Source organism: Gaetbulibacter sp. M235, from assembly GCF_043876835.1.
In the GTDB taxonomy this organism is placed as follows: domain Bacteria; phylum Bacteroidota; class Bacteroidia; order Flavobacteriales; family Flavobacteriaceae; genus Yeosuana.
This window is the reverse complement of the sequence record NZ_JBAWJZ010000007.1, coordinates 57,672-115,342: the sequence shown is the minus strand read 5'-3', so window position 1 is coordinate 115,342 and position 57,671 is coordinate 57,672. Positions and strand designations below refer to the sequence as shown.

Below are 57,671 nucleotides of genomic sequence, written 5' to 3'. Positions count from 1 at the left end.
GGTCAAAATGTAAGAACCTCAATGCCAATGATTGTGGCAGAAGAATTAGATGTAGATTGGGAAAACGTTGTGGTTGAGCAAGCACCTTTAAATACTGGTTTCTATCAAAATCAATTTGCTGGTGGCAGTCTTTCTATTAGGTTAAGTTGGAATGCACTAAGAATGGCTGGTGCCACAGGAAGAAGAATGCTTTTGGAAGCTGCAGCAAAAGAATGGCAAATACCTGTTTCAGATTTAACAGTAACGCATGGGATTATTAAAGAGAAAAATGGTGAGCGAACCATTACTTATGGAGAAATAGCTTCAAAGGCAGTAGGTATTGAGATACCTGAAGAAGTTGAGCTTAAAGAAATAAAAAACTTTAAATTAATAGGGACAAGTGTTAAAAATGTAGATGGCAAGAAAATAGTCACAGGCAAACCTTTGTTTGGATTGGATTTCAAGAGAGAAGGAATGGAGCTTGCTATGATTCATCATCCACCTGCTTTTGGGATGAAAATAAAAAACTTCAATGAAGAAGAAATTAAAAAAATGCCTGGAGTAAAAGATGCTTTTATTATAGATATAGACATTAAAGACCCAAGCTGGTCAGATGAAAAAGGGTATCTACAACTTATAGCCATAGTTGGAAAATCCACCTGGCAATTGATGAAAGCCAAACAAGCGATCAATGCCAACTATGAAATAGTAAGCGAGTTGGAAAATTCAGAATTGCATTTAAAAAATTTGGAACAAGCCATTGAGTTTGGAGAAGCAGAAAATAGTAGAAAAGACGGTAATCCAGAAGAAGCGTTTATGAAGGCTGTTAAAGTAATCGAACGAACATATAATTCTCCGTTTCTGGCACATAATACCATGGAACCCATGAATTTCTTTGCCAATGTTACAGAGAATTCAGCAGAACTCATAGGACCAACGCAAACACCAGAAGCTCTTGAAACATCGGTTTCTAAATTGCTAAACATGCCAATAGAGAATATTACCGTTAACATGACTAGAATGGGTGGCGGATTTGGTAGGAGACTTTATGTTCATTTTGGAGTGGAAGCAGCAGCTATTTCTAAAAAAATAGGGGCACCTGTAAAGCTTATTTATACAAGAGAAGATGACATGACCCAAGGTACTTACAGACCAGCTTATCAAGCTAAATACAAAGCGGGATTGGATGAAAACAACAATCTCATTGCTTTTGCAGTGAAGGGCGCTGGTTTACCAGAAAGTTCAATATTTCCAAATCGTTTCCCTGCTGGTACCGTAGAGAACTATTTGGCGGAACAAATTAGTGGAAAAACAAATATAACAACTGGTGCTTGGAGAGCCCCAAGATCTCACTTTACAGCTGGTGCAGAGCAATCATTTCTTGATGAAGTAGCGGAATTAGCAGGAAAAGACCCTATAGATTTTCGTTTGGAATTATTTGAACGTGCTATTAAGAATCCTGTTGGCGAAAAACATGAATATGAGGCTGAACGATATGCAGGTGTTTTGAAATTAGTTAAAGAAAAATCCAAATGGGGAGAAACAAAACCAGGCATTTATCGTGGAGTTGCGGCTTATTTTTGTCATTCATCATATGTTGCTGAAGTTGTAGACGTTGTTTTGGAAAATGGGCAACCAAAAGTTAAAAATGTTTATTGTGCTGTTGACTGTGGGGTTGTAGTAAATCCTGACGCTGCTAAAAATATGATTCAAGGTGGTGTTATAGATGGAATTGGGCATGCTATGTATAGCCAATTAACTTTTAGTAATGGTGCTGTCAATGAAAAGAATTTTGATAGATATCAATTGATGCGTCATTCTCAAGCTCCAGAGTCTATTGAGGTTTTCTTTGTGAAAAACGAAATTGCGCCAACAGGTTTAGGCGAGCCTGGACTACCACCTGCTGTTGGGGCGTTGGCAAATGCATTGTATAAAGCTACAGGTCAGCGCTTAACAACTCAACCTTTTGCAAATCATATCCAAACTAAAAATTTGGTAGGTTAAAAATGGTTTTATGACGCATGAATTCAAAACAATTATTGAAAGTTACCTTTTAGCAAAAAAGCAAGGTTTAAAAGCTGTTTTAGCAACTGTGGTTCATTTAGAAGGTTCTTCTTATCGTAGACCCGGAGTAAGAATGCTTATTCTTGAAAATGGAGACATGATTGGAGCAGTAAGTGGTGGTTGTGTAGAAAAAGAAGTTTTGAGACAAACTGTCTCAGTTTTTAAAACTGGTGAATCAAAAATAATGACTTATGAAGGAAGGTACAGATTAGGGTGTGAAGGTGTGTTATATATTTTGTTGGAATCCTTTAGTTTAGATGAAACATTTGTAAGTGCGTTTTCAGAATGTTTGCAAAAACGACAGTCTTTTGAAGTAATATCATATTTTGAAAAGAAAGACATTGTAACGACAAGGGCCGGATCTTATGTTAAAATAAATAAGAATCTGTATTCTGTTGGTGGTAATAAACAGGCAGATGACAAACACGATCTCTCTACTTTTAAGGAGTATATGAGTCCGTGTTTTAAATTACTTATAATAGGAGCAGAACATGATGCTGTTCAACTATGTCAATATGCCTCCTTAACAGGTTGGGAGGTGACTGTTGTAGCTGGAGATTTAGAGTCTAAATCTATCAAGGACTTCCCTGGTGCAAACACGTTTCTTTTGGCTAAGCCAGAAACTTTAAAAGTAAACGATATTGATAACCAAACTGCTATTGTGCTTATGACACATAATTTTGCATACGATTTACGTTATTTGGTTGCTTTAAAAGAAACATCACCTAATTATATAGGTTTATTAGGACCTACAAAACGCCGAGACGATTTGCTATCTCAATTTATAGAGTATTGTCCAGATATTTATGACAATTTTTTAGATATTATTCATGGTCCTGCAGGTCTTAATATTGGTTCAGAAACGCCTCAGGAGATTGCTGTTTCTATTGTTTCAGAAATATTGGCATTTACAAGAAAACGAAATCCCTTTTCACTCAGTAAAAAAACAGGTAGGATTCATTCTCAGTAATTGTCTCCTTTGTGCAGAATTTAATGTCAACAACAACTATAATAATTTTAGCAGCTGGTGCTTCAACCAGAATGGGAAGCCCAAAGCAATTATTAAAATGGGAGAACAGTAATTTATTATGCCATGCCATTAACACAGCATTAAATGTTGGTGATGTTGAGGTAATAGTTGTATTAGGAGCCAACTATAAACAGATACAAAAAGAAATTATGTGTCTTCCTGTTACAATTATAAAGAATGATAATTGGAAAGAAGGATTAGGGAACTCTATTGCTTTCAGTATTAGTTTTATTAAGCAATCTCTCCCTAAAACAGACCATGTTCTTGTTATGCTTGCAGACCAACCATTAATAGATTCAACTTATTTAAAATTACTTATTAGTAAGTACAAACAAGATACTACTAAAATAGTGTGTACATTATATCATCAAGAAAAATCTGGGGTTCCTGTAATTTTTAATAAAGCATATTTTGATGAATTGTTACAATTAAACCAAGATAAAGGGGCGAAAGAGGTGTTGAAAAAACATTCTAAGGACTTGAAATTTGTAGATGGAAAGGATGTTATTGTTGATATTGATACGATGGAAGATTATAAGATTTTATATAAAAAACATCACATAGAAAACAGATAGTGTGATTTACGGATAAATTCTTTTTGAAAAATCTAAAATACATTTCTTACATTTAAACAGTAAACTATTTTTATGTTAAAAAAAGTATTTGGAAGTGCCGTTTTTGGTGTAGAAGCAACAACTATTACAGTTGAAGTGAATGTTGATAGCGGAATTGGTTATCACCTTGTAGGACTTCCTGATAACGCCATTAAAGAAAGTAATTATCGTATAGCTGCAGCACTTCAAAATAATGGCTATAAAATACCGGGAAAAAAGATTACTATTAATATGGCGCCTGCCGATTTGAGAAAGGAAGGAAGCGCCTATGATTTAACCTTAGCAGTTGGAATTTTAGCAGCATCAAAACAAATTCAAGCAGAAAATTTAGAGCAATATATTATAATGGGCGAACTGTCTTTAGATGGTAGTCTGCAACCTATAAAAGGCGCATTGCCAATAGCAGTTAAAGCAAGACAAGAAGGTTTTAAAGGTTTTATTCTGCCAAGTCAGAACGCCAAAGAAGCTGCAATTGTAGATAATTTAGAGGTTTATGGCATAGATAATATTAAACAAGTGATTGATTTTTTTGATAAAGGTGAAGTACTGGAACAAACCATTATCAATACAAGAGAAGAGTTTTATAAAAACCTCGATTTTCCGGAACACGATTTTAGCGATGTAAAAGGACAGGAAGGTATTAAGCGATGTATGGAAATTGCCGCCGCCGGAGGGCATAATATTATTTTAATTGGTCCACCAGGTGCTGGCAAAACCATGTTAGCTAAACGATTGCCCAGTATTTTGCCACCAATGACCTTGCATGAAGCCTTGGAAACCACAAAAATACATTCGGTGGTGGGTCGTGTTAAAGATACAGGACTCATGGCACAACGTCCGTTTCGTAGCCCACATCACACTATAAGCGATGTGGCGTTGGTTGGAGGAGGCGCTTTTCCACAACCAGGTGAAATATCTTTATCACATAATGGAGTGTTGTTTTTAGATGAGTTGCCAGAGTTTAAACGAGGAGTTTTAGAAGTGTTAAGACAACCTTTAGAAGATAGAGAAGTGACTATTTCTCGTGCTAAGTTTACGGTAACCTATCCAAGTAGTTTTATGTTGGTAGCCAGTATGAACCCAAGTCCTGGAGGTTATTTTAATGATCCAGATGCACCTGTTACCTCAAGCCCTGCTGAAATGCAACGTTATTTAAGTAAAATATCTGGACCTTTATTGGACAGAATTGATATTCATATTGAAGTGACTCCAGTGCCATTTGAAAAACTTTCTGAAGAAAGAAAAAGTGAAACATCGGTAGAGATTAGAAAACGTGTTACTGCAGCTAGAGATATTCAAACCAAACGTTTTGAGGAATCAGATACAGTTCATTATAATGCCCAAATGAACACGAAGCAGATTCGTAAATATTGTGTGCTTGATGAAGCTTCAAAACAATTATTAAAGACCGCTATGGAACGTTTAAATCTGTCTGCACGTGCTTATGATAGAATTTTAAAAGTTTCTAGAACCATCGCAGATTTAGAAGGTGTAGAAACCGTTAATGGTTCACATATCAGCGAAGCCATTCAATATAGAAGTTTGGACAGAGAAGGTTGGTTAGGGTAATCTCAGACTTGTTAAATATTAAATAATTTTTTATCATGAAATACTTTATAATATTTTTTTTAATAGTTAGTTGCAACACTTCCAAAGAAGAAAAAAAAGAAGTTATTGAAATTCCAAAACCTGAAATAGTAGAAAAACCCATGCTCAATTTAGAACAAGCAAATCGTTTAGCACAATTGCCCTTACATTGTATGGAAACCGAATATCCAAATAAATTGGGTCAAACCTTAGGCAGTGATGCTGATTTAAAGTCTCCAAAAACTTTGCACCCAACATTTTATGGTTGTTTTGACTGGCATTCATCGGTTCATGGGCATTGGAGTTTGGTACGATTGTTAAAAACCTTTCCAGAATTAGAAAACGCAGAGTCTGTTAAAGAAAAACTTCTTAAAAGTATTTCAAAAGAAAACATTTTAACAGAAGTAAAATTTTTTGATGATCAGAACAATAAATCCTTTGAACGCACTTACGGTTGGGCTTGGTTATTAAAATTAGCTGAAGAGCTGCATACTTGGAATGAACCAATTGCAAGAGAGCTAGAAACTAATCTGCAGCCATTAACCAATTTAATTATAGAAAAGTATATAGAATTTTTACCAAAATTAAACTATCCATTGCGTGTAGGGACGCATCCTAATACTGCCTTTGGCTTATCGTTTGCTTTTGATTATGCTCAAACGGTAAACAATGAACCTTTAAAAACAGCTATTATAAATCGAGCTAAGTATTTTTATTCAGAAGATAAAGATTGCCCTATGTCTTGGGAACCTAGCGGAAGTGATTTTTTATCACCATGTTTGGAAGAAGCTGCATTAATGAAACGCTTGCTGCCAAAAGAAGAATTTAAAACATGGTTGGACGCGTTTTTACCTCAGTTAAAGCATCCTAATTATTCTTTGGAGGTTGGCTTGGTTTCAGATAGAACAGATGGTCAATTGGTGCATTTAGATGGTGTTAATTTTTCAAGAGCATGGAGTTTAAATAAAATATCTGAAGGACTACCAGAGTATAGTCACTTAAAGAACATTTCAAATATACATATTAATTATTCGTTGCCAAGTATTGTAGGCGATAGTTATGAAGGTGGACATTGGTTAGGTAGCTTTGCTATTTATGCATTAAGTTCTGTAAATAATTGATTAGGCACTGTAAAAACTACTTAGCTTAAGATTTATTTATATAGTTACTGATGCTTTTCTGTTGTTTCTTTGTATTTTAAGAATGGTTTTAACTGCTATAATGAATACTGAGTTTATAGATATTAATGTAGATGTTGGAGAAGGTATTAATAATGAATCCCAAATAATGCCTTATATATCATCGTGTAATATTGCTTGTGGAGGTCATGCAGGTGATTTAAAAACTATGAGACATGTTGTAATATTAGCAAAAAAGCATGGCGTTAAAATAGGAGCACACCCTTCGTATCCTAATAAGCAGAATTTTGGAAGAAAAGCTATGAATATTTCATGTGCAGCTTTATTTACTTCAATAAAAGATCAAATAGATGATTTGATGATTGTTTTAAAAGAAGAGCAAGTCAGGTTACATCATATAAAACCACACGGAGCTTTATATAACCTTGCAGCTGTTGATTCTAAAATTGCTGCAGTTATTATAGAAGTAATGAAAAGTTTTTTATTACCAATTAAATTGTATGTACCATATAATTCAGTTATTGAAAAACTGGCTATTAAAAATGATATTCCAATTATGTATGAAGCATTTGCTGATAGAAATTATAATGATGATGGTACTTTGGTTTCAAGAACTGAAAACAATGCACTAATTGATAATTCTACTCAAATGTTTGAGCATGTATTTAGGATGATTAAATTTAAAAAAGTTAGAACAATTACAAATTCAGAATTCCATATTTTGGCTGATACTTTTTGCATTCATGGAGATAATCCAAATGCTGTTGTTTTAATAAAAAACTTAACAATTCAACTAGCTGAAAATGGCATTCAATTACGTTAGAAAATGAGTTTTAATCTAATATTTAAACCTTATGGAGAACGATCAATTTTAATTGAATGGCCTTCCATAATTAGTAAACAAATATTAGAAGATATTATCAGGTTTAAAACTGCTATTGAAGAAAAAAATATTGAACCTATTGTTGAATTAAAATCAGCATATAACTCGTTATTAATTAGTTATAATTCAATTTGTAGGAATTTTGAAAATGAGGTAAAAACATTAAAGAAATTATATAAAACAACAAATTTTCAGCATGACATTCTGTCAAGAACATGGAAAATACCAGTTTGTTATGACGATATTTTTGGTATTGATTTAGATGAAATGTCTAAGGCAAAAGGCTTATCAAAAAATGAGATTATTAAAAGACATTCAGAAACAAAATATACCGTTTATTTTATTGGGTTCTTACCTGGATTTTTATATTTAGGCGGTTTAAATGAGAGTTTATTTACTCCCAGAAAATCTACACCAAGGTTAGAAATTGAAAAAGGTGCTGTTGGAATTGGAGGTAATCAAACAGGAATTTATCCTAGTGAAAGTCCGGGTGGATGGAACATTATTGGGAATTCTCCAATCCCTTTTTTTGATGTAACTAAAGGCATTCCTTGTTTTGCTAAGCCAGGAGACAAAATTACTTTTCAATCAATTACACAAAAAGAACATAAAGGCATTAAACTTTTAGTTGATGCAGGAGTTTATCAAATAGAAAGTGAGGTAATTGATGGTTGAGGTTTTGAAAGTTGGGCTTTATGATTCTATTCAAGATTTAGGTCGTGTTGGCTATCAACAATATGGCGTACCATATTCTGGAGTCATGGATTATTATGCAGCGTCACTTGCAAATAGTCTATTAGGTAATGATGTCAATGATGCTGTTATGGAAATTACTATGACAGGTCCAAAACTTAAGTTTCATTGTAATACAACTATCTGTATTTCTGGAGCAAACATGTCACCAAAGTTAAATGAATCTGTTATCGAAAATAATAAAGTCATTCTGATTAGGAAAGATGATGTTTTATCTTTTGGAAATAGTAATAATGGATTTAGAAGTTATTTAGCTGTTTTTGGGGGATTTCAAACAGAAAAAGTATTTGATAGTAAAAGTATGTATCAAGGTATTACAAAGTCGTTTAAAATTGATAAAAATGATTTGTTGCCAATTTCAGAAAACGCACTATTTAGTAAAAAGAATGCTTCAATTAAACTTAATACTTCTTACATCCATTCAAAAGTCATAAATGTTTTTAAAGGACCAGAGTTTGATCAACTTTCTGAAATTCATCAAAAACAATTGTTTTCTCAACAATTTACAATTTCAAAAAACAATAACAGGATGGCATATCAGCTTGAAGAAGTCTTTTCGAATGATTTAGAGCCAATAATAACTTCTCTTGTGCTTCCGGGAACTGTTCAATTAACGCCATCGGGAAGACTTATTATTTTGATGAGAGATTGCCAAACAACTGGAGGTTATCCCAGAGTATTTCAATTAGAAGAAAAATCGTTAGATATTATAGCTCAGAAATTTTCAGGTCAACGAATTAAATTTCAATTAATAAGTTAAAATCTATTGATTGATATATAAAAGCACATCTGAAATGCTATCACCAAAAACAGTTACTATATATAAATTTGAATTATTGTTATCTTTAATTTCATTGTATTTTTTGTGTCCTAAAACAGAATTCACAAAATCTGGTGTTGTATTACTATGTCCAACGACCAGAACATTCTTACTTTGAGTTGTTTTTAAAAAATTCGAAATATCTATTGTTTTCGAATCATAAATGCTAAGTTCTAAATTGTTTTTTGTAGCCGTTGGTTGAGCAGTTTCTTTTGTTCTATTGTAATCTGTAGAATAAACAGCATCAAACTTTACATTTTTTAAGACTTCGTTCCAATGTTCTGCTCTTTGTTTCCCTGCTTCTGTTAGATGAGGATTTTTGTTTGCAGCATCACTTCTGTCTTTTTCTGCATGTCTAATAAAATAATAGGTTGATACTATTTTAGCATTTGATTCAGAAGATTTTTCTTGATTTATGCATGATGCCAAAGCAAAAACAAACACGAAAACGACTATTTTAAAGTTCTTCATAATGATATTTTAACAGTTATTCAAAAATTAAATTTTACTTAATAGGCTTATACATAAGATATATTCCTCTGAAATTATCCTGCAATAATTCAAAATCTAATTGTCGTTTAGTTAAAGTTTCAAAGCCATTTTTTTTGTAAAACTTAAGAGCTCTATCCTTGGACGACATGGCCTCAAGCCATATATAGTCCATTCCTCTTTCTTTGGATTTTTGTTCAATCCAATTCATTAATTTTTGAGAAAGCCCAGTTCCTTGAGATTCTTGGCTTAAATAAATTCTGTGTAAATAGGTTGCAGATTTATCTGGAAATTGCTCTAATGATTTATTGAAAACAAACCGTATAAATCCTTCAATTTGATTTTTATAAATAACAAAATAATAGTGAGCTAGATTTTCATCTAGTTCTTCGGTGAAATTTTTTAAGCCATAGCAACGGTTTAGATACCAGTTACAATCCTCATTTTTCCAAAGATATTTATACTCAGTTGGATATATTTTCCAAGCCAAAGCCATTAATTTTTTTTGATCTTTAATGGTAACCTTAATGAGTTGTATATTATCTGATATTGAAATCATTAAAAATTAAGCGAGTTCTAAAGCAATCTCAATCATGCCTTTAAAAGTAGTTTCTCTTTCTAAAGTTGTAGTTCTTTCTCCTGTAACCAAAGAATCTGAAATAGTTAAAATACTTAAAGCATTTACATTATGTTTTGCTGCAATGGTATAAAGGCCAGCACTTTCCATTTCAACGCATAATACACCAAATTTCGACCACTTTTTATAAGATTCAAAATCGTCTGCGTAAAACTCATCAGAGGTGAATATGTTCCCAGCTTTTATTGTAATGTCTTTAGATTTTGCTGCTTCTACAGCTTTTTGAAATAATTCAAAACTTGCTGTAGGAGCAAAGTCGGCACCACCAAAACGCAATTCATTAATACCTGAATTGGAAGAGGCAGCCATTGCCAAAACGATATCCCTGATTTTAATATGCGCTTGATAAGAACCTGCACTACCAACACGGATTAAGTTTTTAACACCATATTCTGTAATAAGTTCGTGAGTATAAATAGAAATACTAGGAACTCCCATTCCTGTGCCCATTACTGAAACAGGTTTTCCTTTATATGTACCCGTAAACCCTAACATGCCTCTTACTTTGTTGAAACAAACTGGATTTTCAAAAAAGGTTTCTGCTATCCATTTAGCTCTCAAAGGATCTCCTGGTAATAAAATGGTTTCTGCAATATCTCCTTTTTTTGCTTCTATATGTACGCTCATGATTTGTTAAATTAAGTGGAAAATTTATTAGTAATTTGAATTGGAAGTTTCACCTTTTATGATTGCTATTCCTGAAGATGTTCCCAGCCTTTCTGCGCCCAGATTTATATAATCTAAGGCTGTTTTAGAATCTTTAATGCCACCTGACGCCTTTATTTTTGTTGTATTTTTAGCGACACTTTTCATAAGTTTAATGTCTTCAAAAGAAGCGCCTCTTGTGCCAAAACCAGTTGAGGTTTTTATAAAGTCTGCACCGCCTTGTATGGCAAGTTCACTAGCTTTTATAATTTCACTTTCATCAAGATAACAGGTTTCTAAAATAACTTTCAAAGTGTTGTTCGGCATAACGTTTTTAACAGCTTCAACATCTTTCCAAACGCTATCGAAATCCTTGTTTTTTAAATAGCCAATATTCATTACCATGTCAATTTCATCAGCACCGTCATTTAATGCCGATTTAGCTTCGTAAGCTTTAGCTTTTGTGGACATAGCTCCTAAAGGAAATCCTATAACACAGCATACTTTAACATTGGAGTTTTTTAATTGGTCTTTTGCTAAACTTGCATAACAACTGTTAACACAAACCGAAAAAAATTGGTAGGTTTTAGCTTCTTCACAAAGTTTAATGATGTCTTCTTTTGTAGCGGTGGCTTTTAATAGTGTGTGGTCTATATAGTTATTTAAAGATTTCATTTTAATGTTTTAATAGGTTAAAGTTAAGCTTATTTTATTTGAATAAAAACAGTTTTAAGGTGTAATTTAGCTTCATTAAAATTTAGAAGCTATAAGACAAATTGCATGTTGCAATGAAACAAAAGAAGAGGCTATATTTTTGTATAGCCTCTTCTTTTGTTATTATAAAATAATATCTGTTATGATATCTCTGTAACTAATTGAGCTTTTGTTATTTTTATTTCTGTGGTAGCTGCAATTCTATCAACACCTAAATTGATATATTTTAGTGCCGTTTCAAAATTGTTGATTCCTCCTGAAGCCACAATTTTGAGATCGTCTTTTACAGTTTTCTTAATAATTTTCACAGCAGTAAATGTAGCACCGCTATTTGAAAATCCAGTTGAGGTTTTTATATAATCTGCTTTTGCATCCATAGAGATTTCGCAGGCTTTTATAATTTCATTTTTTGATAATTCACTTATCTCAATAATAACTTTTAATGGCTTATTATCAATAGCTATTTTTACATCTATAATGTCTTTTAGAAGGGCTAAATAGTTTTTACTTTTTAGGAAGCCAATGTTAATGACCATTTCTATTTCATCAGCACCATTTTCGACCGCCTTTTTTGCTTCAAATGCTTTTGATTGAGTTGACATGGCACCTAAAGGAAACCCAACAACAGTACAGATCTTTACTGGAGTTTTGTCTAATAATTGCTTTGCTAAAGGGACATAACAGCTGTTAACACAAACTGAATGATAATTGTTATTTAGAGCATCATTACATAGGTTAACAATATCGCGCTCGGTTGTTGTAGAATTAAGAAGTGTAAAATCTAGGAATGCGTTGATATCCATATTACAAGTAGGTTTTTTAGTTAATTTGTTTTAAACAATAAATTTGGAGAGGGAAACGATAACTTCAATTCTTCGACGAAAGGTTGAATTTAATCGATGAACAAAGTTAGCAATTTTATTTATATAGATAATGCAAAAAGTGTTTTTTTTATTGTTTTGATGATTGTATTTAACATAAAATTTAACAAAAAAAGCAATGCTTATCTTCTTTAATTGCTAAAGATCTGATTCACATTGCTTTTAACTAACCAACCAATAATAAGACTGTTTTATATATTAATTGTTACAGTTATTATGAAAGTCTATTATATTTCATTAGATATTAAATTGGCCTGGTTTCTAAAAACCAATTTATCATCAAAGGCGTCTAAAAGAATGACACTATCTGTAGTCACTTTTCCAGCTAAAATTTCTTTACTTAATTCATTCAAAACTTCTTTTTGAATAACTCTTTTTACTGGTCTTGCGCCATATTCTGGGTTATATCCTTTTGCTGCTAAATAGTTTATTGCTTCATTTGTTGCATCAAAAGTGATTCCTTGTTTTGCAATCATTTTTGTTAAGCCTTTTATTTGCAATTCAACAATATCAATGATGTTTTCTTTTGATAATGGCGTAAACATTATGGTATCGTCAATTCTATTTAAAAACTCGGGTCTGACCGTTTGTTTTAACAATCCTAAAACATCCACTTTTGCAGCTTCAATAGCAGAATCTATATCTTTTGTAGATTCAAATCGTTCATGAATTAAATGACTTCCTAAGTTTGATGTCATGATTACAATTGAATTTTTAAAATCTGCTACACGACCTTTGTTATCTGTCAATCTACCTTCGTCTAATACTTGTAATAAAATATTAAAAGTATCAGGATGCGCTTTTTCTATTTCATCTAAAAGAATGACTGAGTAGGGTTTTCTTCTTATAGCTTCTGTTAATTGTCCACCTTCATCATATCCTATATATCCAGGAGGCGCACCTACCAATCTGCTTACAGCATGACGTTCCTGATATTCGCTCATATCAATTCTGGTCATCGCATTTTCATCATCAAAAAGATAATCGGCTAATGCTTTTGCCAGTTCAGTTTTACCAACACCGGTTGTTCCTAAAAACAGGAACGTACCAATGGGTTTTTGAGGATTTTGCAAACCTGCACGACTTCGTCTTACCGCATCACTAACGGCAATAATGGCTTCGTCTTGTCCAATAACGCGTTTATGTAATTCTTCTTCAAGTTTCAATAGTTTTTCACGTTCGCTCTGAATCATTTTAACTACCGGAATTCCTGTCCATTTTGCTACCACTTCGGCAATATCATCATAGGTTACTTCTTCTTTAATAAGAGAATTACCAGATTGATTTTTTTGCAATTCTTTTTGAAGTTCTTCTAGTTTTTCCTGAGCTTCTTTTATTTTTCCGTATCGTAATTCTGCAACTTTACCATAATCGCCATCACGTTCTGCACGTTCTGCTTCTATTTTATAGTTTTCAATTTCGAGTTTAGTTACTTGAATATTGTCTACAACTTCTTTTTCGCTTTTCCATTTGGCATATATTTCATTGCGCTCTTCTTTTAAGTTAGCTAAATCTGAACTTAATGCTTTTAGTTTTACTTCATCTTTTTCACGTTTAATAGCTTCAATTTCAATTTCCAGTTGCATGATTTTTCTATCCAAAACATCAAGTTCTTCTGGTTTGGAATTGATTTCCATACGCAATTTTGAAGCAGCTTCGTCCATTAAGTCAATGGCTTTATCTGGAAGAAACCTGTTGGTTATGTACCTTTGGGAAAGTTCAACAGCTCCAATAATGGCTTCATCTTTAATTCTAACCTTATGGTGGGTTTCATACTTTTCTTTGATACCACGTAAAATTGAAATGGCACTTTCTGTATCTGGCTCATAAACCATTACTTTTTGAAAACGACGTTCTAAAGCTTTATCTTTTTCAAAATATTTTTGATACTCGTCTAAAGTTGTTGCACCTATTGCACGTAATTCGCCTCTTGCAAGGGCTGGTTTTAAAATGTTTGCGGCGTCCATGGCTCCTTGACCACCACCAGCGCCGACAAGTGTATGAATTTCATCAATGAATAAAACAATGTCTCCTTCACTGTTGGTTACTTCTTTAATAACAGCTTTTAAACGCTCTTCAAATTCGCCTTTATATTTTGCACCAGCAATTAATGCGCCCATATCTAAAGCAAAAATTTGTTTGTCTTTTAAGTTTTCAGGCACATCGCCATCTACAATTCTGTGCGCTAAACCTTCGGCAATTGCTGTTTTACCAGTGCCAGGTTCACCAACCAAAATAGGATTGTTTTTTGTTCTTCGAGATAAAATTTGTAGTATACGTCTTATTTCTTCATCTCTGCCAATTACAGGATCTAACTTGCCATCTTTAGCAAGCTGGTTTAAATTTTTGGCATACTTGTTAAGTGCATTATAAGTTTCTTCTTGACTTTGAGAGGTTACATTTTCTCCTTTTCGAATTTCTTCAATAGCAGTTTGAAGGGTTTTTTCAGTAACACCTTGGTCTTTTAGCATTTGGGCTATTTTACTGTTTGATTTAAAAACGGCCAAAATTAAATGCTCAACAGAAACAAAGTCATCTTTCATTTTTTTAGCAATAATTGATGCTTCGTTTAAGGTTTTACCAGCTTCTCTTGAAAACATAATGTCGCCTCCAGAAACTTTAGCGAAACTTTCAAGTTGCTTATTTAAAGCTTGTTCTAATATGTTAATATTGACATTCAATTTTTTCAAAATGAATGGAAGTACATTTTCATCAACTTCAAAAATAGCTTTAAAAATATGCTCGTTTTCTATTTGTTGATGACCGAAGCTTTGAGCAAGTTGTTGAGCTTGCTGAATAGCTTCTTGCGATTTTATTGTAAAATTATTAAGGTTCATATCTATTTTATTTTTTTTCTTTACAATTAAATTCTCAATAATCTTACCAACGGAAATTTAAAGACAAAAAGTCAGATGAAGTTGCTAAAAATAAGACTTTTAGTCAGATGTAAGATTTGAAAATTAATACGACTTAAATCACATTAAATTACAAAATATGGGATTACTTAACAAGCTATTTAACAGTTCCTCTGAAAATAAAGATGAAAAAGAATTACCTTGGAACATATTAACATCGTTGAGTCAATTAGGTGACATTAAAGAAAAATCATTATTAAAAACTCAATTGATATTTAAGCATTCAACGCGTTGTGGAGTTAGCAGAATGGTGAAGAATCAGTTTTTGAAAGACTATGATTTTACCGAAAAAGATTTTGATTTATATTATTTAGATTTAATAGAGTACAGAGCTATTTCAAATGAAATAGCCCAAACATTTCATGTTTATCACGAATCACCACAATTATTGGTAATAAAAAATGGTACAGCTGTAGCTAATAAAAGTCATGGTGCTATAAATGATTTAGACTTAAAAGGATATCTTTAATTTGTTGCTCAAATGAATTCAGATTACCTATTTGTTTATGGAACCTTGCTAAAAGATTTTGACAGTTATATGTCGAAATTTTTAGAGAGAAATTCCGATTTCATTGGAGCAGGTTATTTTTATGGTCAACTATTTGAAGTTTCTTGGTATCCAGCAGCAATTTTGAGTTCTGATTCAGCAGAAAAGGTTTTTGGGCATGTTTTTAAAATTCCTGAAAACGAAAAGACCTTCAAAATTTTAGATGATTATGAAGGAATTGGCGATAATTCAGAATATCCCAATGAATATAAAAGAGATCTCATTGATGCATATCTAAATTCTGGAGAAATCTTAAAAGCTTGGGTTTATACTTATAATCAGCCTACCAATCATTTAAAAAGAATAGTTTCAGGAGATTACTTAAATAAGGAAGATATTTAATTGTAACTTTTTTAAGGTTTTTTATTAACTTGTGCGAATGAAAGCACCAAATAAAGACGCATCGAAAAACAATCCATTTGATTATGAAAAAGAGCTAATCAAATTGCATGAAGAACTGGTTCATTTACAAGAATGGGTAAAAAAGCAAGGATTAAAAGTAGTAATCATTTTTGAAGGCAGAGATGCTTCTGGTAAAGGTGGAACAATAAAACGTTTTACAGAGCCACTAAATCCTCGTGTATGTAAAGTTGTAGCGTTGGGCATGCCAACTGAAAGGGAAAAAACACAATGGTATTTTCAACGATATGTTCCTTATTTGCCAGCAGCAGGAGAGATAGTGCTTTTTGATAGAAGTTGGTACAACAGGGCAGGAGTAGAAAAGGTTATGGGTTTTTGTACTGAAGACGAGTATCATGAGTTTTTACGTTCATGCCCGGAATTTGAACGAATGTTAGTAAGGTCTGGAACTATTGTTTTAAAATACTGGTTTTCTGTAAGCGATGAAGAACAGGAAAAACGTTTCAAAAACAGGATAAGCAATCCATTAAAACGTTGGAAATTTAGCCCGATGGATTTAGAATCGCGTTCCAGGTGGTTAGAGTACTCAAAAGCTAAAGACAATATGTTTGCACATACAGATACTAAACAAGTGCCTTGGTTTGTTGTAAATGCAGATAATAAGAAAAAGGCTCGCTTAAATTGCATTAGCCATGTTTTGAGCCAGATACCTTATGATAAAATGGATTTGAATCCTATTAAATTGCCAGATTTGCCTGACTACAAAGCCTATGTGCGTCCGCCAATGAATTACCAAACCTTTGTTCCTGAAAAATATTAAGTTTCAAAAATTAGAAACAAATAAATTTTTTAGTTTCTAGGTCGATAAGAGTTTATAATCTTTTTAAGTTTTAGTTTTAAATCCTCACCAGTATCATAAACCATTTGCTCATTTGTTGGAAATGGAATTCTTCTATTATTCAATAAATTCAAATCTTCTTTTGTAAGGGCTCTTTTATCGCCTCTAAAAGCAGCATAAATATTGTTGAAAACAAATTCACTATCAATTGAAAACGTGTCAACTAATTGATTTGATTTTAAATCTACATAAACAACGCTGCCTATAACCTGAGTTGATTTTAATTGTGTGAATTCTGAAAATCTAGCTTTTACCCTTATAATTTTATCTATTTTGATATCATTACCTAAGCTGTCTTTCATAACATTACCTTTGCCATCTAGCTTATACTTCCAACCATCAACAATATCTCGCTCTCTTAATATTTCTCTTTCTTTGATTTGTTCTGGTGAAATATTAATACGTTTTAATTGTAAGGTCATAGCATAATCATACTCTAAATTTGGGTCTTGAGAAGCATGATAAACTGTCCAAAATTGATTTAATCCATAAGTATTAAAATTCAACAAATCGTCTTCCAATCTGCTAGGAATGATTTGATTTGTTTGATTTTCTATATTAACAATTACATAATTTGTGCCTCTAAAATGAGCTTCTTCAATAAATTCTCTGGTTTTTTCATAATTTGGGTTAATTGATTCTATGTAACTAAAGGTGTTGTAAGCTTCTCTAATTGTAGCTTTAGAATCTGAATCTATTAAAGCGATACCTTTTTCATATAAATAATCTGAGGTTTTATTTCGGGTATCTAAAATATCATCACCATAATCATTGAATTTGAAATTAACAGTTTTACTATTTATCTGTAATGGCATAAACGGTTTAATGGACTCCTGCCTTGAATTTAAGCTTATATAAGTCTCATAAATTTTTTGATGATATTCAGGGTTATTATCTTTTTTTAAAAATTTAATATTGTTTAAATCTCTATCAACTGCTTTATAATAGGCATCATGAAGCATTAAAATATAGTCTTCTTTACTCTTTTTGCTTTTATTGGTTTCAAGTTTGTCTAAAGCATCAGAAATGGCTTTATCATAATTACCAGAATTTATTGACTTTTCGACTTGCTTTCTAGTACTGCATGCTAATAATGTTGTAAAAATAGTTGCTATAAGTAGTAGTTTTTTCATATGCTTATATTTTGGGTTTTACTTCTAAAATTCAATTTTAATGCCAAAAAATAAAAAAGAACCCCCAAATTATTCATTTGAGGGTTTTTTATTTAAATACAAAATTAAATTATTTCTTTGTATAAACAGGTAATAATTTGGTAGAAACTTCACCAAAACCTATTCTTGTTCCATCTTTTTCACAATGCCCACGCATTATAACCGTATCATTATCGTTGATAAACTTTCGTTCTGTTCCATCTTTCATTTTGATAGGCTTTTCACCGCGCCATGTTAATTCAAGCATGGATCCATACGAATCTGGTGTTGGTCCAGAAATAGTACCACTTCCCATCATGTCGCCAGAATTTACGGGGCAACCGTTAACGGTATGATGCGCCAGTTGCTGAGACATGTTCCAATACATATATTTTAAATTGGTTTTTGAAACAATGGTTTCTTTAGCACCTTTGGGTTGAATAGCTACTTCTAAACTAATGTCAAAACTTTTTTTGCCTTTATATTGTAAATAAGGTAATTGAGGCTTTATAGGTTTTGGTCCTTCAACTCTAAATGGTTCTAAAGCATCTAAAGTTACTATCCAAGGTGAAATAGACGAGGCAAAGTTTTTAGATAAAAAGGGACCCAATGGAATGTATTCCCATTTTTGAATATCTCTGGCGCTCCAATCGTTAAACAAAACCAATCCAAAAATATATTCTTCAGCTTCATTAACTGGAATTGGTTCCCCTAAATCATTGGCATCTGTTGTAATAAAAGCCATTTCCAATTCAAAATCCACCAATTTTGAAGGACCAAATGTTGGCTCTTGAGCGCCTTCAGCAAAGGTTTGTCCTTGAGGTCTGTGTATAGGAATTCCTGAAGGAATGATGGATGAACTTCTTCCGTGATAACCTACTGGAATATGAAGCCAGTTAGGAAGCAGGGCATTATTTGGGTCTCTAAACATGCTTCCTACATTAGTGGCATGCTCAATACTTGAATAAAAATCGGTGTAATCTCCAATTTGAACAGGTAATTGCATCTCAATTTCGTCCAATCTGAAAAGAACAATTTCCTTATGTTGTTTATTGTTTTTAAGAATTGGGTTTTCTGAATCAAAAATATCTGCTATTCTGTTTCTAACAGCTCTCCAGGTTTTTCTCCCATCAGCAATAAAATCATTTAAAGTATCTTGAAGAAAAATATCATCGGTTAAAGGAATCCCATCAAAATACCCCAGTTGATGTAAGGCACCAAGATCTATCGCTGTATCACCAATACGGCTTCCAATAGTAATGATGTCATCACGGGTAAGAAAAACTCCAAAAGGAATATTCTGTATAGGAAAATCAGAGTTTTTATCCACATGTAACCACGACTTTCTATCTGGATTATTAGCTGATATTGGCATGACGTTTTTTAGTTTATTATTATTAAATTCTATTCAAACCTACACATTTTTTTCATTTTAATGGAATAAAAGGCTTAAATTTTAAGTTTATTTTAATCGTTGATAAAACGGTTAAGAACTTATAAGTAAATATATGTTTTTTAGGGAATTTAACTAATCTATTTGTTATTTTTGCCGAATTATTTAACTAGAAATTAATTTTATGCAACGCGACGAACAAATTTTTGAACTTATTCAAGCTGAAAAAGAACGCCAATTACATGGTATTGAACTTATTGCATCTGAGAATTTTGTGAGCAACCAAGTAATGGAAGCAGCGGGTTCTGTGTTAACAAACAAATATGCTGAAGGATACCCAGGAAAGCGTTATTATGGTGGTTGTGAAGTAGTAGATGAGGTTGAGCAAATTGCCATTGACAGAGCAAAAACTTTGTTTAATGCAGAATATGTGAATGTACAACCACATTCTGGAAGTCAGGCTAACACTGCTGTGTATCATGCTTGTTTAACACCTGGTGATAAAATTTTAGGATTTGATTTATCTCATGGCGGACATTTAACTCACGGATCTCCGGTAAATTTTTCTGGTAAACTTTACAATCCGGTATTTTATGGAGTAGAGCAGGAGACTGGTGTTTTAAACTATGATAAAATACAAGAAATTGCTGCAAAAGAGCAGCCAAAATTAATTATTGCTGGCGCATCTGCTTATTCTCGTGATATTGATTTTAAGCGTTTCAGAGAAATTGCTGATAGCGTTGGTGCTATTTTAATGGCAGATATTTCACATCCTGCAGGTTTAATTGCTAAAGGTATTTTAAACGATCCATTACCACATTGCCATATTGTGACTACTACTACACACAAAACGTTGCGTGGACCACGTGGTGGAATGATTATGATGGGACAAGATTTTGATAACCCATTTGGACAGACTCTAAAAAATGGCAGTTTGAAAAAAATGTCAGCATTATTGGATTCTGCAGTATTTCCTGGAAATCAAGGTGGACCATTAGAACACATTATTGCAGCTAAAGCTATTGCTTTTGGTGAAGCATTAACCGATGAGTTTTTGCACTATATTTTACAAGTAAAGAAAAATGCTGATGCTATGGCAAAAGCTTTGGTAAGTAAAGGGTATAACATCATTTCTGGTGGAACCGATAACCATATGATGTTGATCGATTTACGCAACAAAAATATTTCTGGTAAAGATGCCGAACAAGCTTTGGTAAAGGCAGATATTACCGTAAATAAAAATATGGTGCCTTTTGATGATAAATCACCATTTGTAACATCAGGAATTCGTGTGGGTACTGCTGCAGTAACAACCAGAGGTTTAAAAGAAAATGATATGGCTGCTATTGTAGACTTGATTGATGAAGTGATTGCTAATTTTGAAGATGAAGCGGTTTTAGAAGCTGTGAAAGTTAAAGTTAATAAGATGATGAAAGGTAAACCATTGTTTGCATAGTATTTATATAAAGACGACAAAGGGATCCTGCTTTATGCAGGATTTTTTTTTGATATTAACAATTTGCTAGTTATTACTAAAAGGGAATACCTATCATATACAATTAATTGTAAGCATATTCTTTATTAAAAGGCAAATAAATGTTATAGTTTAAAAAAAAATAGGCTTTTCATCGATTATATAAGTATTTCGTCCTATATTCGTGGTATCGAACCCAAACCTAAATGGCATTTTGCTTATGTATATATTCAAAATATTCAAAAAACCTGCTTTTTTAATTTTTACTTTCTTTTTGATCACATTAAGTGTTGTTAGATCTGTTATTGCTCCAGACAAAGCAGTAGTTATTTCTACTAACAAAATTGATAAAATTCAAGTCAATCAAAATGAGATTAAAATATATGAAGCACAAAAGGAAGAATTAAATGAGGCTCTTGTTGCATATTTTAAAAGTGCCATAGCTTCAGGAGATATTGTAGGTGCTGGAGTAAGTATTGTTAAAGGTGATTCTATCGTAATTTCTGAAGGGTTTGGTAAAAGAAATATTAAACTTAATGATAAAGTTAACAAGGAAACCGTATTTAGACTAGGATCTATATCAAAAGGGTTTGCAGGAGTTTTGGCGGCTAAATTAAAAAGCGAAGGTTTATTGGATTGGAATGATAAGGTGAGCGATTTTATCCCAAATTTTCAATTAGGAGACAGCACGAATACCAATCAAATTACACTTGCTACTATTTTATCGCAAACTTCGGGAGCACCTTACCATAGTTACACCAATCTTGTTGAAGCTGGATTAGCATTAACTGAAATTGCCACACGATTTAAATCGATTGCTCCTATCAGTAAGCCAGGTAAGATGTATAGCTATCAGAATGCTATGTTTGCACTTAGTGGCGAGATCATGCAAAAAACAACGCATCAAGATATTAGTACATTGTTGAATAATAGGTTTTTTAAACCTTTAGAAATGAATACTGTTTCAATGGATTATCAAACTTTACAAGACACAAAAAATGTTGCTTTGCCACATTCTAAAAGCCGTAATAGTTGGAGGCCTTTAAAACTTAACCATAATTATTACAATGCCATTGCAGCTGGAGGTATCAACGCCAGTGCAATTGATATGGCTAAATGGATGGAGTTATTATTAGGACATCATCCTGAAATAATAAACAAATCTGCTTTACAGGAAGCTTTTAACCCATTTATAGAAATTAAGGAAAACAACAAATACTATCAACATTGGCCAGGGCATGTAAGTTCTTATTATGGATTTGGGTGGAGAATTCATAAATTTTTAGAAAATAATGAGGAAAAAACCATGTTGCATCATGGTGGAAGTGTTAATAGTTACAGAAATGAAATTGCAGTATATCCTGACTCCGATTTGGGTATTTGTGTTCTTTTAAATAGTAATTCTAAACTAGCAAAAACAGTAATACCAGACATTTATAAAATAGTAACTGATGTTTTTAGTAAGACAAATTCAAAAACTAATCTTGCTAAAAATGCATTAGCTACTTTAACTCCTTAGATAGCTTTTGATTTCATCTTTTCCTAATCATTTTTTTCTTAAGGGTTTTTAATTACTTATACGAATTTTCAATATCGCTTTCTATTTTGTTTTAAAAAGGATGAGTTGCTAATAGAAAGTATTCACAAATACCATAATTTAAAATTTAACCCAAAGAGTATCATAACGTAAAAAACAAGATTAGCTAAACGTTTATGTATAACAATAGTTGAGGTTTTGCGTGCGAGGATTTTCCGCAGGAAAATCAGATGTAGAAAAACAGCAACGCCCTTTGGTTAAGCCTAAAAACAGCAATTATTTTTATATGGTGTTAGGCAAAGTTTTTATTTGTCAGAAATTAACTAAATTACGATGAAAAATAATATCAAAATGAGTAAAGCAAAAGACAGACAAAAACTTTCTTGGGAAGGAATGTTTTATAGTATTCAGAGAATTGACCTTTTAATAGTTTCTATTTGTGGAGCTGGAATTTATGTTTGTTTGGAAACGATTAAATACTTGTCCGATAAAAGTCAAGATATAAGTTTGTTGGTCAGAATTTCGGGAGGTTTGTTTTTATTCGGAATTATTATAAACTTTATATCTCAACTTTTCGGATATAAAGCAAATAAAGAAGATTTTCTAATGTGTCAAGCTGAAATTGATGCAGGAGACAAAATAAATGAAAAAGAAAAAGCTGAAATAAAGGAGTTTGACCGAAAAGCAGAAAAATTCTCAAATCTTACAGATAAATTTAATTATGTAAGTATGGGATTAATGTTTGTCGGTTTAATTTTAATAATGTACTATTTCCTTTTTACTTTTTAGGAGGTCTTGGACTTCCTTTTCTGTCGGGAGGTGGAGAATCTCTTTTTAAAGGAATATGTTTTGGAGTAGGTTGTGGCTTACTCGGTTTAGGAGTCGGATTTGGTCTTGTTGGTTGTTTTCCCATAATGTTTATTTCAAATGTTGCCTAATGCGATGATATGAACTTTTTTATTGTTTATATCTGCAGTTAAACGAAGTTAGGGTTTTCAGCTTATAAAGGCTATACGCAGTTGTGAGTATTTTTCAAACCTTCGAGATATTGTTTTGTTTCTTGTAAAAGTCTTAATTATCCTCTGGAAAGGTGATGTGTTGGTAAGCTCCCAAATCTGGTGTGGTTGCTCTGTTTACGTTTAAAATATCAAATGGCACCTGGTTTGAAAATATGGTGTTCCCTTGGTTATTAGCCGCAGAATTATCGCCAATCATTAATTGGTTTGATTCAGTATCTTTAAAATCTGGGTCTTGATTAAAAATAACACTTTCATAATGCGTGGTATCATTAAAATCATAATTGGCACCAGTAAAGGTATTACTGCTATTATCAAAACGTATTAAACAGTTTGTGAATTTAAAATTGAAAGCCACGGCATCATCCTGAATTTCATCCAGTAAAATCTCGGGGTTATCATTGCCGTAAATAATGCAATTATTAAAATTGGCTTCGGTTAAATCAGTAAGAATCGCCGTGTTATCGGCATCAACAATAAAATTGTTTAACAATACCGATGGAAATTGCCTGAAACCATTATTCCAGTAATTGGCAATGGTGCAATGTGTAAAATTATATTTACCACCAATTGTTCCTGCAAATGATGACTGCCCTGAATTGTTAATCACCACATTTTCACCAGCAATTGAGGTGTTTCTTCCCAGAATTCCAAAGGCACTTGAATTATATATTTGGGTATTGGCAACGTTAAGTTTATTTGAGATTTCATTGGGATTACCATCGCACAAAATACCAACTGTGGCATTTTTTATAGTAGTGTAATTAATGGAGTTATTAATACTTCCATCTAAAAGCCAAATAGCACTCCATTGTCCTGGAGTATCAGAAAAACTGGGTTCTAAACGGTCGCCTTCCAAAATGACTTCATTTTCTAATAAATCCTGGTCGGTACTAAATGCACCATTTATATTTATAGATGCACCATCTGTAACCAAAAGTCCGGAATTATTATGAAAATGTAAACGTGCGCCAGCATCAATGGTTAAGGTTTCACTATTTGGAACCGCTGCATACCCATAAATGACATAAGGTTTTTCGTTGGTAAAGGTTAGTTCTTCAGGTAATAATTCTCTTCCTTGAATATCGGTTTCCACTTGTTCTCCATCAATATTTAAGGTTAAGGTTTCTATAACTTTTGTAGTATTATCTCTGTTTGGATAAATAAACACAGCATCTTGAATTAATGTAACCAGTTCTACTTTTTGAAGATTACTGCCGGCATCAAACTCAATTTGGTCTGTGTATAAATACTGATTGGCATTTGAGACGTTAGCAATATCAACTGTTGTTTCTATGAAAATATATAAACTGTCTTTGGCAAGAATTTGAACGTTTTCAAAAGTTTTACCAGGCATACCATCAACATTTAATCGGTAGGCTGAAGCTTCCCCTAAACCTAATCTAACAGTTGGAATTAATATATCTTCATTACTTCTGTTGTACACTTTTAAGTTATAAGTACTGGAACCTATATTGGTGAAAACGGTATCAAGATAAACGGTGTCTTTTGAAAATTGAAGGTTTCCTGTGCTTGCTGAAAACTGAAAATCTTTTCTGCAAGAACTCCAAAGTAATAAAATTGAAAAAGTAAGAATGTAATATAAAATGCGTTTCATCAGTTCAAAATTATTGATTTAGAGCTCAAATGAAATAACACAACTAAACATTTCTTTGCTTTACGTAATGGGTTATTGTGTATTTCATTAAACAAATATAAAAGTTACCTTTTAATAATGATTATTTTTTATGATGGATTCTTAGAATAAATCTGTTATTTCTGATGTAATTCTAACGGGTTTATTGGTTTGGGCATTAATTAAACACCATTTAGTTTCAGATTTTGCTAAAAGCTGACCGTTTTGACTATTGGTAATTTCTACAATACGATTTGAAATAGGTCCTTTAGAGCTTTTGATATAGGTTTTAAGTTGGATGGCATCATTTAAAAACGCCGAATTTTTATATTCAATACAATGGTTTATCATCACCCAATAATAATTTTTAAGCATGTCTGTTGAAGCACGATGCAGCCAATGCTCTTTGGCAACTTCCTGAACCCATTGTACATATCTAACATTATTGACATGATTTAATTCATCTAAATCATCAGGATTTACTATTATGTGAGATTCAAAAAATTGCATAAAATAAATTATAAAACAAAAGTACCCCTATTTTTTATTTTTGAATGACACCTGAATTATATTTTTATAAAATGCTTTTTTATTCTGGAAGGGTATAGCATATTAAGTAGGATTAGTATTACATATATTTAAAAATCATTTTTTTTGTTAAATAAATTCGATAAAATGATTGTTTTTAACGATTAATTACATAAATTTGTTTTGTTAATTTATTACATATAGATATGAATAGAAAAATTATTTTTTTCAGTTTGGTTTTTTTGTTAATGGTAAATATTGGTTTTGCTCAAAAAAAGAATGAACCTAAAAGTATTATTAGTGATAAGGTTTCTATAACCAAATATCATGATAAAGAAGAATTAGAGCGTATGCAAAAAGGGGAATTGTTAGGTTTATATATTGAGCGAATTGAAGTACTTATAAAAACTTTACCTTATATAGCCTTTGCAACTAAGCCAGGTGTAACAATGACTTCTTTAGGGATTCCTGATAATAAAGATAATAGGAATATGTTAGATGATGAATTTGATGCAACACAGGAGTATCTTAAAAAGTCAACAGAATTTCAGCAAACAATGCTGCCCTATTCTGATACTAGCAAATTGATAGCAGCTATTTTATTTTATGAAGAAACATTAAAATCGCTTCACGAGTATAGTGAATTTCATTAATTATAAAATTCAACTTAAAAAAAAGCTCTATTTAAGACATTGGTTTTAAATAGAGCTTTTTTATTTTATATAGATTGTGTTGTTAACAATTATTGATCAGCATTTTTTCTTCTTATTAAATCTTCGGGTATAGTTTCTGCTTTATATGGTTCTCTTTCAATAATTTATAAATAGCATTTTATTGAACATTCAAATTCATTTAAAACTTTTTTAGAAATTAATTAACGATTTTATCATATTGATTAATTTTTATCGACATAAATGTTGAAATATTCTACAAAAAAATTCCTTAAATTAAAAAAAGATGCATTTTACCGATTAAATTTGCATTTAATAGATTTTTTTTATTATGTTTGTATAATAAATGACAGAATATTAATATTTAATTTTTTCATCATGAAAACCTTCAGTAGACTAATATGGGTAATTCTTTTAATTTTTGGAAGTGCTTATGCGCAACAAGAAAAAGGAATAGTGGGTAGGAATAACTGGCTAACTAATTGGACAGAGTTTAATCCTAATCAGGTTGATTATGGTGAAGCTACTGAAATTTTAAACGGTAATATAACTGCTGACACAAAATTGATTAAGAGAAATGTGTATCTGTTATTAGGAAGTGTGTTTGTAACCAATAATGCAACCCTAACAATTGAACCAGGAACAGTTATCATTGGAGATTATGAATCTAAGGCGTCTCTAACTATTTGTCGAGGATCTAAAATTATTGCTGATGGTTTAGAAACAGATCCTATTGTTTTTACTTCAAATAGAAGTGTTAAAAAGTCTGGCGACTGGGGAGGTTTAATAATACTGGGTGATGCTCCAACAAACAAATTCGGAAATGGTTCTGTGGCATCTTATTATACACAGCTCAATTCTGCTTCATATGGTAATACAAACTATGGTGGCGAAAATTTAAATAGTAATTCTGGAATTTTGAGATATGTAAGAATTGAATATGCAGGTAAAAGACTTAAAAATGTAGGCTATTTTAATGGTTTATTATTGGCAAGTGTTGGAAATGAAACCATATTTGAAAATATAATGATAAGCTACTCTGCAGGAAATTCTTTTGAAGTGATAGGAGGTGAGGTTAATTTGAATAAGGCAGTTTCTTATAAATCAAGTAGTGATGACTTTAAATTTAATTATGGTGTACAGTGTAAAATATCTAATTCATTAGCGATTAGGTCGCCTTATGTTTCAAGTAATAAGGGAGCAAGATGTTTACAAGTTAATTCATACGATAAAAGAGAAGAAGTTGATTTAACTAAAAAGGGTTCATCCGTTATTGCAACCAATTTAACTTTAGTTAATGATAGTGATAATTTGGATTCTGATATTAATATGGGTTTAGTGAAAGAAGCTGTTTTTGTTGGAGAAAATGCCTTGTTGGATATGAATAAAAGTGTGATTTCTGGTTTCAATCCAGCTGTAATATTTGAAAATAAAATTGTTGTTAATCAAGAGAATTTAGAAAAAATAAAGTTTAGTGATATGTATTTCAATAATTGCAATGGCAACATTTTTATTGAAAACAATTCCAATAATGAAGATTTAGAGAATTGGTATGGGAATACTGCTTTTTTTAATGTGTATTCAAAAGGAAAAAACTCTGAGACCTTTATTGATTTCAAAAATGCAAAAAGACCAGATTTTAGATTGCGAATTAATAAAATAATAGCAACGAATGATTTGTCAAGAGAATAACTTTCTCATAGGATTATTTGTAATAAAATATCAATTCTAAAGAAATAATAGGTTAGAAAATAAATACAACAGAGAGGGCTTATTTATTAAATGAAATTATTTAAATGAAAAAAATTATTATTTATATTTTTTTTTTAGTAGCTATTTCTTTAACTCAGAAGCTAAATGCTCAAGTTATTGGACCGCCTAGCATTGGTTTTAGTCAGGCTTGTGCAAGTGAATCATTTAATACTTATAATGTCACTTTTTCTTTCTCTCCTGAATCATCATTTGGTCCAACAAATCAATTTATTGTTGAACTTTCTGATAATTCTGGAAGTTTTTCAAATGCAACAGTAGTTTATACATCTGCACAAGGGGCTGTAACGACATCGCCTGCTACGTTAAGTTTTTCTTTACCAACTACTACAGGTGGGGAAGCATACAAATTAAGAGTTAAAAGTACTGCACCAATAGCTGCCAGTTCTAATTCTATTGCCTTTCCAGCATATTATAAAATACAAGATGAGCCTTTTTCTATAAACAATTTAATTTCTACCGGAGTGTATTGTGCTGGTGGAAGCTATCTTTTAACTATAGATAATCCTGGTAATGGAACAAATGATTCTCCATTGCAATATCCTTCTTTAACATTTAATTGGTATAAAGAAACGAGTCCAACAACTTATGTGTTTGTAGCATCAGGTTCGAGTCTATCTGTTACTCAACCTGGCACCTATTTTGTTGAAACAAATTATGGTACTTGTACATCAAATTCTTTTTCAAATCGTGTTACAATAAGTGAAGCAACCACATCAAGTACATCAACTATTAATTCTAGTCTTGGTAATCCTTACTGTTCAAGTGAAGGAGCTACAACATTAAGTACAATTAATGGTAATAGTTATCAATGGTATAAAGATGGCGTTGCCATTTCTGGAGCAACAGGTCAAATGTATGTAACGGATGAAGCGGCTAATTATACAGTAATTATTGATTTAGGAGATTGTGTAACTAATGCAACTATTGATCTTGAAACAAATGGTTTTAATAGTAGTATTGATGTTTCTGACAATAATATATTATTGCCTGGCGAAACAATAGTAGCCACAGTAACAACAGATGCTATTAATCCGGAGTTTGAATGGTATTTAAATGATGCGTTAATAACAAGCACAACCAGTAATAGTTATGAAGTAACACAAACAGGAAGTTATAAAGTGGTTGTAAATCAAACTTCTGGTTGTATAACTTCAAACGAATTTCTTTTTACAATAACTGAACCTTACCCAGATGTAGCCAACATACCTAATTTAATAAGTCCGAATGGGGATGGTATTAATGATACTTGGGTTATTCCTCAAGAATACGTAACAGGTACTAATACAGAAGTGATTATAATAAGTTCTCAAGGAGAAATTGTGCTTAAAACAAACGATTATCAGAATAATTGGCCTGAAAATGAAATAAAGTTTAAGGATGTAAACCCAGTTTATTATTATGTAATTACCACTCAAAATAATAAAACAAGAAAAGGATCTATAACTGTTGTAAAATAAAATGAAAATCTCTCTCTCACATATCATCTTATTTCTATTTTTAACACAATGGATCTATTCTCAAGAAGACGGGGTTGTTGCTTTTAATTTGCCCGTAAGAAACTCTTTAAAATTTAATAAATATGCCATTAACCCTACATTTAGCTTTGTAAGAGAGCAAAATAAATACATTAGTTTTACTAATAAAAGAGAATGGGTTCAATTTGAAAATGCTCCGCAAACCTATCTATTTAGTTATTCAGGTAGATTTAGTGAAAATGTAGGCGCTGGTTTAGGATTGTTTCAACAAGATTATGGAGTATTGACCACTTTTGGAGGCGTACTGAATTTTGCATATAATGCTGTTCTGGATAGAGACAGCAATTTGACTTTTGGTATGAATTTGGGCTTTTATAAAAGCGGAATAAACGAAGGTAATGTAGTAACTAATTTCCCAGATCCATCTTTAGATAATATTCCATCAAACTCGATTCTTACTGTAAATCCAGGTATTAATTATGGTACCACTTTTTTTGACTTTGGTTTGTCGTTAAATAATATTGTTTCTTATAATCTTAAAACAAATAAGATGATAGAAGAAAATCCTGAACAAAGTATTCAGGCTCATATTATGTACACTGGCTATATAAATAATGGTGGTTTTTTCGATCAGAGTCGATTCTCAACATTAATTAGATCAGAATTCAAAAAAGATAAAACAGTTTACTCAGGAATTTTGATGCTTACAATTCCTAAAGGCATGTGGGCCCAAGCTATGTATAATTCGCTTTATGGAGCGTCTGGCGGAATAGGATTCAATTTAACAAATCAGATTTCTTTAGAATATAATTATGAAAAAGCAATTGGAGATTTATCTTCTTTTGGAAGTTCTCATGAAATGACTTTAGCATATAAATTCAAAAAGAATTATAAATACAATTATAGTGATGATGATGTTGAAGGTGCTTTAATTACCCCTGCTAAAAAAGGAAGGCGATCTGTTGCTAAAAGAAGTAGTACAGGTAAGACAGATGCAGATTTTAGAGCCAACAGAATTGCAAAAGCTCAAGCTAAGGCAAAAGCTGAAGAAGAAGCTAAAGCTAAGTTGGCTGTAGAAGCAAATACAGTTGAAGCAGAAAAAATTAAATTAGAACAAGAAGCTAAGGCAAAAGCTGAAGAAGAAGCAAGATTGAAAGCTATTGCCGACGAAAAAGCAAAAACAGATGAAGCAGCGAGAATTAAATTAGAACAAGAAGCTAAAGCTAAAGCTGAAGAAGAAGCAAGATTGAAAGCTATTGCCGATGCAAAAATAAAAGCAAATGAGGCAGCCAGAATTAAATTAGCGCAAGAAGCTAAGGCCAAAGCAGATGAAGAAGCAAGATTGAAAGCCATTGCCGATGCAAAAGCGAAAGCAGATGAAGCAGCTAGAATCAAATTAGCACAGGAAGCAAAAGCGAAAGCAGACGAAGAGGCAAGATTGAAAGCCATTGCAGATGCAAAAGCAAAAGTGGATGAAGAAGCCAGAATTAAATTAGAACAAGAGGCTAAGGCAAAAGCTGAAGAAGAAGCAAGGTTGAAAGCCATTGCCGATGCCAAAGCAAAAGCAGATGAGGAAGAAAGAATTAGAACAGAAGAATTAGAAGGTGTTTTAATTTCTAAACCTACTGATGCGAATAGTATAGAGATGAGTAATCTAACAAAATTAGCAACAGACTCTAAAATAGAGCAACAAGCGTTGTTGATAAAATTAAGAGAAACAGTTGCTAGTAGACAAAAAGATCTTAAAGACTTAAAAGAAGAAAATGATTTAAGTGAGCAAGGTATTTTCACAGAGCCTAAACCATTTAAAAGTGTAACAGCAGAAAATGCAGAATTAGAGACTTTAAAAATCCAAATTGATGATGTTATAAAATCGCAAAACTTAAAAATAAGTCAATTAGAGGATTTATATAAAGAAAGGCTTAAAAATAATACGGAAGAGGAAGACTCTATAGCTATGATTTATCTTAATGAGATAGAAATAATCAAGAAAGCCCAAAAAGATGCTATACGTGCAAAAGCTAGTTTGGTTTCAGAATTAGAAGAAATTAAAATTGCGACAGAAATTGAGAGAAAGCGAAGAATTAAACGTGCTGCATATGATAATGAAGAAGCTAGATATACAAAAGACCGAGCAGTGCTTAATGCCATTAAACAAAATACACCTGCTAGTACAGTTGCATTAAAGACAGAAGATTTTGATTTTGGAGAAGAGCAAAGTAATATTCAAATTGTTAAAGACGTTAAAAATGTTGAAAGTGGTTATTATATGGTAATTGCTGTGCATAATGATGTAGAGAAAAGAGATGAATTCTTAAGAAAGGCAGTAGCTGCTGGTCAATCTAATATCAATTTCTTCTATGACGTTAATACTAGTAAATACTATATTTTCTATGAAAAATACAATAGTATTGAAGAAGCTAATATGGCATTAAAACTTAAAGGAAGTGAGCCGTATAATGGTAAAATGTCTATGGTTAAAATTGAAAATTAATGATTAGTTTTTATTAATTCTTATTTTAAAATTTCAATAGTGGTCTATTCTTAAATGGAATATGCAATATTTTTATTTAAAAAGTACTGCATATTTTCATTGGTGCAATACAATTAAAATGTATTTAAAATACTACAAAAACAATTAAAATGATATATCAAAGTATCATTTCATCGATAAAGTGTATAATTTATCCTTTCTCTTAACCATTATTTAAAAATAATTTACGATATTTATACCGTTTAAAAACAATAATTTTAGACTAAATGTTTTTAATGTGAGAATATTTATGCGTTTAATTTTATGTTATTAGCACAGATATTTCCTTTAAAATCACTAAAGTAAAGAGAAATACTAAAAAAACTAATATGAAAAAAACTACTTTTTTTAAATCTATTCTCGTTTTTATAACTTTACTATTAAGTTTTACTAGTATAGCTCAAACCTACAAGACTTTTTCTATAAGAAAAAATATAGATGTAAAAGGTAGTATGCTTGTTATTGGAAACAATATTCTTAGTAAAGATAATCTTCCTTTTAATGATGTAACAAAAGATAACCAAGATATATCAATGCAATATATTGATATTGATTCTGATGCTTCAACATTTAGTTCCAGTAATGCAGATCTTTTATTGTCTAATCATGAAGATGGTAGTGCTACAACATGTTACAGGGTTGCTTATGCGGGTTTGTATTGGGCTGCAATGCTTCAAAGTGGAAGTAGAACAGATATAAATAAAATAAAGTTTAAGTTGCCTGGTAGTTCAACATACAATGATATTACTGGTGAGATTGTTTATGATGCAATTGTGAGTCCTATTATAGCAAATGCTAATGAACCCGGAAATACACCTTATGCCTGTTACGCTGATGTTACTAATTTATTGTCTAGTTTATCAGATATTGAAGGAACCTATACGGTTGCAAATGTAATGTCTAGTTTGGGACTTAATAATTCAACTGGTTTATCAGCAGGTTGGACACTCTTTGTGATTTATGAAGACCCAAGTTTGCACACTAAATCATTCACCTCATTTGATGGATTTAGTCATATTTATGATGGGCATCAAGAAACAGTTCCGGTTACAGGGTTTACAACACCTCCAAATCCATCGCATATTGATTTGCAATTTGCTTATGCTGCTCTAGATGGGGATAGAACAAAAAGAGCTACCAAATTAGAAATTAATGGTAAAGAAGTAACTACTCCATTAAGATCTGCTAATAAGTTTTTTGGTTCTGTAATAGAGAACACAAATGGTGTGTCAAATCCAAGAAATCCTATGAGCGATAATACTTTGGGTTATGATACAGGATTTTTGGAAATATTAGATGCTGAACCAGAATTTATTAAGAATAATGTGTCTTCAGCAGATTTTAGGTTGCAAGTAGCACAGGGACAAGCAGACCCTATTTTTGCATTTTTTAGTGCTTTTGCTGTTGATATTATTGCACCAGAGATAGATTTAACCAAAATTGTGGTAGATACTTCAGGAGATGATATTGATGGGGATGATGTGTATCTTGGGCAAAATTTATTTTATGAAATAACCTATCAAAGTGTTGGAAATGATAATGTAACAGAATTTACTATAAAGGATATTCTTCCAGATAATATTGTTTTCGATCCTTTAACTGATATTGATTTAAGTAATGCAGGAGGCGCAACGTTACAATCGTACGATCCTGTTACTAGAACACTTATTTTTAAAATTCCAGATTCTTCAGTAGAAGTTAACGATCCTAGTTTTGTGATTCGTATAGCTGTTCAAGTGGTGCCTAATTGTTATGATTTAAGTCAAGCATGTTCTAATGAAATCAAAAACCAAGCCTTTGCAACGTATAGAGGTGTAATTAATCCTACTGTTATACAAGATGAAGGTAGTTTTGCTACAGTAGAATGTCTTGGAGTTCCTGGATCTACTAACTTTTTAGTGGATATTTCTAATTGTAATTTCGAAAAGAATGAAGTGCTTTGTGGTAACAGTGTAGAATTAAAAGCTGCTGATGGTTATGACAGCTATTCTTGGTCAACAAGTCCAACAGGTATTCCTGTAATTGGTACTGGTCAAACATATACTGCTACAGCTACTGGAACTTATTATGTAACTGATATAACATCATCTACTTGTATATCTATAGATGAAGTTATACATGTTATACCTTATGGAAATACCATTACAAACCCAGTTATTCCATTTGCCGATTTGTTACCAATCTGTCCTAACGATGGTAAAGTATTGCCGTATATATTTTTATGTGGTGGTAATACCTCACGTTCTATAACTACGGGTATTAGTGATGCTGTGTCAATTATTTGGCAGAAACTAGATGAAACCAGCTGTGCTGAAATGACAATTGATGATTGTGCTAATGAAAATCCAACCTGTACATGGAACCAAGTGGCAACAGGGCCTAATTATGTAGCAGATACTTCTGGCCAATTTAGGCTTGTTATAAATTATCCTGGAGGATGCTTTAGTATTTTCTATTTTAATGTTTATAAAAACTTATTAAACCCTACAGTTACTGCTAAAGATATAATTTGTACTACCCCTGGTGAGATTACAGTTGGAGGTGTTCCTAGTGGATATGAATATAGTTTAGATCCTAACGGTCCATATCAGTTATCAAATGTGTTTACTATCAATACACCTAATTATTATACAGTATATATCAGACAAATTGAAGTAGATACAAATCCTTGTATTTTTGAAACCCCAAGTATATATGTAAGGGAAAGAGACGTAAGTGTAGCGGAATTTGTTACTCAACCATATTGTAACGGAGATAAGGGAAGCATTAAATTAGCTGTAAATGACGCGCTACCACAATATTTTTATAGTATTTCATTAGGTGGAACGCTTGTTAATAGTGTTGGGCCAATTTTAGAAAGTGATTATACTTTTGCTAATCTTAATCCAGGGATTTATACCTATACGGTTTCAACTGATGATGGTTGTACTTTTACGGGCGATATAGAAATAATTAATCCACCGGTATTAACTGTTACAGCGGCACTTACAACACCTTTAACTTGTACTGATGGAGAAATAACAGTTTATCCTGTTGGTGGTACACCGCCTTATCTTTATTATGTAAATAGTACAACAGATTTTCAAAATACACCAATAATATCAGTGTCAACTGCTGGAGTTTATGATATTACAGTTGTAGATTCAAATAATTGTAGTGCAACTACATCAATAACTGTTGATGCTATTCCGGCTCCAGTATTTTCAGTTTCATCAACAGATATTTTGTGTTTTGGTGATAATAGTGGAGTTATTACTTTTAATGTAACTAATGCCAATGGTTATACTGTAGAATATAGTATTGATAATGGTACAACTTTCAGTTTAAACCCAACATTTTCAAACCTTACTGCAGGAACCTATCAAACGATGATTAAGTATTCATTGAATGGTATTGAGTGTTTAAGTATTGCTGAAGACGTTATTATAACTCAACCACAGTTTGCTTTAACAGCCTCTGGTGGAGTGTCTGAATTAGCAGGTTGTGGTCCTAATGGAGAAGGAAAAGTACGTATAACAAATCCACAAGGAGGAACACCTCCATATGAATACAGTTTTGATAATCAAGCAACATGGGTAACAACTAATGAAGCATATGTTTCTGCAGGAACATACACCTTATATATACGCGATGCCAATGGTTGTATTTATGCCATGCCTGGTATAATTATAGAACCAGAACCAGCTTCACCATCGATAAGTATTTCGGATACAGATTATAATTGTGATGGAACCGGTAATACAACAGTAACAGTTAATAACGATGCTACACTTTCATATACTTATGGTTATTTATTAGATGGTGTAGAAAATCCAAATACTGCAGATCCTAAAACATTTTTAAATGTTCCTGAAGGAAATCATACTATTAGTGTGACTTATCAATTGCAAACAGTACCAACTTACAGTAATTTATTAAATGAAGATTTTGGTAGTGGAGCCCCTACAACAACGCCCGGAATTGCAAGCGCATATTGTTTCAACGATCAAAGAGTAAATGCTCCTTATACTTGTGGAACACGCTCTGTTGAAGATAATCAGTATTCTGTAGCAAGCTTTTTTTGGAGGTCAGATGATCCAACAGCAAATAATACAGGAGCTTGGTATCACTTTAAGGATCATACTACTAATGGAACCGATCCAAATGGAAGATTTTTATTAGTAAATATTGGTTCTGCTGCTGGACCTTACGGAGTTCTATACAGTAAACCTATTTCAGATGTCATTCCTTATCAAGATATTCAGGTTGATTTATATGTAGCTAATTTAATGCGAACTGTAAAAGCAGATCGTGATGATCCAGATTTTAGAATACAATTAGTAGATGGTTCTGGTAATGTAATAGCGGAGCAGTATACAGGAATTATACCTAAAAATGAACAATGGAATTTAAAAACAGTAACACTTAACCCAGGAAATAATACCAATTTAACTTTTGTAATACGTTCTGGAAGTGTTCAGTATTATGGTAATGATACTGTTATAGATGATATAAAAGTATTTCAATTACCAAAAACATGTATTGAGCAAGTAGACTTTCCTTTTGTTATCCAACCAGGAAATGCATTTACCGCAGATATAGTTACAGCTAGTAATGTTAACTGTTCAGGCGATACAGATGGAACCATAACTATTGCTGCTCAAAATTTTGATACTACAATAGGTTATCAATATTCTATTGATAATGGTGTAACTTGGAATACACAATTAACATCACCTTATACAATTACAGGATTAGGTGTTGGCAGTTATACTATTATAGTACGTTATGACCAAAACTCTGATGGTATTTGTGATGCAACATTACAACAAGATATTACAGCACCAACTTTATTGGAAGTTTCAGCATCTGCAACGCCAATAACATGTCTTAATGGGTCGACGGTTACTACAACTGCAACAGGAGGAACACCGGCTTATTCATATGAACTGCTAGATGCTTCACTTGCTTTAGTGAATAATTTCCTAGCGAATGGTATTTTAACAAATATTCCAGCAGGAGATTATACAATAAGAGCTACAGATGCTAATGGTTGTACAGCTACAACCACAATTAGCTTACAAAATCCAAATCCACCAACAGCATCAATAATTAATGCAGATTATTGCTATGATGCTATTAATGGCGCCACACTTGAGGTTTCGGCTTCAGGAGGTCAAGCACCTTATGAGTATAGTATTAATGGAAGTGCATTTCAATCAAACCCAATCTTTACTAATTTAACTCCAGGTTCTTATGTTATAACAGTTAGAGATGCTTATGGATGTGAAGTTACTTTGCCTGCAGAAACAATAGCAACACAAGTAAGTATAGATGTAACTTTAACTAAAGAGTTGGATTGTACTTCTAACCCAGACGCAGTCATTTCTGGAACTATTTCAGATGGTTATCCACCATATACAGTAACTTTAATTCAAGGTACAGGAACAATTAACTTAACAGGAAATACATTTACATTATCAACTTCTGTCGATGGAAATTATCAGTTCCAAGTAACAGATGCTAATGGCTGTCAGGTTGTATCAAATGTAATTACAATCAGTCCAAAAATAAATCCAACAGCAACTACAACAACTGTAAATCCAAGTTGTAACGGAGACTCTAACGGTTCGGTGCAAATAATACCAGCTAGTGGAGTAGGACCTTATATGTTTAGTTTTAATGGAAGTAGTTTTACAGTAACATCATTATATACAGGATTAGCTGCGGGTACATATTCTTACCAAGTTCAAGATGCTAACGAATGTATTTTTGATGGCACTGTAACTTTAACACAACCAACAGTTTTAGTTGCTTCTGCAAGTGCAACAGCATTTACTTGCAGCACTAGTAATACAGCACAATCTGCAATAGTAACTATTGATGTTCCAACAACTGGAACAGCTCCATATTTATATAGTTTTAACGGTTCTGGCTATAGTTCAAATAATACATTAACAGTAAATGATAATGGTACAGACCAATTAATTACGTATTCCGTTCAAGATGCTAACGGATGTACTAATAGTGGTTCTTTAACAATATTAAGATTAGATCCACCAACAGATTTAGATTTTGCTGCTACAGATATTACCTGTTTAGCAACAGAATCAACAGTAACTTTAACGGCTACAAACGGAGTAGGACCATTACAATATGAAACTATAGCTCCTTCACCAATCATTATTGCAAAACAAAATTCAAATATATTTACAGGATTAACTCCAGGAACTTATATTTTTAGAGTGACTGATGCTAATGGATGTTATTATACAGAATCATACAATATAAATCCAGTTATTCCAATTGCAGTAACAGGATTAAAACTAAGTGACGCATTGTGTAATGGAGATAATACCGGAGCCATTCAATTTACAGTTTCTGGTAATTCTGGAACCTATACAAGTTCTTTGTCCCCTAATACAGGAACTTTAAGTCAATCTGGAAATACTATAGATGTAATAGGTTTAGTAGCGGGAAGTTATACTTTAGAAGTAACCGACACAACTACAGGCTGTACTGCAACTGAAACTATTACTATTTCAGAACCAGCAAATCCTGTTAGTTTAACAGCAACAGCAACTAATGTACATTGTAATAATTTTGAATCTCAAATTACAGTTATAGCTACAGGAGGAACACCAAATTATACTTATGCTGCTGTGATTTCAGGAGCTGCTGCACCAATAACTTATTATAACAGCAATGTTATAAATGTTAACACCAATAATGGAGTAGATTTAGTTTGGGATGTTTATGTAAAAGACGCTAATGGTTGTACAGCAACTACAACAGTAACCGTAGTACAAGATCCATTGCCAACAGTAACTGCACCATCAGTATCGAATCAATGTACAGTTACTTCTGGATTTACCTTTACAGTTTCAGGAACTGGTGTGGCACCATTATCATATAGTATAAATGGTGGAGCATCATACCAATCTAGTCCAACATTTACAGTAAATGCGGCAGGAAGTTTTACAATAACAATAAAGGACGGAAATGGTTGTACTGCTACTAGTGCGACACAAACAGACGTTTTTGCACCCATTACAGTCAATGCTGTTTTAACAAAAGATTTAACGTGTGATGCTCCAGCCGAAGCAACAATTGATGGAACTATTTCTGGTGGTAATGCACCTTATACAATAGCAACTATTCAAGGTAGTGGAACTGCTACTGTAACAGGGTCTACATTTACATTTTCAACATCTGTAGCTGGAGATTATCAGTTTGAAATTACCGATGCAAATGGATGTACTCAACAAACCAATGTAATTACAGTTACAGATACTGTAAATCCTGTGATTTTAAATGTTTCTCAAACACAAGATATTTCATGTAATGGAGAAGAAACAGCAGCAATAGTCGTAAATATTGATACAAACTTCGGATTCCCACCTTTTGTAATAAATGTTCATAATGATACAACAGGTACAGATTATGGAACACAAACCTCAGGATTGGCAGCAGGGAATTATACTATCACGGTTACAGATGCAAGAGGTTGTACTGATACAGAAACTATTGTAATAGTTGAGCCAAATGTTATAGATTTTGATTTGGTTAAGGTTGATATAACTTGTAGTGCTCTAGGAGGATCTAGTTTAGGTTCAATTACGGTAGAAAATGTTACAGGTGGCACAGCTCCTTTTACATATTATATTACAAATAATTTTGGTGATTTAATAGTTGGCAATCCATATTCAGCTACATCAAATGAAGACCATACTTTTGATATTATAAACTTCGGAATCTATACAATTAATGTTATTGATGCAAATGGTTGTAGTTTAACAAAGCAAATAACAATGGCATCTCCTCCTTCAGATTTAGATATAGACGTCACCACAGTCTCTTCTGATTGTATTAATGGAGGAACTGCTACTGTTGAAGCTATTTCAATGGTAGGAAGTGGTAATTACGAGTTCGGAATTTTAGAATTTAATTATTCACCTTATACATCCACTTTTGTAGGGCCAGATACTCCGGGTGGAAGTATTAAAACATTTACAAATTTAACTCCAGGAGTTGTTTATACATTTGTTGTTCATGATCTTGATACAGATTGTTATTTTGTTAAGTCTGCAGATTCACCAATTGCTCCAGCCTCTACGTTAACGTCATCAGTTATTCCAAATAATATTACTTGCTTAGGTGAAAATGATGGAAGTGTAACATTTACTATTGATGGTTTTGATAGCACAACAACTTCGGTTGATTATGAAATTTTCACCGCCTATAATAATATATCACTTGGAGCACCGGTTAATGTGCCTGTTACTTTTGGCACACCAGAAACCATTACTGCCCCATCTCCAGGTACATTATCTGCAGGTCAATATTATATAGTATTTACCGAAAATGGAACTGGTGCTTATAATGGATGTAAGTCAGCATCAGCAATTTTTGAGATTAAAGAATCTACTATCGATTTAACTATTTCTGCATCAGTTTCTAGAAACGAAAACTGTAACGAGTTAGGTGTTATTACTGCTATTGCAAGCAATGGTACAGCACCTTATACGTATCAATTATTATTGTCTTCTGATCCTGCACCAATAGCAACTGATGCTGGTTGGATTACATCAAACACGTTTACAGCCGCAGCTGGTGATTATATTGTTTATGTTAAGGATGCTTATGGTTGTATAAAATTAGCTCCTGTAAGTTTAATAAAAGATCCTGAGCCAACCATTGATCCAGTACCACAACAATGTTTTGATGGAACACCGTTTAATATAACGTTAACAGGAACAGGTGTAGCTCCATTAACCTATAGTATTGGTGGTGCTTATCAATCTAGCCCAACGTTTACAATTAATTCAGCTGGAACTTATACAGTAAGTGTAAAAGATGCCAATGGATGTGTTGCATCAGATTCTTATGTAGTTCAACCTCCATTATTACTAGATGCAGATTTAACCCAAGATTTAACATGTTTGGTTGATGCAAGTATTACTTTAACAGCAAGTGGTGGAACAGGAGTTTATAACACATATGAAGTTAGTTTTAATGGTGGGGCTTATGTATTAGCAAGTACACCATATACAGCAACGATAGACGGAACTTATCAATTTAGGGTAACCGATTCTCAAGGTTGTCAGGCTCTCTCTAATGTTATTACGGTAACTCCAAAAACAACACCAACATTTACATTTGCTCAAACTAATGTGAGCTGTAATGGTAGTGCAGATGGTAGTATTATAATTACTGCAGCAGATGGTATAGCTCCATATCAATATAGTATTGATAATGGAGTTACATTCCAACCATCAAATGTATTTAGTGGTTTATCACAAGGGACTTATGATGTTATTGTAAGAGATAGCAAAAATTGTGATTCAGCAGTAACCCAAGTTACAATAACAGAACCAACTTTAGTAGATGGAACTGGTGATTTAACTCAAGGATTAACTTGTGGTACTGGCAACGCAACGCAACCAGCTATTGTAACCATAACAGGAAGTGGTGGAACAGCACCATATACTTATAGTTTTGATGGTGGATTAAATTATACATCAACAAACACCTATACTACTTATGCAGCTGGAACAGTAACTGCTTATATAAAAGATGCAAATGGATGTATTATTGTTACTCCAATTGATGTTGTTATTCCTGCTTTAGATACGCCAACAGATTTAGATTTTTCATCAACACCTGTGACATGTATATCTACAACAAGCGATGTTACATTAACTGCTACAAATGGTATAGCACCATTATCATATGAAATAATTTCACCTATTGCAGTTGGACCACAAGCTTCGAATGTATTTACAGGTTTAGCTCCAGATACGTATGTATTCACGGTTACTGATGCGAATGGCTGTTATTATACAGAATCTTTCACAGTGGTTCCTGTTACAAATATTACAGTGTCAGGATTATTGGTTAGTGATGTTAATTGTAATGCTGAATCAAATGGTGCTGTAGATTTTACGGTATCTAATTTTGCTTCAACATATAGTTATTCAATTAATGGAGTACCAACAGGATCAGGACAAACGCTAACAACCATTTCTTTAACAGGATTGTCTGTTGGAGATCAAACCATTATAGTGACTGATGAAACTACAGGGTGTACAGATACATTCACAGTAACAGTTAATGAACCTGCTGTATTGTCCCTTGTTGAAGCTTCAAATATTAAAGCAAATTGTAACTTTGGTGCACAAGTAAGTGTAACTGCTAATGGCGGAACACCTCCTTATCAATATGCTTTTGTTGTTGATGGAGATGCTCCTAGTGCATCAGATTATACTAGTAGTTCTTTTGCAATTTTAGATCCGGCAACTAGTTTAGATTGGGATGTTTGGGTTCTTGATAGTAATGATTGTAGCAATCAAATAGATGTTGTTATAGCTACAGATCCATTACCAACAGTAACTGTTCCAACGTTAGCTTCAAATCAATGTAATTTAACAAACGATCCATATACGTTTACTGTAACTGGTACAACAGGAATTTCACCATTTGAATATTCAATTGGAAATGGTTTTCAATCAAGTCCTACGTTTACAGTTTCAACTCCTGGAACATATTTTGTAACTGTAAGAGACGGAAATGGTTGTACTGCAGTTAGCGGAACTTCAATTACCATTTATCCTGCTTTAGATCTTTCGGCTTCAGTAACTACGTTGCCAAGTTGTTCGGATAATGATGGTGTTATTACTGTAACTGGTGCAGGAGGTTCTGGAAATTATAGTTATGCAATTAGTCCTAATGTAGGATTGGTTTCTGGAAATGTAATTTCAGGAGTATCATCGGGAACTTACACAGTTACTATTACCGATACAGTAACGCTATGTACAAAAGATATCGATGTAACATTAGATGCAGCAACACCAGTGACCTTTACTACAACTCCAACCGACGTGAGTTGTAATGGTGGTAGTGATGGTAGTATAACGGTAAATTTACCAGCAAGTAATGATAATCCAATCTATACTTATGAGATAACAAGTGGACCCGTATTGGTTCCGTCTCAAACATCAAATGTCTTTACAGGATTACCTATGGGTACGTATGATATTACGGTAACCTCTGGAAGAAACTGTACTTTAACTCAACAAGAAACTGTTGGTGAGCCTAATGTTATGAATGTTCCAGCACCAGTAGTGGTAGAATATGCCTGTACAGCAGATACAAATACAACTAATTTTGCTACTATTACTGTAAATGGTGTTACTGGAGGTTCTGGAAACTACACAATTTATGAATTTATAAAAGGAGGAACCATTGTTCAGTCAGGTTCTAATAATGTATATACTGAAGCGGATTTATTAGGAGGTAACTATACAATTAATGTATATGATGATAAAGGTTGTTCAGGAACTACTACAGCTACTATTCAACCATTTATAAGTATCGATACATTAGATATAACTATAGATAATGCTATTACTTGTACTAATGATGAAGATATTACAGTTTCTGTAACAACTACTGGAGGTACACCTGCAAATATTGAATTTACCGTTGAAGACATTGATGGTGCAGTAATAGGTGGAGTTTATGGTCAAACAAATTCTACAGGTATATTTACAGGATTGCCAATTGGTAACTATTTAATTACTGTCGTGAATTTAGATACAGGCTGTAGTTTACAAACTAATCATTATGTAAACGATCCAAATACATTTGATCTTAATATAGATAATGTTGTAGATGTAACTTGTTTTAGTGATAACGATGGAAGTGTTGATGTAACTTTTATTGATCGTATACCAACACCTATAGACGAGTCAGGACCATTTAGTTATCAAGTATTTAATGTAACTGATTTAGTAAATCCTGTACAAACTGGAACAACTGCCAATGCGGGACCAGTTACCATCAATGGTTTAGCTTCAGGAACATATTCTATAATTGCTACCTTAATAAATACACCGTACTGTACAGTAACTAAAAACTTTACTATTACAGCACCTAATGCAGCATTAGGAATTGCAGAAACCCACACAGAAATTACATGCGTCAGTGGTTATAACGACGGAACTATTTCTGCAAGTGCTTCTGGTGGATGGCCAGGTGGTTACGAATACCAGTTAGCTTTAACTAGTGGAGCAGTAATTACAGCCTATAGCTCAGAATTTAATTTCACCGGTTTAACAGCAGGTAATTATACGGTTAGTGTTAGAGATAGCAAAGGTTGTGTGGCAACAGTAAATGTTGTTTTAACCAATCCGTTACCAATAAATGCAAATGTTACGCCAAGTACTACTTTGTTGACTTGTTTTGGAGATACAAATGCCACAATAACAGTTAGTAATGTAACAGGAGGACAAGGAAGTAATTATACTTATACTCTTAATATGGTTTCTCCAACTGTAAGTTCTTCTGGTCCTCAATTATCACCCGTATTTACAGGTTTAAGAGCTGGAACTTATAATGTAACAGTAACCGATGGTTATAATTGCGCCTTTACAAGTGCAGATATTGTTATTGCAGAACCAACACAAATTGAAGCAAACTTAGTAAAAGCTTCATCACAAACTTGTTTAACCGAAACCACTTTAACTTTAAGTGCAACTGGTGGTACAGGTATGTATGAGTATAGTGATAATGCTTCATTTAGTCCAGTTTTAGGTTCATTTGCTTCAGATATTACATTTTCTGTACCTGTAGGAACTTATAGTTATTATGTTAGAGATGCCAATGGCTGTTTAGCTGCTGTTTCTAATGAAATCACTGTAGATCCATTGCCAGCTTTAATAGTTGATTTAGATACTACAAATGCTACTATTAATTGTGCTGGAGAAAGTACAGGTGTTATTGTAGCAACAGCTCAAGGTGGATTAGGAAATTATGTTTACACATTGCAAGATGGTTCTGGAAATGATATTTCTGGAGCAATCCAAAATAGTCCAGGTGTATTTACTGAACTTCCTATTGGAACATATCAAGTACAAGTTGAGAGTGGAGATTGTTTAATAACTTCTGCACCTGTTACTATAACAGAACCTAATTTACCATTAGAAGTAACTTATAATGTAACCGATGTTGTTTGTGCTGGTAGTAATGATGGTATATTAGAAATAACTGCAACAGGAGGAAGTGGTTTAATTCAATACGCAATTTCACCACAATTAAATCAATTTTTTGATGATCCAATTTTCGATAATCTAGCACCTGGTAATTACCAAGCTATTGCACAAGATCAGTTGGGATGTTATGTGGTTTTTGATTTTGTTGTTAATGAACCTGTTCCAGTATCAATAAGTATTGTTCCAAATTCTATCATTCCTGAAATGTGTAATGGCGATATGAATGGCTCGTTTAGTATTGAGGTTTCTGGTGGAAATTTACCTTATAGCGTAGCTTTAGATGATATTAATGGAACTTATACAATTGGTGCGCCAACACAAACACAGTTTGATTTCACAAACTTAAGCGGTGGTGATCATATTGTTTATGTAAGAGATAATTTTGGTTGTGAATCAGAATGGAATATTACATTCCCAGAATCTGTATTAATAAATCCACAGGTTTCTGTGGATTACGGATGCGTTAATAATGTTTCCGGAAATACAGTTACTGTAACTGTTGATGAAAGTATTACAAATCCATCAGATTTAGAATACTCATTAGATGGAGGACCATATCAATCAAGTAACATATTTACAGATGTGCCATCTGGTTTAGGTCACTATATTGATGTTAGACACACTAATGGATGTATAAAACAAACACCAACTTTTGATATTACTCAGTACGAACCTTTAACATTGGCATTGAGTAATGGAGGACTAAATGAGATTTTAGCAACTGCTACTGGCGGTTCTGGAGATTATGAATTTACATTGAATGGAGAATCTTACGGAAGCACAAACACTTTCATTATATACGAATCTGGTAACTACACTGTTACTGTAACAGATAGTTTTGGTTGTGTTGCAACAGCTACAGGGTATTTTGAGTATATTGATGTTTGTATATCAAATTATTTCACTCCAAACGATGATGGCAATTTAGATGAATGGGGACCTGGTTGTACAAGTCAGTATAAAGATTTAACTTTTGATATTTTTGATAGATATGGAAGAAAAATTGCAACTTTACGCGTAGGTGAAAAATGGGATGGTAAGTATAATGGCATTGAGCTTCCAACAGGAGATTATTGGTATGTTGTAAGACTTAATGATCCGAAAGATGATAGAGAATTTGTTGGTCATTTTACACTGTATAGGTAATAAAACTATTGGTTATGTCCTCTAATTTTTAAAAAAGAATAATGCGAAAATTAATCATATATCTATTTCTTTTGCTAATAACTAAAAGTTATTGTCAAGAACTTAATTTGCCAGTATTTACACAGTATTTGGCAGATAATAATTTTGTTGTCTCTCCAACTTATGCAGGTATAGGAGACAATTTAAAAATTAGGGCAAATGGACTAACCCAATGGGTTGGCATAAAGGGAGCGCCAGATAATCAATCATTTTATGCAGATTTTAGAATTGCAGATCGTACAGGAATAGGGATCTCTTTTTATAATGACAGAAACGGAAATACAATACAAACAGGTGCTAAATTTTCTTTTGCACATCATATAATTTTAGATTACTATTCTAAGCAATATTTGTCATTTGGAATTTCATATAATCTTAACCATTTTAAAATTGATATCAACAATTTTAATACTACTTATGAGAACCCAATAATAGATCCGTTTGTTACAGATGATAGAGCAACAACAAATAATAATTTTGATGTAGGTTTGCTGTATAGAAATAAAGGGTTCTTCTTTAGTTTCAACGCCAATAATATTTTAGACAAGAATTTTGACAATGATCTTAGAAAAGCTGAGCCTAACTTACTTTTAAACTATCAAATTTATTCTGGCTATGTATTTAATGGTCCTAAAAAGAGCAATTTAGAATTTGAGCCTTCTGTTTACTATCAAATGTTTAGTAGTGACAGACGTTCAAGTACAGATTTAAATTTTAAATTCAGAAAGTATAATAGAAATGAAGATTACTATTGGGCAGGTATATCTTATCGTTTTCTTAATGACCAGTTTTTTAAGCCTTTAAATGTGGGGCCTATGATGGGTTTTAAAAAATCTATATTCTATTTTGGATATGCCTATCAAGTTACAATCAATGATTTAGCAAGATTTAATTCAGGAACCCATGTAATTACAATAGGGTTAGATTTTCTACAAGGAATTAGTAATTGTCCATGTACTCAAAGTCCGGTGCATTAATTGTTTTATCAGTGATATTAAGGGGTTCCGTTTAGCCCTTTAATTGTTTCAATTGGTGCATCATAACACGCTGAACTCCTCATAAATGCAATATTTTTGCATAATTGCTTTACTTGAATACTAGTGAACTATAATCTGTTAATACTTCATTTACTGCATCCAAAAGTTCTTCTATGCCATACTATTTTCCAAAATTTTGGAAGCATTTATCTAATAAACATAGCTTAAATTGATTTGTTTTGCTCTTGTTTCAATTAGCTCTTTAAATATTTCTTTTTGTTCTGAACTTAAAAAGCTATTATTTATTAATTCTAGCCACTGTTGCATACCTTTTTCTATACGATTCCAAAGGTTTTCAATAGCCTTTGTAGGTATTTGTGCTTTGGCCATGGCTTCGTTAAAATCTAGACGTTTGATTTTTCGCTTTTTTCCGTTGAGGTTTAGCGCTAATTCTTCCTGGTCTTCTGGAATTAATAATTTAACCGCTACCATATCATAGGCTGGTGCTAATGCAAAGTGTTTACTGTCTTTTGCAATGAGTGAAAAGTTTTTTAAATGCATATCGTTATTTCCAATAAGGAAAGAAACAATAACTTGCTCATAAAATTTTACGGCATCCAGTAAAGGGTTTTGTGTATAGGTTATAATGCCCTTTGCAATTTGCTCGTAAGATCCACGATATTTATGTTCTGTAAGACGCTCTGTGAATTGGCAGGCATCTTCCATTGGGTACTTTTCATTATTGGCAGTACGATCTATACGCTTGGTTAAATAGGCTAAAGCGCCATCTTTTAATGGGATTAATAAAAAAGGTACTGTTGCTATACCACAAGCTTGTGCTAATAACATGGATAGCGCTTCAATTTCGGGCATTTGTGGATACATATGAAATGGTGGTTTTAAAATATACCTACCATTTAATGCACCTACAATGGTTAAGCGATTTTGAGCGTTTTCTTGTGTGAAACCTAATGATAATTTTGGTTGTACACCGGTAACAATGATGCGTTGTGCTACGTTTTCTTTTGCCAACGCTTCGATTTGAGACATCTCATACTCTAATTTTAGTACAGGTGTGTCTTCTTGCCAAAATGCTGTTAGACAGTTTTGATGGTAGTTTAGATCACCATCTTCTAGTTTTTTATGACATGCTAAACAGTAGTTCATACTTTTTCTATAATGCTAATATTGCCAATACAATCTCTACATGTGGTTAATAATAATCCCATGCGGTCTCTTGGATTAATTTTCCAATTTTTATGTGCGATGTCTAATAACCAGCCTTCTGGAATTAAACCATCAAAGAAAGGGAATAGGTATTCGGCACTAAACGGTTCTTCTTGTAATGGTAACGTTAAACTCACTGCTAATGTGCTTTCATTTTCTAGATATGCTTTGTCATATTTGAAATGATAGCCATTATCGTCCTCGGTTAATATACCAGCTAACGTTTTATTTACCCAGATTTCTCCTTGTCTCATCGCTTATAGGTGTTGGTGTTAGTGTGTGACCAAAAAATAATAGTACCTGATTTACTTTATCGGTCATTACATTTGGTTTTCCCTGTTCGAGTTCGCGTACAAAACGCAAGCCTACACCTGTAAAGTCCGATAACTCTACTTGTGTTAGATTTGCTTTTTTACGTCTATCCCTTATAAATTGGGCTATGGTGTTTTCTCTATCCCATTCCATTATGTTATACCTTTATGGGTACAATATAGTGATTTATTTTATAATTATACCTTAAAGGGTGTAAATATTTTAATATCACTGTATTTATACCTTATAAGGTGTAGTAAGTTGACTTATAAGATTGCTTTCATTTATGCTGCTCCGTCAAAAAAATATATTTTGTTTCTTGGTAACGTGTGTTTATGAATTTATTATGAGCAAATAGGCTCAAAGATAGGTTTTATTGGGTTAAATAGAACAAATACCTCGTTATCTGTTCCTGCGGGATTGATTACATTGTTTTTTTTGCATAAGATGATTTTCGAAAAATAATAAGTTTTGTATTTTTGAAAATAATAAAAAGAAAATATACTATTATTAAATAGTGAACGTTAACCATCACATAAAATTACTTCTTAGTCACATCAATCAGGATGTTATTCTTGATACGATTGGTGTTGAAAAATTAATTTCTATTCTTCAATTCAAAGAACTCAAAAAAAAAGAATTTTTGATTCAACCAGGAGAAACGGCAGATACTATGAATTTTATTGTTCAAGGTTCCATGCGTAGTTATTATTTGGATGAAAATGCTCAAGAACACACTTTACAATTAGGCATTGAAGAGTGGTGGATAAATGACTTATACAGTTATTTAAGTAGGAAACAATCTAGAATGTATGTTCAAGCATTAGAAAATACAATACTCATACAATTACCAAGAATTGAATTAGAAAAACTTTATATAGAAGTGCCTGAAATCTCTAATTTCTTTAGGATTAAAATTCAAAATGCCTATGTTGCTGTTCAAGAACGTGTCATCGACAGCATGAGCGATGATGCCTATGAACGATATGATAATTTCAGAAAATCGTATCGAAATATTGAACAACGCGTACCTCAATACATCATTGCTTCTTACCTTGGGGTCACTCCAGAATTTTTAAGCTATTTACGAAAAAAACACTCCTAATTACATTCTTAAGGTACCTTAAGTTTTTTCTTCTAACCTCTCTCTAATTTTGACCCATACAATAATAAATGGGTTATGTTACGATTAATAAACTTATTGGTATATATACTATTTGGAATATTAGTTTCAAATGCACAAAATGTTGATTTCTCTCCTGAGTTGGTAATAGGAAATCGTTCTATTACTTATCAGCATTTTATTGGATATCGCTTTAATGACACATGGTCTATAAATAATATATCCTTGTTTGATACAGATTATAACGGTGATAATAACAACATTTTTTTTTATTAGAAACATGTTGTCATATAAATTGAATAATCACTTCAAAGCAAATATAGCTTTTGGTATTAAAAATCCCGGAGCATTTGTTACCCTTACTTCACAATACCAATACACAGTTCCAGAATTTAAATTGAGTTATGCTATAGGTAGCACCTATCAAAATGGATTTACTCTAGAGCAAACTCTATCTATGAATTATACGCTAAGCCTGACTAAAAATATCCAAGCTTATGTAAATCTATTTGTGGTAGTTAATACCAATTTAAAAGAGTTAAATAGAGGTATTCAACAGCTACGTGTTGTCGTTAAAAAGGAACGACTTATTACAGGAATAGCAATAAATCTAGACCAATTTGCCAAAGCAGAAAAAACTCTTGAAAACTTTGGATTATTTATAAAATATAACTTTTAAACATTAAAATTATGAACACAAAACAGCACATCGGATTACTTATTATAAGAATAGGTATCTCATTTACCATGTTAATATATGGAATAACCAAATTAATATATGATATTGATTTTATTAAAGATTTATTTACCCAACATGGGCTACCGTCCTTTCTTGGATATGGTATTTACATTGGAGAAATCATCGCACCCATTCTCATTATCCTTGGATTTAGAACAAAATTAGCAGGCCTTGTTTTTGCTATAAATTGTTTTGCAGCCATACTAATGGTACAACTTCCAAACTTACTAAAGCTAAATGAATTTGGAGGTTGGGCAATTGGACCTATTTTCATTTATATGATTTTTGGAATTGCCTTAATTTTTACTGGAGCTGGGAAATTTGCCATATCAACGAATAACAAATGGGACTAATTCATGACTTATGAGACTTTATATATTAACGTTTTTAGCATTAACAGGAGGTGTATTTTTAGCTATTCAAGCAGGCTTCAATTCTCAGTTAGGAAGTATTCTAAAACAACCCTTACTTGCTGTAATATCAACTTCGATAAGTAGTGTTGTCTTCGGAATCATAATTTTGTTTTTTTTTGAAAAAGGAAGTATCCAGTCTATCATTACAACATCAGTTCCTTGGTATTTATGGTTTATTGGAGGATTGTTTAGCGTCATTGGAATTTCTATCTACTTCTACACCATTCCTAAAATAGGTATTTCTAGAATGATTGCTCTTGGGCTCTGCGGACAACTTATCTTTTCGTTAATCGCAGGAAAATTTGGTTGGCTCAATTTACCCGTTGAACCCATCACGACCAAAAGGCTTATAGGAACTTTAGCAATGCTAATTGGCATTGTACTAATAAATACTAAATAACAGAAAAGATGAACACAGTAAAAACTAATATTAACAATTTAACCAACCTCTGGGCTATGGCAGGTAAACCTTTTACTGGATTTGCTACAGATAATGTAATTAGCTATAGCCTTATAAACCATTCGGAGTGGCCCAACAAAATATGGTCCAATCAGGACCTTACAATCGAAATAGTAAAAAGTATACGAGATTTTATACAGCACTCAGATCTTAAAATTCGGTTTGCAACTTTTGAACATTCAGATACCAATCACGATGACCTTATTGAAGATTTCGGTTTTAAATTAACTTCGGCTTTGCCTGGCATGAGCTTAAAACTCTCCCAGTCGTTTCCGCAACCTACCAGGCTTGAATTTACGATGGTAACCAGTGAGACCGAAGCTAAGATTTGGAGCCAAACATTCAAAAACTCTTTTGGTTATTTAATTAGCAAGGACACTGTTTTAAAAACCATGCCTAGCATAAAATACTACCTAGCCTTCGATAACAAAGAGCCTGTTGGAACTATTATTTTACATCAAACCAATCGGGTTGCAGGTATCCATAGTTTAGGGGTTCCGACAAATTCCCGAGGAAAAGGATATGCTAAAGAAATTATGCATTACATATTAAATGAAGCCATGCGGTCAGATGCCGAATATGCCACTTTGCAAGCTTCAAAAATGGCAAAAGGGATGTATGAACAACTTGGTTTTACGGTCGATTTTACAATGAAAAATTACGAATTAAAAAATTAAACAAAATGGAACTTATTAAAAATTTAAACTGGCGCTATGCCACAAAAAAATTCGATAGCTCAAAAAAAGTATCAGCTAATGACATTGAAAAACTGAAAGAAGCAATTCAATTATCGGTTTCGTCTTATGGATTACAATTGTATAAAATCTTGATAATTGAAAATTCTGAAATTAGAGAGCAATTAAAACCAGTGTCTTGGAATCAAAGTCAGATTACAGATGCATCACACTTATTTGTGTTTTGTAATTATACAAATGTATCTCCAACAGACATTGACACTTTTATAAAGCAAACAGCAAAGACTCGCAATTTAGATATAGAACGATTGAATGGCTATGGCGATTTTATAAAAGAGAAACTAAACGAAAAAACACCAGAAGAAAAAACAAGTTGGCTAAAATCACAAACCTATTTAGCTCTTGGAAATCTTTTAAATGCTTGTGCCGAATTAAAAATAGATGCTTGCCCTATGGAGGGATTTGAACCAGAAGCTTATAACAAAATTTTAAATCTTGAAGCTCAAGGTCTCAATGCTGCTGTTATTGCTCCGGTAGGTTACAGACACAATCAGGACCATACTATAGGCGCAAAAAAAGTTAGAAAACCATTCAACTTATTGTTTCAAGAAACTTAAGATCAATGAGATTCTATATTCTTGATGGATTTCTAATTTTTTTGAAAATCAATATAATAAATTGAAGAATTATGCAGGTCATTGATTCAAAAAACTCTTTTCACATTATTTATTTAATAAGTTTTTCACACCTTATAAATGATTTGATACAGGGAGTAATACCTTCAATATTTCCTTTATTAAAAGAAAGTTTTCAACTTTCTTTTGGGCAAATTGGATTCATAACCTTTGCATTTCAATTTAGTGCTTCTATTTTACAACCTTTGGTAGGCTATTATACAGATAAAAACCCTAAAGTTTATGCACAAATGTATGGATTGGTTTTAACAATATTTGGAGTCCTATTGTTGTCTTATGCCTTCAGTTTTGCTTACTTAATTGTATCCTGTATTCTAATAGGGATAGGGTCAGCGATCTTTCATCCTGAATCCAGTCGTATTGCTAATTTGGCTTCAGGAGGAAAGATTGGAGTGGCACAATCGATATTTCAAATAGGTGGTAATTTAGGAACAGCTATTGCTCCTATATTAGTAACAATTTTGGTTTTACCTAACTCAAAACAATATGTAAACATATTTATACTTCCTTTAATAATCGGTTTTTTTCTTCTAAAAAAAATCACAGCTTGGTATAAAAAGCATTTAGAAACCAAGATTTCTTACAAGTTTAACGAACATTCAATGCCAAGCATCTCGTTTTCAAAGAGGAAATTAAAAATTATAATTGGAATATTATTATTAATAATTTTCTCAAAATTTATTTATGCCGCAAGCCTTTCAAATTATTATTGTTTCTACTTAATAGAGAAATTTAATCTGACCATTGAACAATCGCAAACACATCTTTTTCTTTATTTATTTTCATACATGTTGGGGACTATTCTTGGAGGGCCATTAGGTGACAAGTTCGGTCGTTTATATGTTATATGGTTTTCTGTTTTTGGTGCGACACCATTTATAGTGTGCTTACCTTATGTAAATTTGTTTTATACAGATGTCCTAATGGTAATTATTGGATTAATAATGGCATCGGCCTTTCCTGCAATTATGTCCTATGCCCAAGAATTATTACCTCAAAAGCTAGGTGTGATCTCGGGGTTGTTTTATGGGTTTGCTTTTGGTGTTGCTGCAATAGGATCAGCGCTCATTGGACTATTGGCAGACTTTAAGTCCATTAGTTTTGTGTATCAATTATGTTCATTTCTTCCTTTAATTGGAGTTGTTTGTTTCTTACTACCAAACATAAACTCAAAAAACAATACTGCAGTCAAGGACCGTTGTTTGTTAACATAACATTTGCTAACTTGGCCCAGGCTAATAAGTATTTAATGCAAAATGAAATCGTAAAATTAATCTCAAGACACCTTGAACTTTCTGATGAAGAGGCTTTTGCTTTTGCTGAATGTATTCCAATTAAAGAATTTAAAAAAGGTATTATTCTCTTAAAGGAAGGACAGATTTCCAGAGATTCATATTTTGTTATTCAAGGATGTATCAGAAAATATTATATCATTGATGGTGAAGAACGAACCACAGAGTTTTACGTAGAAGATGAATCCATTTCATCATTGCAAAGTTATAAAAACAAAACACCAGCCAATCATTATTTTGAATGTGTTGAAGATTGTAGATTAGCGGTTTTAAATTATGATAAGGAGCAAGAATTATTTGAGCGCGTTCCGAAATATGAATCTTTATGCAGAATGTCAATGGAAGATGATTTTGGTGAACAACAAGACGCATTAGCAAAATTTATTACTTCTAGCCCAGAGACTCGTTATAGAAACCTCCTAAAAGCCAGACCCGATTTAATACAACGTGTTCCACAATACCACCTTGCAAGCTATCTAGGCATAAAACCCGAATCACTGAGCAGAATCAGAAAACGTGTGGCTAAAAAGTAAGCTGTTCGAATACTCTAAAAATTGCTATATCATATCTGATAGTATTCTAGGTAATTTGTTTCGAGTATATTTTTATTTAAATTTTCTGAAACCAATTCACCGGAATTAACGCATAATGCTCCTGCAATAGCCCCAAATTTCATACATTCTTGTATTATTTTACCATTTGAATACGCATAAAGGAACCCAGAGAAAAAGCTATCGCCTGCGCCATTACTATTTATTAGAGCAAAATCTAGTAGATCAGGTTCATAAATCCACTCTTTTTTTTTTGGGTATATTGTTGCTCCATTGCCACCATGAGTACAAACAACAAGTTTTTTCCCCACTTCAATCATTTGTACCATAAATGATTTATAGCCTTTAATATTTTCAGAACTAAAAAAGATATAATCAGATGCATCAATAAAATCTTGATGATAAGAATTACTTCCATCGTAATCATGTAAATCAGTCCAAACCTCTTTATTTAATTCTTTACACATTGGTAGAAAATTTCTGCAATAGTTTGAAATATTAATTACGACATAATCAGATGCTTCAATCTTTTTACGATACTGTTTATATTCAATCAATGGGTTTTCAGAGCTTGGATTTGTGAAAATAGAAATACGTTCACCTTTTGAATTCAAAATATTCAAATGTCTTTCTGTTCCGTTTGGATCAATAACATACAAAACATCAAGATTAGGTTGATTTAAGTACAACTTCACTTTATTTGTGTATTCATCCGCGCCAAATAAGGTATGAAACGTGGTATGAAAACCTAATTTTGAAAGTGCTAAAGCTTTACCCGCTCCAGTGTTACCAATGGTTTCATTGTAATGACAGGAGTGAATGGTTTGGGGCTTGGGCTCAAAAAAATCAGGTAAGGTGATAATAGCGTTATAAGAAACACCACCACAAACAAAATTTTTTTTCAGATTGCCTTTCACGTTATAGATTTTAAGTTTGTTTATGTTTATTTAACTTTTTGAGAATGATGCTCCAGAAATAACTCCTAGAGCATCTGAATAAATGCTATTAATCAAGGGCTGTTATTCTTCTCTTTTAATCACTTCTACGGTTTTAAGGTCAACTATTCCTAATGAAAGGATTCGAAGCCATAAACTAGATTTTGTTTCAATGGTATACTTTTCAGCATCCATTTGCTCAACAAGTGCTTCCACATTACTTTCTTTCACATTGATTCCAAGCAAGTGTAAATCACTTGTTTTTTTAAAGGTTAATTCCTTTGTTTTTTCTCCAAACACTTTTCCTCCATTTTTAAAGGGTTGTGTATCTGTATTCACTGCAAATTGTTGCACTGAACAGGATGAGATTGAAATGCAAACCAACATCCCAAATAATACTTTTTTAAAATTCATAATGTTATTTTTATTATGAGGCAAAATATTTAAGTGTTAAACCTTATTCATTTAACTACCATTGTTTAATCTGTCCTCGATGCCAAAACTTTCCAGTTTCTACTTCATTATTTAATAAGTTCAAAATATCCTCAGCGACATCTTTAGGTAAACGAGGTGCAACTTTTCCTCCCATATCGGTTTGTGTCCAACCTGGATCTAAAGACGATACCGTTATATTCTTATCTTTTAATCTTTTTGCCAACAATTTTGTGTACATATTTAAAGTTGCTTTAGACATTTTATAGTGCGGTTGAAATTCATCAAAATTCAATTCACTAAAAGACCCCCAATCTGAAGTTATATTAATGATATGTGCTTTAGAATTTAATCTAGGAAGGAGTTTTTCAGTTAGTTCAATAGTGCCAAATACATTTGTATCAAAGGTTTTTTTTAACTGTTTCATGTTAATTACTGAAGCATCCCATTTTTCGATTAAAATGCCTGCATTGTTGACTATAAAATCTAGCTTTACGTCTTCTAAATTCTCTACAAATTTGGTAATGGAATCGCCATTAGACAAATCAAGTTTTAAGCATTTAAAATTAGTGTTATCTAATGGGTTATTTCCTGTGGTAGAGGATCCAATCACCTTAAAATCTGAATGTTTAGTCAACAATTCAACTGTTGCCAAACCAATACCTCTACTACTTCCTGTCACTATTCCTTTCATAACTTTTTATTTTAAAACTATTAACTATACTCTTTAATCATAAATAACCTCTTTCTATTCAATTTTCCTAAATAGTCTATTCTGTTTATTAATTTCAAATAGCATTAAATAATTAATCAATCTCTAGTTATCCAATTTGAAATTTCATCCAAAAAATTATCTACAAATTTCTTTTCAAGCGTTCCATATTCATCTCTCCTCCCAGTTACTGCCTTTTGGAAAAAATGATTGGCCTTCTCAAAAGTTATAAAATGATAATCTGTTCCTGATTTGAGAAGTGCATTTTCCATTCTATCTTTATTTTGATGAAAAGGAACTTGAAAATCTAACCCGCCAAACAAACCTAATACCGGTACTTTTAGTTGTTCATAATCTTTTGAAGGATCGTGATAAAGAAAAGATGTTAGTGAAGGCAGTCCATAGATAATCTTAAATTCATCAGCTTTTGAAATAGCCTGTTGTTTTATTTTTAGACTATCAACTACTTCTTCTGAAGACGACATTTCAAACAAAATGGATTCGGTAGTATCTCTAAATAAATGGTATGCTTTATCAATATTCTTATCATCTTCAATAGATCTCATTAATTTATTGTGTGCAGACACATCTGCTTCAATTAAATTTTTAGGTAAATCTGTATGCTCATAGTCTTGTCTTACTTGGTAAGTAACCACCTCTATTAGCGGTACTGCTGGCGCACCCATAAGAATTACTTTTTTTACAGATTCATTTCCTACAGCTACTTTACCGGCAAGAATACCACCTTGA

General features: G+C 32.5%; 47 protein-coding genes (2 of these 47 cut by a window edge). 29 read left to right on the top strand and 18 right to left on the bottom strand.

Annotation, left to right across the window (positions count from 1 at the left end):
- From V8G69_RS12275 to V8G69_RS12240, 8 genes are all read left to right on the top strand, one after another.
- Positions 1 to 1,983, top strand: partial view of a molybdopterin cofactor-binding domain-containing protein gene (locus V8G69_RS12275; protein ID WP_394882288.1) — the 3' portion only. Its footprint begins 219 nt before the window's first position; only the last 1,983 of its 2,202 coding nucleotides appear in the window; its start codon lies off the left edge, out of view; it ends in the stop codon at positions 1,981 to 1,983.
- A gap of 10 nt (positions 1,984 to 1,993) precedes the next feature.
- The gene (locus tag V8G69_RS12270) at positions 1,994 to 3,013 is read left to right on the top strand and encodes an XdhC family protein (RefSeq protein WP_394882287.1); all 1,020 of its coding nucleotides are present in this window, start codon (positions 1,994 to 1,996) and stop codon (positions 3,011 to 3,013) included.
- A 23-nt stretch (positions 3,014 to 3,036) separates the two neighbouring features.
- A complete protein-coding gene (locus tag V8G69_RS12265) occupies positions 3,037 to 3,648 on the top strand; it encodes an NTP transferase domain-containing protein (protein WP_394882286.1) in 612 nt (203 codons plus the stop codon).
- A 72-nt stretch (positions 3,649 to 3,720) separates the two neighbouring features.
- Positions 3,721 to 5,256, top strand: a complete 1,536-nt coding sequence (locus V8G69_RS12260; RefSeq protein WP_394882285.1) for a YifB family Mg chelatase-like AAA ATPase — start codon at positions 3,721 to 3,723, stop codon at positions 5,254 to 5,256.
- 35 nt (positions 5,257 to 5,291) lie between these two features.
- Complete coding sequence (locus tag V8G69_RS12255) at positions 5,292 to 6,395, top strand: DUF2891 domain-containing protein (protein ID WP_394882284.1); 1,104 nt, start codon at positions 5,292 to 5,294, stop codon at positions 6,393 to 6,395.
- Between the two features lie 100 nt (positions 6,396 to 6,495).
- Positions 6,496 to 7,236: a 5-oxoprolinase subunit PxpA gene (pxpA, locus tag V8G69_RS12250; RefSeq protein WP_394882283.1), complete on the top strand. Its 741-nt coding sequence runs from the start codon at positions 6,496 to 6,498 to the stop codon at positions 7,234 to 7,236.
- Positions 7,237 to 7,239: 3 nt separating this feature from the next.
- Complete coding sequence (gene pxpB, locus V8G69_RS12245) at positions 7,240 to 7,971, top strand: 5-oxoprolinase subunit PxpB (RefSeq protein ID WP_394882282.1); 732 nt, start codon at positions 7,240 to 7,242, stop codon at positions 7,969 to 7,971.
- The gene (locus V8G69_RS12240) at positions 7,964 to 8,809 is read left to right on the top strand and encodes a biotin-dependent carboxyltransferase family protein (protein ID WP_394882416.1); all 846 of its coding nucleotides are present in this window, start codon (positions 7,964 to 7,966) and stop codon (positions 8,807 to 8,809) included. Before pxpB ends, V8G69_RS12240 begins: the two co-directional genes overlap by 8 nt.
- A gap of 3 nt (positions 8,810 to 8,812) precedes the next feature.
- Here V8G69_RS12240 and V8G69_RS12235 read toward each other — a convergent pair whose 3' ends face one another.
- The 6 genes from V8G69_RS12235 to clpB all read right to left on the bottom strand — a co-directional run bounded on the left by V8G69_RS12235 (position 8,813) and on the right by clpB (position 15,072).
- Complete coding sequence (locus tag V8G69_RS12235) at positions 8,813 to 9,340, bottom strand: SixA phosphatase family protein (RefSeq protein ID WP_394882281.1); 528 nt, start codon at positions 9,338 to 9,340, stop codon at positions 8,813 to 8,815.
- A gap of 34 nt (positions 9,341 to 9,374) precedes the next feature.
- The gene (locus tag V8G69_RS12230; protein ID WP_394882280.1) at positions 9,375 to 9,917 is read right to left on the bottom strand and encodes a GNAT family N-acetyltransferase; all 543 of its coding nucleotides are present in this window, start codon (positions 9,915 to 9,917) and stop codon (positions 9,375 to 9,377) included.
- Positions 9,918 to 9,923: 6 nt separating this feature from the next.
- The gene (gene deoD / locus V8G69_RS12225; protein WP_394882279.1) at positions 9,924 to 10,622 is read right to left on the bottom strand and encodes a purine-nucleoside phosphorylase; all 699 of its coding nucleotides are present in this window, start codon (positions 10,620 to 10,622) and stop codon (positions 9,924 to 9,926) included.
- A 27-nt stretch (positions 10,623 to 10,649) separates the two neighbouring features.
- A complete protein-coding gene (gene deoC, locus V8G69_RS12220; protein ID WP_394882278.1) occupies positions 10,650 to 11,315 on the bottom strand; it encodes a deoxyribose-phosphate aldolase in 666 nt (221 codons plus the stop codon).
- A gap of 179 nt (positions 11,316 to 11,494) precedes the next feature.
- Positions 11,495 to 12,157 carry a deoxyribose-phosphate aldolase gene (gene deoC, locus V8G69_RS12215; protein ID WP_394882276.1) on the bottom strand — a complete coding sequence of 221 codons (663 nt, stop codon included), beginning with the start codon at positions 12,155 to 12,157 and terminating at the stop codon, positions 11,495 to 11,497.
- Positions 12,158 to 12,462: 305 nt separating this feature from the next.
- Positions 12,463 to 15,072 (bottom strand): ATP-dependent chaperone ClpB, encoded by a 2,610-nt coding sequence (gene clpB / locus V8G69_RS12210; protein ID WP_394882275.1) that lies wholly within the window; start codon positions 15,070 to 15,072, stop codon positions 12,463 to 12,465.
- A 157-nt stretch (positions 15,073 to 15,229) separates the two neighbouring features.
- Here clpB and ytxJ point away from each other — a divergent pair, with 157 nt between their 5' ends.
- Genes ytxJ through ppk2 form a run of 3 tightly spaced genes read left to right on the top strand, consistent with a single transcriptional unit; the run spans position 15,230 to position 16,877 of the window.
- The gene (ytxJ, locus tag V8G69_RS12205; RefSeq protein ID WP_394882274.1) at positions 15,230 to 15,619 is read left to right on the top strand and encodes a bacillithiol system redox-active protein YtxJ; all 390 of its coding nucleotides are present in this window, start codon (positions 15,230 to 15,232) and stop codon (positions 15,617 to 15,619) included.
- Positions 15,620 to 15,631: 12 nt separating this feature from the next.
- A complete protein-coding gene (locus tag V8G69_RS12200) occupies positions 15,632 to 16,039 on the top strand; it encodes a gamma-glutamylcyclotransferase (protein ID WP_394882273.1) in 408 nt (135 codons plus the stop codon).
- A gap of 37 nt (positions 16,040 to 16,076) precedes the next feature.
- Positions 16,077 to 16,877: a polyphosphate kinase 2 gene (gene ppk2, locus V8G69_RS12195; protein ID WP_394882272.1), complete on the top strand. Its 801-nt coding sequence runs from the start codon at positions 16,077 to 16,079 to the stop codon at positions 16,875 to 16,877.
- A gap of 29 nt (positions 16,878 to 16,906) precedes the next feature.
- On the opposite strand, the gene V8G69_RS12190 is transcribed toward ppk2, so the two are convergent.
- The gene (locus V8G69_RS12190; RefSeq protein WP_394882271.1) at positions 16,907 to 18,088 is read right to left on the bottom strand and encodes a hypothetical protein; all 1,182 of its coding nucleotides are present in this window, start codon (positions 18,086 to 18,088) and stop codon (positions 16,907 to 16,909) included.
- 109 nt (positions 18,089 to 18,197) lie between these two features.
- Entirely contained in the window at positions 18,198 to 19,481 is a 1,284-nt protein-coding gene (fahA, locus tag V8G69_RS12185; protein ID WP_394882270.1) for a fumarylacetoacetase, read from the bottom strand.
- Positions 19,482 to 19,683: 202 nt separating this feature from the next.
- Between fahA and glyA the strand changes: the two genes are divergently transcribed.
- From glyA to V8G69_RS12170, 3 genes are all read left to right on the top strand, one after another.
- On the top strand, positions 19,684 to 20,955 hold the full coding sequence (gene glyA, locus V8G69_RS12180) for a serine hydroxymethyltransferase (protein ID WP_394882268.1): 1,272 nt from the start codon (positions 19,684 to 19,686) through the stop codon (positions 20,953 to 20,955).
- Between the two features lie 238 nt (positions 20,956 to 21,193).
- Complete coding sequence (locus V8G69_RS12175) at positions 21,194 to 22,492, top strand: serine hydrolase domain-containing protein (protein WP_394882266.1); 1,299 nt, start codon at positions 21,194 to 21,196, stop codon at positions 22,490 to 22,492.
- A 369-nt stretch (positions 22,493 to 22,861) separates the two neighbouring features.
- Positions 22,862 to 23,299 (top strand): hypothetical protein, encoded by a 438-nt coding sequence (locus V8G69_RS12170; RefSeq protein WP_394882264.1) that lies wholly within the window; start codon positions 22,862 to 22,864, stop codon positions 23,297 to 23,299.
- Here V8G69_RS12170 and V8G69_RS12165 read toward each other — a convergent pair.
- From V8G69_RS12165 to V8G69_RS12155, 3 genes are all read right to left on the bottom strand, one after another.
- A complete protein-coding gene (locus V8G69_RS12165) occupies positions 23,289 to 23,423 on the bottom strand; it encodes a hypothetical protein (RefSeq protein WP_394882262.1) in 135 nt (44 codons plus the stop codon). The two genes, V8G69_RS12170 and V8G69_RS12165, sit on opposite strands and share 11 nt — an antisense overlap.
- Before the next feature lie 158 nt (positions 23,424 to 23,581).
- The gene (locus tag V8G69_RS12160) at positions 23,582 to 25,144 is read right to left on the bottom strand and encodes a hypothetical protein (protein WP_394882260.1); all 1,563 of its coding nucleotides are present in this window, start codon (positions 25,142 to 25,144) and stop codon (positions 23,582 to 23,584) included.
- Between the two features lie 141 nt (positions 25,145 to 25,285).
- Positions 25,286 to 25,672, bottom strand: a complete 387-nt coding sequence (locus V8G69_RS12155) for an acyl-CoA thioesterase (protein ID WP_394882258.1) — start codon at positions 25,670 to 25,672, stop codon at positions 25,286 to 25,288.
- Between the two features lie 224 nt (positions 25,673 to 25,896).
- Here V8G69_RS12155 and V8G69_RS12150 point away from each other — a divergent pair, with 224 nt between their 5' ends.
- From V8G69_RS12150 to V8G69_RS12125, 6 genes are all read left to right on the top strand, one after another.
- A complete protein-coding gene (locus V8G69_RS12150; protein WP_394882256.1) occupies positions 25,897 to 26,343 on the top strand; it encodes a hypothetical protein in 447 nt (148 codons plus the stop codon).
- 396 nt (positions 26,344 to 26,739) lie between these two features.
- The gene (locus V8G69_RS12145) at positions 26,740 to 28,053 is read left to right on the top strand and encodes a hypothetical protein (protein ID WP_394882254.1); all 1,314 of its coding nucleotides are present in this window, start codon (positions 26,740 to 26,742) and stop codon (positions 28,051 to 28,053) included.
- 104 nt (positions 28,054 to 28,157) lie between these two features.
- Positions 28,158 to 29,591 (top strand): gliding motility-associated C-terminal domain-containing protein, encoded by a 1,434-nt coding sequence (locus tag V8G69_RS12140; RefSeq protein WP_394882252.1) that lies wholly within the window; start codon positions 28,158 to 28,160, stop codon positions 29,589 to 29,591.
- Between the two features lies 1 nt (position 29,592).
- A complete protein-coding gene (locus tag V8G69_RS12135; protein WP_394882251.1) occupies positions 29,593 to 32,103 on the top strand; it encodes a PorP/SprF family type IX secretion system membrane protein in 2,511 nt (836 codons plus the stop codon).
- 368 nt (positions 32,104 to 32,471) lie between these two features.
- Positions 32,472 to 46,319 carry a T9SS type B sorting domain-containing protein gene (locus tag V8G69_RS12130; protein WP_394882249.1) on the top strand — a complete coding sequence of 4,616 codons (13,848 nt, stop codon included), beginning with the start codon at positions 32,472 to 32,474 and terminating at the stop codon, positions 46,317 to 46,319.
- 41 nt (positions 46,320 to 46,360) lie between these two features.
- Entirely contained in the window at positions 46,361 to 47,335 is a 975-nt protein-coding gene (locus tag V8G69_RS12125) for a type IX secretion system membrane protein PorP/SprF (RefSeq protein ID WP_394882247.1), read from the top strand.
- Between the two features lie 210 nt (positions 47,336 to 47,545).
- On the opposite strand, the gene V8G69_RS12120 is transcribed toward V8G69_RS12125, so the two are convergent.
- Genes V8G69_RS12120 through V8G69_RS12110 form a run of 3 tightly spaced genes read right to left on the bottom strand, consistent with a single transcriptional unit; the run spans position 47,546 to position 49,027 of the window.
- Positions 47,546 to 48,502 (bottom strand): HipA domain-containing protein, encoded by a 957-nt coding sequence (locus V8G69_RS12120; RefSeq protein WP_394882245.1) that lies wholly within the window; start codon positions 48,500 to 48,502, stop codon positions 47,546 to 47,548.
- Positions 48,499 to 48,816: a HipA N-terminal domain-containing protein gene (locus V8G69_RS12115; protein ID WP_298288860.1), complete on the bottom strand. Its 318-nt coding sequence runs from the start codon at positions 48,814 to 48,816 to the stop codon at positions 48,499 to 48,501. Before V8G69_RS12115 ends, V8G69_RS12120 begins: the two co-directional genes overlap by 4 nt.
- Positions 48,788 to 49,027, bottom strand: coding sequence for a helix-turn-helix transcriptional regulator (locus tag V8G69_RS12110; protein WP_394882243.1), 240 nt, complete (start codon positions 49,025 to 49,027; stop codon positions 48,788 to 48,790). The genes V8G69_RS12115 and V8G69_RS12110 overlap by 29 nt, the downstream gene beginning before the upstream one ends.
- A 364-nt stretch (positions 49,028 to 49,391) precedes the next feature.
- Between V8G69_RS12110 and V8G69_RS12105 the strand changes: the two genes are divergently transcribed.
- From V8G69_RS12105 to V8G69_RS12065, 9 genes are all read left to right on the top strand, one after another.
- A complete protein-coding gene (locus V8G69_RS12105) occupies positions 49,392 to 49,979 on the top strand; it encodes a Crp/Fnr family transcriptional regulator (RefSeq protein ID WP_394882241.1) in 588 nt (195 codons plus the stop codon).
- Positions 49,980 to 50,054: 75 nt separating this feature from the next.
- Positions 50,055 to 50,273, top strand: a complete 219-nt coding sequence (locus tag V8G69_RS12100; protein WP_394882240.1) for a hypothetical protein — start codon at positions 50,055 to 50,057, stop codon at positions 50,271 to 50,273.
- Between the two features lie 19 nt (positions 50,274 to 50,292).
- A complete protein-coding gene (locus V8G69_RS12095) occupies positions 50,293 to 50,676 on the top strand; it encodes a hypothetical protein (RefSeq protein WP_394882238.1) in 384 nt (127 codons plus the stop codon).
- Between the two features lie 11 nt (positions 50,677 to 50,687).
- Entirely contained in the window at positions 50,688 to 51,089 is a 402-nt protein-coding gene (locus V8G69_RS12090; protein WP_394882236.1) for a DoxX family protein, read from the top strand.
- A gap of 10 nt (positions 51,090 to 51,099) precedes the next feature.
- Positions 51,100 to 51,549 (top strand): DMT family transporter, encoded by a 450-nt coding sequence (locus V8G69_RS12085; protein WP_394882234.1) that lies wholly within the window; start codon positions 51,100 to 51,102, stop codon positions 51,547 to 51,549.
- 8 nt (positions 51,550 to 51,557) lie between these two features.
- Positions 51,558 to 52,286: a GNAT family N-acetyltransferase gene (locus V8G69_RS12080; RefSeq protein WP_394882232.1), complete on the top strand. Its 729-nt coding sequence runs from the start codon at positions 51,558 to 51,560 to the stop codon at positions 52,284 to 52,286.
- 5 nt (positions 52,287 to 52,291) lie between these two features.
- Positions 52,292 to 52,921 carry an NAD(P)H-dependent oxidoreductase gene (locus V8G69_RS12075; protein WP_394882230.1) on the top strand — a complete coding sequence of 210 codons (630 nt, stop codon included), beginning with the start codon at positions 52,292 to 52,294 and terminating at the stop codon, positions 52,919 to 52,921.
- 71 nt (positions 52,922 to 52,992) lie between these two features.
- A complete protein-coding gene (locus V8G69_RS12070; protein ID WP_394882228.1) occupies positions 52,993 to 54,213 on the top strand; it encodes an MFS transporter in 1,221 nt (406 codons plus the stop codon).
- A 35-nt stretch (positions 54,214 to 54,248) separates the two neighbouring features.
- Complete coding sequence (locus tag V8G69_RS12065; protein ID WP_394882226.1) at positions 54,249 to 54,824, top strand: Crp/Fnr family transcriptional regulator; 576 nt, start codon at positions 54,249 to 54,251, stop codon at positions 54,822 to 54,824.
- Between the two features lie 29 nt (positions 54,825 to 54,853).
- On the opposite strand, the gene V8G69_RS12060 is transcribed toward V8G69_RS12065, so the two are convergent.
- The 4 genes from V8G69_RS12060 to V8G69_RS12045 all read right to left on the bottom strand — a co-directional run.
- A complete protein-coding gene (locus V8G69_RS12060; protein ID WP_394882224.1) occupies positions 54,854 to 55,759 on the bottom strand; it encodes a carbohydrate kinase family protein in 906 nt (301 codons plus the stop codon).
- Between the two features lie 102 nt (positions 55,760 to 55,861).
- Positions 55,862 to 56,191, bottom strand: coding sequence for a hypothetical protein (locus tag V8G69_RS12055; RefSeq protein WP_394882222.1), 330 nt, complete (start codon positions 56,189 to 56,191; stop codon positions 55,862 to 55,864).
- Positions 56,192 to 56,246: 55 nt separating this feature from the next.
- On the bottom strand, positions 56,247 to 56,903 hold the full coding sequence (locus V8G69_RS12050; protein ID WP_394882220.1) for an SDR family NAD(P)-dependent oxidoreductase: 657 nt from the start codon (positions 56,901 to 56,903) through the stop codon (positions 56,247 to 56,249).
- A 116-nt stretch (positions 56,904 to 57,019) separates the two neighbouring features.
- Positions 57,020 to 57,671, bottom strand: partial view of an alpha/beta hydrolase family protein gene (locus V8G69_RS12045; protein WP_394882218.1) — the 3' portion only. 440 nt of this gene lie beyond the right edge of the window; only the last 652 of its 1,092 coding nucleotides appear in the window; its start codon lies off the right edge, out of view — the gene reads right to left on this strand; it ends in the stop codon at positions 57,020 to 57,022.

Excerpts from the sequence above, each read along its gene's own strand:
- V8G69_RS12110 (WP_394882243.1), bottom strand. The coding sequence starts at position 49,027 with ATGGAATGGGATAGAGAAAACACCATAGCCCAATTTATAAGGGATAGA.
- V8G69_RS12170 (WP_394882264.1), top strand. The coding sequence starts at position 22,862 with ATGAGTAAAGCAAAAGACAGACAAAAACTTTCTTGGGAAGGAATGTTT.
- pxpB (WP_394882282.1), top strand. The coding sequence starts at position 7,240 with ATGAGTTTTAATCTAATATTTAAACCTTATGGAGAACGATCAATTTTA.
- V8G69_RS12190 (WP_394882271.1), bottom strand. The coding sequence starts at position 18,088 with ATGAAAAAACTACTACTTATAGCAACTATTTTTACAACATTATTAGCA.
- V8G69_RS12140 (WP_394882252.1), top strand. The coding sequence starts at position 28,158 with ATGAAAAAAATTATTATTTATATTTTTTTTTTAGTAGCTATTTCTTTA.
- V8G69_RS12255 (WP_394882284.1), top strand. The coding sequence starts at position 5,292 with ATGAAATACTTTATAATATTTTTTTTAATAGTTAGTTGCAACACTTCC.
- ytxJ (WP_394882274.1), top strand. The coding sequence starts at position 15,230 with ATGGGATTACTTAACAAGCTATTTAACAGTTCCTCTGAAAATAAAGAT.
- V8G69_RS12200 (WP_394882273.1), top strand. The coding sequence starts at position 15,632 with ATGAATTCAGATTACCTATTTGTTTATGGAACCTTGCTAAAAGATTTT.
- deoC (WP_394882276.1), bottom strand. The coding sequence starts at position 12,157 with ATGGATATCAACGCATTCCTAGATTTTACACTTCTTAATTCTACAACA.
- V8G69_RS12155 (WP_394882258.1), bottom strand. The coding sequence starts at position 25,672 with ATGCAATTTTTTGAATCTCACATAATAGTAAATCCTGATGATTTAGAT.
- pxpA (WP_394882283.1), top strand. The coding sequence starts at position 6,496 with ATGAATACTGAGTTTATAGATATTAATGTAGATGTTGGAGAAGGTATT.
- V8G69_RS12065 (WP_394882226.1), top strand. The coding sequence starts at position 54,249 with ATGCAAAATGAAATCGTAAAATTAATCTCAAGACACCTTGAACTTTCT.
- V8G69_RS12100 (WP_394882240.1), top strand. The coding sequence starts at position 50,055 with ATGTTACGATTAATAAACTTATTGGTATATATACTATTTGGAATATTA.
- deoC (WP_394882278.1), bottom strand. The coding sequence starts at position 11,315 with ATGAAATCTTTAAATAACTATATAGACCACACACTATTAAAAGCCACC.
- V8G69_RS12070 (WP_394882228.1), top strand. The coding sequence starts at position 52,993 with ATGCAGGTCATTGATTCAAAAAACTCTTTTCACATTATTTATTTAATA.
- V8G69_RS12150 (WP_394882256.1), top strand. The coding sequence starts at position 25,897 with ATGAATAGAAAAATTATTTTTTTCAGTTTGGTTTTTTTGTTAATGGTA.
- clpB (WP_394882275.1), bottom strand. The coding sequence starts at position 15,072 with ATGAACCTTAATAATTTTACAATAAAATCGCAAGAAGCTATTCAGCAA.
- fahA (WP_394882270.1), bottom strand. The coding sequence starts at position 19,481 with ATGCCAATATCAGCTAATAATCCAGATAGAAAGTCGTGGTTACATGTG.
- V8G69_RS12145 (WP_394882254.1), top strand. The coding sequence starts at position 26,740 with ATGAAAACCTTCAGTAGACTAATATGGGTAATTCTTTTAATTTTTGGA.
- V8G69_RS12260 (WP_394882285.1), top strand. The coding sequence starts at position 3,721 with ATGTTAAAAAAAGTATTTGGAAGTGCCGTTTTTGGTGTAGAAGCAACA.
- V8G69_RS12135 (WP_394882251.1), top strand. The coding sequence starts at position 29,593 with ATGAAAATCTCTCTCTCACATATCATCTTATTTCTATTTTTAACACAA.
- V8G69_RS12080 (WP_394882232.1), top strand. The coding sequence starts at position 51,558 with ATGAACACAGTAAAAACTAATATTAACAATTTAACCAACCTCTGGGCT.
- deoD (WP_394882279.1), bottom strand. The coding sequence starts at position 10,622 with ATGAGCGTACATATAGAAGCAAAAAAAGGAGATATTGCAGAAACCATT.
- V8G69_RS12075 (WP_394882230.1), top strand. The coding sequence starts at position 52,292 with ATGGAACTTATTAAAAATTTAAACTGGCGCTATGCCACAAAAAAATTC.
- V8G69_RS12055 (WP_394882222.1), bottom strand. The coding sequence starts at position 56,191 with ATGAATTTTAAAAAAGTATTATTTGGGATGTTGGTTTGCATTTCAATC.
- ppk2 (WP_394882272.1), top strand. The coding sequence starts at position 16,077 with ATGAAAGCACCAAATAAAGACGCATCGAAAAACAATCCATTTGATTAT.
- V8G69_RS12050 (WP_394882220.1), bottom strand. The coding sequence starts at position 56,903 with ATGAAAGGAATAGTGACAGGAAGTAGTAGAGGTATTGGTTTGGCAACA.
- V8G69_RS12235 (WP_394882281.1), bottom strand. The coding sequence starts at position 9,340 with ATGAAGAACTTTAAAATAGTCGTTTTCGTGTTTGTTTTTGCTTTGGCA.
- V8G69_RS12240 (WP_394882416.1), top strand. The coding sequence starts at position 7,964 with ATGGTTGAGGTTTTGAAAGTTGGGCTTTATGATTCTATTCAAGATTTA.
- V8G69_RS12160 (WP_394882260.1), bottom strand. The coding sequence starts at position 25,144 with ATGAAACGCATTTTATATTACATTCTTACTTTTTCAATTTTATTACTT.
- V8G69_RS12125 (WP_394882247.1), top strand. The coding sequence starts at position 46,361 with ATGCGAAAATTAATCATATATCTATTTCTTTTGCTAATAACTAAAAGT.
- V8G69_RS12090 (WP_394882236.1), top strand. The coding sequence starts at position 50,688 with ATGAACACAAAACAGCACATCGGATTACTTATTATAAGAATAGGTATC.
- V8G69_RS12265 (WP_394882286.1), top strand. The coding sequence starts at position 3,037 with ATGTCAACAACAACTATAATAATTTTAGCAGCTGGTGCTTCAACCAGA.
- V8G69_RS12115 (WP_298288860.1), bottom strand. The coding sequence starts at position 48,816 with ATGAGACAAGGAGAAATCTGGGTAAATAAAACGTTAGCTGGTATATTA.
- glyA (WP_394882268.1), top strand. The coding sequence starts at position 19,684 with ATGCAACGCGACGAACAAATTTTTGAACTTATTCAAGCTGAAAAAGAA.
- V8G69_RS12230 (WP_394882280.1), bottom strand. The coding sequence starts at position 9,917 with ATGATTTCAATATCAGATAATATACAACTCATTAAGGTTACCATTAAA.
- V8G69_RS12085 (WP_394882234.1), top strand. The coding sequence starts at position 51,100 with ATGAGACTTTATATATTAACGTTTTTAGCATTAACAGGAGGTGTATTT.
- V8G69_RS12165 (WP_394882262.1), bottom strand. The coding sequence starts at position 23,423 with ATGGGAAAACAACCAACAAGACCAAATCCGACTCCTAAACCGAGTAAG.
- V8G69_RS12130 (WP_394882249.1), top strand. The coding sequence starts at position 32,472 with ATGAAAAAAACTACTTTTTTTAAATCTATTCTCGTTTTTATAACTTTA.
- V8G69_RS12175 (WP_394882266.1), top strand. The coding sequence starts at position 21,194 with ATGTATATATTCAAAATATTCAAAAAACCTGCTTTTTTAATTTTTACT.
- V8G69_RS12120 (WP_394882245.1), bottom strand. The coding sequence starts at position 48,502 with ATGAACTACTGTTTAGCATGTCATAAAAAACTAGAAGATGGTGATCTA.
- V8G69_RS12270 (WP_394882287.1), top strand. The coding sequence starts at position 1,994 with ATGACGCATGAATTCAAAACAATTATTGAAAGTTACCTTTTAGCAAAA.